Source organism: Nocardia sp. KT25-26, from assembly GCF_056627695.1.
On record NZ_CM152813.1, the window covers coordinates 2,698,563 to 2,756,233 of the forward strand.

General features: G+C 70.3%; 49 protein-coding genes (2 of these 49 cut by a window edge). 24 read left to right on the forward strand and 25 right to left on the reverse strand.

Annotated elements, in window-relative coordinates; genetic code table 11:
• The 8 genes from AC1HFH_RS12240 to AC1HFH_RS12275 all read left to right on the forward strand — a co-directional run.
• Positions 1-440: the 3' portion of a sensor histidine kinase gene (locus AC1HFH_RS12240; RefSeq protein ID WP_480247564.1), read on the forward strand. 724 nt of this gene lie to the left of the window's left edge; the window shows 440 of its 1,164 coding nt (coding positions 725-1,164); its start codon lies off the left edge, out of view; its stop codon occupies positions 438-440.
• A 28-nt stretch (positions 441-468) separates the two neighbouring features.
• Positions 469-1,128 carry a response regulator gene (locus tag AC1HFH_RS12245; protein WP_480247565.1) on the forward strand — a complete coding sequence of 220 codons (660 nt, stop codon included), beginning with the start codon at positions 469-471 and terminating at the stop codon, positions 1,126-1,128.
• 86 nt (positions 1,129-1,214) lie between these two features.
• On the forward strand, positions 1,215-1,718 hold the full coding sequence (locus tag AC1HFH_RS12250) for an FxsA family protein (protein WP_480247566.1): 504 nt from the start codon (positions 1,215-1,217) through the stop codon (positions 1,716-1,718).
• Between the two features lie 74 nt (positions 1,719-1,792).
• Positions 1,793-3,412: an amidohydrolase gene (locus tag AC1HFH_RS12255; protein ID WP_480247567.1), complete on the forward strand. Its 1,620-nt coding sequence runs from the start codon at positions 1,793-1,795 to the stop codon at positions 3,410-3,412.
• Positions 3,413-3,500: 88 nt separating this feature from the next.
• Complete coding sequence (lnt, locus tag AC1HFH_RS12260) at positions 3,501-5,033, forward strand: apolipoprotein N-acyltransferase (RefSeq protein WP_480247834.1); 1,533 nt, start codon at positions 3,501-3,503, stop codon at positions 5,031-5,033.
• A 343-nt stretch (positions 5,034-5,376) separates the two neighbouring features.
• Positions 5,377-19,065 carry an amino acid adenylation domain-containing protein gene (locus AC1HFH_RS12265; protein ID WP_480247568.1) on the forward strand — a complete coding sequence of 4,563 codons (13,689 nt, stop codon included), beginning with the start codon at positions 5,377-5,379 and terminating at the stop codon, positions 19,063-19,065.
• Positions 19,062-20,051, forward strand: a complete 990-nt coding sequence (locus AC1HFH_RS12270) for an ATP-binding cassette domain-containing protein (RefSeq protein WP_480247569.1) — start codon at positions 19,062-19,064, stop codon at positions 20,049-20,051. The genes AC1HFH_RS12265 and AC1HFH_RS12270 overlap by 4 nt, the downstream gene beginning before the upstream one ends.
• A gap of 119 nt (positions 20,052-20,170) precedes the next feature.
• The gene (locus tag AC1HFH_RS12275) at positions 20,171-20,932 is read left to right on the forward strand and encodes an ABC transporter permease (RefSeq protein ID WP_480247835.1); all 762 of its coding nucleotides are present in this window, start codon (positions 20,171-20,173) and stop codon (positions 20,930-20,932) included.
• A gap of 93 nt (positions 20,933-21,025) precedes the next feature.
• Here AC1HFH_RS12275 and AC1HFH_RS12280 read toward each other — a convergent pair whose 3' ends face one another.
• Entirely contained in the window at positions 21,026-21,361 is a 336-nt protein-coding gene (locus AC1HFH_RS12280; protein ID WP_480247570.1) for an RNA polymerase-binding protein RbpA, read from the reverse strand.
• 264 nt (positions 21,362-21,625) lie between these two features.
• On the opposite strand from AC1HFH_RS12280, the gene AC1HFH_RS12285 reads away from it, so the two are divergent.
• Positions 21,626-21,976, forward strand: coding sequence for a hypothetical protein (locus tag AC1HFH_RS12285; RefSeq protein WP_480247836.1), 351 nt, complete (start codon positions 21,626-21,628; stop codon positions 21,974-21,976).
• On the opposite strand, the gene AC1HFH_RS12290 is transcribed toward AC1HFH_RS12285, so the two are convergent.
• Both AC1HFH_RS12290 and AC1HFH_RS12295 read right to left on the reverse strand, forming a co-directional pair.
• Positions 21,918-22,889: a hypothetical protein gene (locus tag AC1HFH_RS12290; RefSeq protein WP_480247571.1), complete on the reverse strand. Its 972-nt coding sequence runs from the start codon at positions 22,887-22,889 to the stop codon at positions 21,918-21,920. The two genes, AC1HFH_RS12285 and AC1HFH_RS12290, sit on opposite strands and share 59 nt — an antisense overlap.
• Before the next feature lie 220 nt (positions 22,890-23,109).
• Positions 23,110-23,574 (reverse strand): ArsI/CadI family heavy metal resistance metalloenzyme, encoded by a 465-nt coding sequence (locus AC1HFH_RS12295; protein ID WP_480247572.1) that lies wholly within the window; start codon positions 23,572-23,574, stop codon positions 23,110-23,112.
• 95 nt (positions 23,575-23,669) lie between these two features.
• Between AC1HFH_RS12295 and AC1HFH_RS12300 the strand changes: the two genes are divergently transcribed.
• On the forward strand, positions 23,670-24,026 hold the full coding sequence (locus AC1HFH_RS12300; RefSeq protein WP_480247573.1) for an Rv2640c family ArsR-like transcriptional regulator: 357 nt from the start codon (positions 23,670-23,672) through the stop codon (positions 24,024-24,026).
• Positions 24,027-24,033: 7 nt separating this feature from the next.
• Here AC1HFH_RS12300 and AC1HFH_RS12305 read toward each other — a convergent pair whose 3' ends face one another.
• Positions 24,034-25,281: a malate:quinone oxidoreductase gene (locus AC1HFH_RS12305; RefSeq protein ID WP_480247574.1), complete on the reverse strand. Its 1,248-nt coding sequence runs from the start codon at positions 25,279-25,281 to the stop codon at positions 24,034-24,036.
• 57 nt (positions 25,282-25,338) lie between these two features.
• On the opposite strand from AC1HFH_RS12305, the gene AC1HFH_RS12310 reads away from it, so the two are divergent.
• Positions 25,339-26,364, forward strand: coding sequence for a LysR family transcriptional regulator (locus AC1HFH_RS12310; protein WP_480247575.1), 1,026 nt, complete (start codon positions 25,339-25,341; stop codon positions 26,362-26,364).
• Here AC1HFH_RS12310 and AC1HFH_RS12315 read toward each other — a convergent pair.
• A complete protein-coding gene (locus AC1HFH_RS12315; RefSeq protein ID WP_480247576.1) occupies positions 26,286-27,026 on the reverse strand; it encodes a M23 family metallopeptidase in 741 nt (246 codons plus the stop codon). The two genes, AC1HFH_RS12310 and AC1HFH_RS12315, sit on opposite strands and share 79 nt — an antisense overlap.
• Before the next feature lie 182 nt (positions 27,027-27,208).
• Between AC1HFH_RS12315 and AC1HFH_RS12320 the strand changes: the two genes are divergently transcribed.
• Positions 27,209-27,547: an ArsR/SmtB family transcription factor gene (locus AC1HFH_RS12320; protein ID WP_480247577.1), complete on the forward strand. Its 339-nt coding sequence runs from the start codon at positions 27,209-27,211 to the stop codon at positions 27,545-27,547.
• Here the strand turns inward: AC1HFH_RS12320 and AC1HFH_RS12325 are convergent.
• Positions 27,529-28,500: a glycosyltransferase family 9 protein gene (locus tag AC1HFH_RS12325; protein ID WP_480247578.1), complete on the reverse strand. Its 972-nt coding sequence runs from the start codon at positions 28,498-28,500 to the stop codon at positions 27,529-27,531. The genes AC1HFH_RS12320 and AC1HFH_RS12325 overlap by 19 nt on opposite strands.
• Positions 28,501-28,727: 227 nt before the next feature.
• Here AC1HFH_RS12325 and AC1HFH_RS12330 point away from each other — a divergent pair, with 227 nt between their 5' ends.
• Both AC1HFH_RS12330 and AC1HFH_RS12335 read left to right on the forward strand, forming a co-directional pair.
• Positions 28,728-29,306: an HdeD family acid-resistance protein gene (locus AC1HFH_RS12330; RefSeq protein ID WP_480247579.1), complete on the forward strand. Its 579-nt coding sequence runs from the start codon at positions 28,728-28,730 to the stop codon at positions 29,304-29,306.
• A 67-nt stretch (positions 29,307-29,373) separates the two neighbouring features.
• A complete protein-coding gene (locus tag AC1HFH_RS12335) occupies positions 29,374-29,724 on the forward strand; it encodes a hypothetical protein (protein ID WP_480247580.1) in 351 nt (116 codons plus the stop codon).
• Between the two features lie 16 nt (positions 29,725-29,740).
• Here AC1HFH_RS12335 and AC1HFH_RS12340 read toward each other — a convergent pair whose 3' ends face one another.
• The 8 genes from AC1HFH_RS12340 to AC1HFH_RS12375 form a co-directional block, all read right to left on the reverse strand.
• Positions 29,741-30,535: a HugZ family pyridoxamine 5'-phosphate oxidase gene (locus AC1HFH_RS12340; protein ID WP_480247581.1), complete on the reverse strand. Its 795-nt coding sequence runs from the start codon at positions 30,533-30,535 to the stop codon at positions 29,741-29,743.
• A gap of 10 nt (positions 30,536-30,545) precedes the next feature.
• On the reverse strand, positions 30,546-31,784 hold the full coding sequence (locus tag AC1HFH_RS12345; RefSeq protein ID WP_480247582.1) for a lipase family alpha/beta hydrolase: 1,239 nt from the start codon (positions 31,782-31,784) through the stop codon (positions 30,546-30,548).
• 99 nt (positions 31,785-31,883) lie between these two features.
• Positions 31,884-33,092, reverse strand: a complete 1,209-nt coding sequence (locus AC1HFH_RS12350) for a Dyp-type peroxidase (RefSeq protein WP_480247583.1) — start codon at positions 33,090-33,092, stop codon at positions 31,884-31,886.
• Positions 33,085-33,663, reverse strand: coding sequence for a copper chaperone PCu(A)C (locus tag AC1HFH_RS12355; protein ID WP_480247584.1), 579 nt, complete (start codon positions 33,661-33,663; stop codon positions 33,085-33,087). Before AC1HFH_RS12355 ends, AC1HFH_RS12350 begins: the two co-directional genes overlap by 8 nt.
• A gap of 73 nt (positions 33,664-33,736) precedes the next feature.
• Positions 33,737-34,288 (reverse strand): hypothetical protein, encoded by a 552-nt coding sequence (locus AC1HFH_RS12360; protein WP_480247585.1) that lies wholly within the window; start codon positions 34,286-34,288, stop codon positions 33,737-33,739.
• A 41-nt stretch (positions 34,289-34,329) separates the two neighbouring features.
• Positions 34,330-36,534: a catalase/peroxidase HPI gene (gene katG / locus AC1HFH_RS12365; protein WP_480247586.1), complete on the reverse strand. Its 2,205-nt coding sequence runs from the start codon at positions 36,532-36,534 to the stop codon at positions 34,330-34,332.
• 38 nt (positions 36,535-36,572) lie between these two features.
• Positions 36,573-37,010, reverse strand: coding sequence for a Fur family transcriptional regulator (locus tag AC1HFH_RS12370; RefSeq protein ID WP_480247587.1), 438 nt, complete (start codon positions 37,008-37,010; stop codon positions 36,573-36,575).
• Positions 37,011-37,192: 182 nt separating this feature from the next.
• A complete protein-coding gene (locus tag AC1HFH_RS12375) occupies positions 37,193-37,909 on the reverse strand; it encodes a metal-dependent hydrolase (protein WP_480247588.1) in 717 nt (238 codons plus the stop codon).
• 164 nt (positions 37,910-38,073) lie between these two features.
• Between AC1HFH_RS12375 and AC1HFH_RS12380 the strand changes: the two genes are divergently transcribed.
• Both AC1HFH_RS12380 and AC1HFH_RS12385 read left to right on the forward strand, forming a co-directional pair.
• Positions 38,074-39,003 (forward strand): ABC transporter ATP-binding protein, encoded by a 930-nt coding sequence (locus AC1HFH_RS12380; protein ID WP_480247589.1) that lies wholly within the window; start codon positions 38,074-38,076, stop codon positions 39,001-39,003.
• Complete coding sequence (locus AC1HFH_RS12385) at positions 39,003-40,667, forward strand: ABC transporter permease (RefSeq protein ID WP_480247590.1); 1,665 nt, start codon at positions 39,003-39,005, stop codon at positions 40,665-40,667. The genes AC1HFH_RS12380 and AC1HFH_RS12385 overlap by 1 nt, the downstream gene beginning before the upstream one ends.
• On the opposite strand, the gene AC1HFH_RS12390 is transcribed toward AC1HFH_RS12385, so the two are convergent.
• On the reverse strand, positions 40,616-41,491 hold the full coding sequence (locus tag AC1HFH_RS12390; protein ID WP_480247591.1) for a LysR family transcriptional regulator: 876 nt from the start codon (positions 41,489-41,491) through the stop codon (positions 40,616-40,618). The two genes, AC1HFH_RS12385 and AC1HFH_RS12390, sit on opposite strands and share 52 nt — an antisense overlap.
• A 182-nt stretch (positions 41,492-41,673) precedes the next feature.
• Between AC1HFH_RS12390 and AC1HFH_RS12395 the strand changes: the two genes are divergently transcribed.
• From AC1HFH_RS12395 to AC1HFH_RS12415, 5 genes are read left to right on the forward strand one after another with little or no spacing between them, the layout of a single operon-like run.
• Positions 41,674-43,116 carry a form I ribulose bisphosphate carboxylase large subunit gene (locus AC1HFH_RS12395; protein ID WP_480247592.1) on the forward strand — a complete coding sequence of 481 codons (1,443 nt, stop codon included), beginning with the start codon at positions 41,674-41,676 and terminating at the stop codon, positions 43,114-43,116.
• Positions 43,117-43,128: 12 nt separating this feature from the next.
• Positions 43,129-43,551 carry a RuBisCO small subunit-like domain-containing protein gene (locus AC1HFH_RS12400; protein ID WP_480247593.1) on the forward strand — a complete coding sequence of 141 codons (423 nt, stop codon included), beginning with the start codon at positions 43,129-43,131 and terminating at the stop codon, positions 43,549-43,551.
• Positions 43,541-44,566 (forward strand): AAA family ATPase, encoded by a 1,026-nt coding sequence (locus tag AC1HFH_RS12405; RefSeq protein ID WP_480247594.1) that lies wholly within the window; start codon positions 43,541-43,543, stop codon positions 44,564-44,566. Before AC1HFH_RS12400 ends, AC1HFH_RS12405 begins: the two co-directional genes overlap by 11 nt.
• A 14-nt stretch (positions 44,567-44,580) precedes the next feature.
• A complete protein-coding gene (locus AC1HFH_RS12410; RefSeq protein ID WP_480247595.1) occupies positions 44,581-45,669 on the forward strand; it encodes a class 1 fructose-bisphosphatase in 1,089 nt (362 codons plus the stop codon).
• Positions 45,670-45,683: 14 nt separating this feature from the next.
• On the forward strand, positions 45,684-46,562 hold the full coding sequence (locus tag AC1HFH_RS12415) for a phosphoribulokinase (RefSeq protein ID WP_480247596.1): 879 nt from the start codon (positions 45,684-45,686) through the stop codon (positions 46,560-46,562).
• Between the two features lie 7 nt (positions 46,563-46,569).
• Here the strand turns inward: AC1HFH_RS12415 and AC1HFH_RS12420 are convergent, their stop codons facing one another.
• The 4 genes from AC1HFH_RS12420 to AC1HFH_RS12435 form a co-directional block, all read right to left on the reverse strand.
• Positions 46,570-46,950 (reverse strand): PLD nuclease N-terminal domain-containing protein, encoded by a 381-nt coding sequence (locus tag AC1HFH_RS12420; RefSeq protein ID WP_480247597.1) that lies wholly within the window; start codon positions 46,948-46,950, stop codon positions 46,570-46,572.
• 154 nt (positions 46,951-47,104) lie between these two features.
• Positions 47,105-47,332 carry a hypothetical protein gene (locus AC1HFH_RS12425; protein WP_480247598.1) on the reverse strand — a complete coding sequence of 76 codons (228 nt, stop codon included), beginning with the start codon at positions 47,330-47,332 and terminating at the stop codon, positions 47,105-47,107.
• A gap of 268 nt (positions 47,333-47,600) precedes the next feature.
• Complete coding sequence (dinB, locus tag AC1HFH_RS12430) at positions 47,601-48,812, reverse strand: DNA polymerase IV (RefSeq protein WP_480247599.1); 1,212 nt, start codon at positions 48,810-48,812, stop codon at positions 47,601-47,603.
• Between the two features lie 302 nt (positions 48,813-49,114).
• Positions 49,115-50,332, reverse strand: coding sequence for an erythromycin esterase family protein (locus AC1HFH_RS12435; RefSeq protein ID WP_480247600.1), 1,218 nt, complete (start codon positions 50,330-50,332; stop codon positions 49,115-49,117).
• Positions 50,333-50,444: 112 nt separating this feature from the next.
• Between AC1HFH_RS12435 and AC1HFH_RS12440 the strand changes: the two genes are divergently transcribed.
• The 3 genes from AC1HFH_RS12440 to AC1HFH_RS12450 all read left to right on the forward strand — a co-directional run bounded on the left by AC1HFH_RS12440 (position 50,445) and on the right by AC1HFH_RS12450 (position 52,202).
• Positions 50,445-51,140, forward strand: coding sequence for a MerR family transcriptional regulator (locus AC1HFH_RS12440; protein ID WP_480247837.1), 696 nt, complete (start codon positions 50,445-50,447; stop codon positions 51,138-51,140).
• A 163-nt stretch (positions 51,141-51,303) separates the two neighbouring features.
• Complete coding sequence (locus tag AC1HFH_RS12445; protein ID WP_480247601.1) at positions 51,304-51,720, forward strand: NUDIX hydrolase; 417 nt, start codon at positions 51,304-51,306, stop codon at positions 51,718-51,720.
• 71 nt (positions 51,721-51,791) lie between these two features.
• A complete protein-coding gene (locus tag AC1HFH_RS12450; protein ID WP_480247602.1) occupies positions 51,792-52,202 on the forward strand; it encodes a hypothetical protein in 411 nt (136 codons plus the stop codon).
• A 14-nt stretch (positions 52,203-52,216) separates the two neighbouring features.
• On the opposite strand, the gene AC1HFH_RS12455 is transcribed toward AC1HFH_RS12450, so the two are convergent.
• From AC1HFH_RS12455 to AC1HFH_RS12480, 6 genes are all read right to left on the reverse strand, one after another.
• Positions 52,217-52,822 (reverse strand): GTP-binding protein, encoded by a 606-nt coding sequence (locus AC1HFH_RS12455; RefSeq protein WP_480247603.1) that lies wholly within the window; start codon positions 52,820-52,822, stop codon positions 52,217-52,219.
• Positions 52,803-53,177 (reverse strand): DUF742 domain-containing protein, encoded by a 375-nt coding sequence (locus AC1HFH_RS12460; protein WP_480247604.1) that lies wholly within the window; start codon positions 53,175-53,177, stop codon positions 52,803-52,805. The genes AC1HFH_RS12455 and AC1HFH_RS12460 overlap by 20 nt, the downstream gene beginning before the upstream one ends.
• A gap of 43 nt (positions 53,178-53,220) precedes the next feature.
• The gene (locus AC1HFH_RS12465; protein ID WP_480247605.1) at positions 53,221-53,628 is read right to left on the reverse strand and encodes a roadblock/LC7 domain-containing protein; all 408 of its coding nucleotides are present in this window, start codon (positions 53,626-53,628) and stop codon (positions 53,221-53,223) included.
• Position 53,629: 1 nt separating this feature from the next.
• Positions 53,630-55,942 carry a sensor histidine kinase gene (locus tag AC1HFH_RS12470; RefSeq protein WP_480247606.1) on the reverse strand — a complete coding sequence of 771 codons (2,313 nt, stop codon included), beginning with the start codon at positions 55,940-55,942 and terminating at the stop codon, positions 53,630-53,632.
• Positions 55,943-56,128: 186 nt separating this feature from the next.
• Entirely contained in the window at positions 56,129-56,524 is a 396-nt protein-coding gene (locus AC1HFH_RS12475) for a DUF779 domain-containing protein (protein ID WP_480247607.1), read from the reverse strand.
• Positions 56,524-57,671: the 3' portion of an aldehyde dehydrogenase family protein gene (locus AC1HFH_RS12480; protein ID WP_480247608.1), read on the reverse strand. The gene runs 349 nt beyond the window's last position; only the last 1,148 of its 1,497 coding nucleotides appear in the window; the start codon falls outside the window, past its right edge — the gene reads right to left on this strand; it ends in the stop codon at positions 56,524-56,526. Before AC1HFH_RS12480 ends, AC1HFH_RS12475 begins: the two co-directional genes overlap by 1 nt.

Here is a 57,671-nt window from a genome sequence, read left to right on the forward strand (position 1 = left end):
TCGAATTGCTGCGGACCGAGCACGCACCGGAACTGCTGCCGCAGCACGGCACCGCCGGCATGGCGAAACTCGCCGCCATGATGCGCGATGCCGGTCTGGCCGTGGATCTGCAGATGACCGGAGAACTCGATCAGGTCACCCCGGAGGTCAGCCTCGGGATCCACCGGATCGTGCAGGAATCACTCACCAATACGCTGCGCCACGCCGGATCCGACCCCAAGGCGTGGGTGGCGATCACCTGTACCGAGGACCGGGTGACCGTCGAGATCACCGATACCGGCGGCGTACCCGAACGTCCGGACACCATCCCCGGCGGTGGCAAGGGGCTGGTCGGCATGCGGGAGCGGGTGGCGGTGCTCGGCGGCACCCTGCGCGCCGGCCCGACCCCGGGCGGTGGCTGGCGCGTCGGCGCCACGATTCCGCTGACGCCACCGGAGTGAACCGGGGCGGATTCACTAGATTGAGGGCGTGCCGATCTCCGTTCTCGTCGTCGACGACCAGGAACTCATGCGCATGGGGCTGAAGATGGTGCTGAGCGCACACCCCGATATCGACGTGGTCGGGGAGGCCGGCGACGGGGCCGCCGCCGTTACCGCGGCCGCCGATCTGCGACCCGATGTGGTGCTGATGGATGTGCGGATGCCGGTGGTCGACGGCGTCGCCGCCACCGAGCAGATCGTCGCGGCCGGACACGGGAGCCGGGTGCTGGTCATGACCACCTTCGACCTGGACGAGCACGCCCTCGGCGCCCTGCGCGCCGGCGCCAGCGGGTTCCTGCTCAAGGACACCCCGCCCGAAGACCTGATCTCGGCGATCCGCAGTGTCGCCGCCGGTGATGCGGTGGTGTCGCCGAAGGTCACCAAACGCCTGCTGGATCGGTTCCTCTCCGGTGCCTCCGGGCAGCTGCGCGATCCGGTCGTGCTCGAGGTGCTGACCGGACGTGAACGCGAAGTACTGGAACACATCGCGGCCGGCCGGTCCAACGCCGAGATCGCCGCCGCGCTGTTCCTCTCCGAGGCGACGGTGAAAACCCATGTCGGCCGGGTGCTGACGAAACTGGAGCTCCGCGACCGGGTCCAGGCCGTGGTCCTGGCCTACGAGACCGGACTGGTTCGCCCGGGCCGCTGAGCCGCTGCGATCCGGATCACCCGCCGGGAGAAAAAACCGGCTGCCCCGCGTTGACAGAGCAGAGACTCATGGAAGGACCGCTCCACATGCCTGCACTGCTCGTCCTCGGCTACTTCCTGATCGAGGTCGCCGCCTTCGTCGGTCTGGCCCAGCTGATCGGGGTCTTCCCGGCCATCCTGGTCCTGCTCGTCGTCTCCGGTATCGGCCTGGCCCTCATCGGGGCACAGGGCCGCCGCGTCTTCGACCAGTTCCGCCGGGCCGATCGCGGCGAGATCGGTCCCGGCACCGCCATCGCCGACGGTGTGCTGGTGACGGCGGGCTCGGTGCTGATGTTCGTGCCCGGCCTGGTCACCGGTGCCGCCGGTCTGCTGCTGCTCTTCCCGCCGACCCGGGCACTGCTGCGCCCGCTGCTGGTCCGGTTCGGAACCTCCCGATTCGGATCGCTGCCGCGCTTCTCGCCCGGCCGCCGTGGCGTGATCATCGACGCCGACGGCACGGTCACCGATCCCTCGGTGGTGGACGGAATCGTGGTCACCGAATGGTACGACGACGGCCGCGGCACCGGCCGGCGCGCGGTCGGCCCCGCCTGATGCCCCCGCGCCGCGGCGCGGAACGGCGGAGTCGCCCGAGCCGGTGGATGCGGGGTACGGCAGACTGGAACCCCGTGAGTACCCAGTTGCTGATCGGCGGACGGTTCTACAGTTCGAGTTCCCCGGATGCCACCGCGATGGCGGTCACCGACGGAACCGTGGTGTGGCTCGGTGCCGAACAGCCCGGCCGGGCACTGCACCCCGATGCCGAGATCATCGACCTCGACGGTGCCCTGGTGACCCCGGCATTCGTCGACCCACACGTGCACATCACCGCCCTCGGGCTGCGGCTGACCGGACTGGACCTGTCCGCCGCGGAATCCCTCGACGCGGCCCTGCGCCTGGTGCGCGAGCACGCCGCCGCGCACCCCGAGGGCGTGATCATCGGTGAGGGCTGGGACGACACCCGCTGGCCGGAGGCGCGGCCGCCGCGAACCGCCGAGATCGACGCGGCGGCCGGTCCGGGCCGCCTGGTCTACCTGTCCCGCGTGGACGTGCATTCCGCGGTCGCCTCCACCGCACTGCTCGACGCAACCGGCGCACTGGGCGCCGATTTCCGGGCGGGCGAACCGTTGCGCGGCACCGCCCACCACCGGGTCCGCGCCACCGCCCTCGCCGGCCTCGACCGCGCACAGCGCGACCGGGCCCGCACCGCGGCCCTGGACACCGCCGCCGCGCACGGCATCGTGGCGGTGCACGAATGCGCGGGCCCGGAGATCTCCGGCCGCATCGATCTGGCCGAACTGCAGCAGTTCCGGCACGGTGTGCAGGTCCGGACCTACTGGGGGGAGGCAGTGCGCACCGCCGCGGCGGCGCGCGAATTGGTTGCCGAACTCGGGGTGGACGGGCTCGGCGGTGACCTGTTCGTCGACGGATCGATCGGTTCACACACCGCCTGGCTGCGCGAACCGTACGCCGATGCCGCCACGGCCGGTCAGGGCTTCCTGGACTCGGGCGACGTGGCCGACCACGTCCGGGCCTGCACCGAAGCGGGTATCCAGGCCGGGTTCCATGCGATCGGGGATGCCGCGGTGGACGCGGTGACGGACGGTTTCGCCAAGGTGGTCGCCGAACTCGGCGGTCCGGCCGTGGCGGCCCGTGGCCATCGGATCGAACACGCCGAGATGCCGTCCCCGGCCGCGATCGAACGGCTCGCCCGCTGGGGCGTGATCGCCTCGGTCCAACCGCAGTTCGACGCCGCCTGGGGCGGCCCGGACGGGATGTACGCGCAGCGGCTCGGCGCCGACCGGGCCGCCGCGATGAACCCGTTCGCCGCCATGGCCGCCGCCGGGATCGCGCTGGCGATCGGCTCCGATGCCCCGGTGTGTGCACTGGACCCCTGGTCGGCGGTCCGGGCGGCCGTCCGGCATCGCACGGCCGGGCACCACCTGTCGCCCCGCGCCGCCTTCGCCGCCGCGACCCGCGGCGCCTGGCGGGCCGGCGGAATCCACGACGGTGTCACCGGCACCCTGACCCCGGGCGCGCCCGCCTCGTACGCGGTGTGGGAGGCGGGCGCCCTGGAGGTCGCCGCCGCTGCCGACGCCGTGCAGCGCTGGTCCACCGACCCGCGGTCCCGGGTACCGGGCCTGCCCTCGCTGGCACCGGAGGCACCGCTGCCGCGCTGCCTGCGCACCGTGCACCGGGGTGCCGAGATATACCGGGCCGGTCCCGGCTCCGGAACCGGAGCGCACTGAACTCGTGAACGCCGAGACCGGTACCGTGCCGACGTCATCGCCCGCCGCGAACTCCTCGGCGCCCGCCGCACCCGGTCGCTGGTCGGCAGTGCTGCGCCGCCTGCTCCCCGCACTGCTCGGGGGCTTGTTGCTGTTCGCGAGCTTCCCGCCCCGGTCGTGGTGGTTCCTCGCCCCGGTGGGTATCGCGCTGCTCACCCTGTCGGTGCGGGGACCGGGCCGGCTGCGCGGCGGATTCGGCTACGGCTTCCTCGGCGGTCTGGCGTTCTTCGTCCCACTGCTGCCGTGGACGGGGATCTACGTCGGTCCGGTGCCGTGGCTGGCCCTGTCGACGGCCTGTGCGCTCTACTTCGGGCTGTGGGGACTGCTCGCCCGGCTGCTCGGCGGCCTGCCCGGCTGGCCGATCTGGACGGCGCTGGCCTGGGTGGCCGCGGAATGGGCGCGGTCCAGCTTCCCGTTCGGCGGATTCCCGTGGGGCCGGATCGCCTTCGGGCAGGCCGACGGATGGCTGCTGCCCCTCGCATCCGTGGGTGGCGCCCCGCTGGTGAGCTTCGCAGCGGCGCTGACCGGGACCGGGCTGGCGGCGCTCGCCGGCACGGCCATCCGGTGGCGGCGCCGCGGTGGCCGGCCGGACCGCGCAGTGCGCACCGCCCTGGCCGGTGCCGTGCTCCTGGTGCTCGTCGCACCGATCGCGGGCCTGCTGGTCCGCCCGGCGCTGCCCGGTCCGACGGCCGGGGACCGGGTGGTGACCGTCGCGGCGATCCAGGGCAGCGTGCCCCGGCTCGGCCTCGATTTCAACGCACAGCGGCGGGCGGTCCTGGACAACCACGTGCGCCGGACCGTGCAGTTGGCCGACGATGTGGCCGCCGGCCGGTCCCCGCAGCCCGACATCGTGGTGTGGCCGGAGAACTCCTCCGACATCGATCCGCTGCGCAATGCCGACGCCGCCGCCGAGATCGGCCGGGCGGCCGACCGGATCGGCGCCCCGATCCTGGTCGGCGCCGTACTGGTGAACGGCGATCGGACCACCACCAACTCGGTCATCGTCTGGACCGCCGCCGACGGTCCCGGCGACCGGCACGACAAGAAGATCATCCAGCCGTTCGGCGAGTACCTGCCGATGCGCAGCTTCTTCCGGCGGTTCTCCGCCTATGCCGACCGGGCCGGATACTTCGTCCCGGGCGACGGCGACGGCACCGTCCGGGCCGGTGGCGTCGATGTCGGGGTCGCCACGTGTTACGAGGTCGCCTTCGACCGGGCCTTCCGGGAGTCGGTGCGATCGGGTGCCGAACTGCTCGCGGTACCGACCAACAATGCCACCTTCGGCGACAGCGAGATGACCTACCAGCAACTGGCGATGTCCCGGGTGCGGGCCGTCGAACACGGTCGTGCGCTGGTGGTGGCGGCAACCACCGGGGTCAGTGCGATGATCACCGCGGACGGGGCGGTACGCCGGGAATCCGGCCAGTTCGTCCCCGATGCACTGGTCGCGCGGCTGCCGCTGCGCAGCGATACGACACTCGCGGACCGGCTGGGCGCCGTACCGGAGATCCTGTCGGTTATCCTGACCGCGGCCGGTGGCATCTGGGCCGGGTATCGCCGCCGCACCGTTCGATCCGAATGAGCGGTCTGTTTCATCGCCCCAGGTCATGAATGACGCCTGGGGATTCGGCCGGCTGATGTTCGCTGGAGTGTAACGAGCGCGAAGACCCGACACCTGACAGGTAGTGGACCGCGGTGGCGACCGTGGCGCAGCCGATTTTGTCCCATTTGCGGAGCTGTAACCGGTGAAAGTGGCCTGCTGACAACACGGTTCGGCTCGAAATAAATCGAAACCGACAGCCATCCGGCTGTCGTGGGGCTCCGAATCAATGGGCGTGGACATCCACGCCCAGGGCCGACGTGTGCTCGTCGCCCGGGTGTTGCTCGGGGAGTTGCGGACATCTTGCGGCAGAACGGAGTAGTTGATGAGGTCTCTGGCCACCGATCACGTCGATTCGTGCGCCACCGGCGAAGATCCGGGCCAACCGTTCCCGCTGTCTCCCGCGCAGACCGCCCTCTGGTACGCGCAGCGCATCCAGCCCGATGTCCCGTTGACCATCGCCCACTACGTCGAACTGCACGGTGACCTCGACGTCGGCCTGCTGCTCTACGCGATCGAGCGGTTCGGTGCCGAGACCGAGGTCGGCCATGTACGGCTGCGGGAGATCGACGGAGTGCCGCATCAGCAGGTCGACCTGTCCTGGCGGCCGGGCTGGGCCCGGATCGATCTGCGGGACGAGCCGGACCCGCGGGCGGCCGCGCTGGCCTGGATGCACGAACACGCCGGCTCACCCATCGATATGGAGCGTGATCCACTCACCACCAACGTCGTGCTCCGCATCGGCGACCGGGACTACTTCTGGTACGAGCGCGGCCACCACATCGTCATCGACGGCTACGGCGCGATGAACGCGCTGACCCGCACCGCCGAGATCTACTCCGCCCTCGCCCGGCACGAGGAACCGACGGTGTCCCGGGCGGCCCCGCTGGCCGAGCTCTACGCCGAGGAGGCTCGGTACCGGGAATCCCGGCGCTTCCGGACCGATCGGGACTACTGGCTCGAGCAGCTGGCCGGCGCCGGCGAACCGGCCAGCCTGTCCACCGTGGCGGCGGTCGGCGACACCAACGCAGCCGGTCGCCGCCTGGCCACCGCCCTCCTCGACGACGAGGGCACCGATCTGCTCGCCCGGGCCACCGATACCCTCGGCTCGGCCAATTCGGCCCTGATCGTGGCCGCGCTCGCCGCCTATGTCCGCTCGGTCACCGGCGACCCCGATGTGGTGCTCAGTCTGCCGGTCTCCGCGCGGACCACGGTGGCGCTGCGCCGCTCCGCCGGTGTGGTCTCCAACGTAGTCCCGCTCCGGGTGCGTTTCGATGCGCACACCACGGTCGCCGATGTGGTGCGGCAGACCGAACTGCAGATCACCGGCGCACTGCGGCATCAGCGCTACCGGCACGACGACATCCGCCGCGACTGCGGCTATTCGCGCGACGCCCGCGGCTTCTTCGGCCCGATGGTCAACATCATGCTGTTCCACGACGAGCTGAAGTTCGGCGACCTCACCGGTTCGCTGCACGTGCTCGCCACCGGCCCCGTCGAGGATCTGTCGATCAACCTGTACAACGGCAAGGGCGGCCGCATCCACCTGGATTTCGAGGCCAACCCGAAGTTGTACGGGGACACCGAGGTCGCCGTCCACCATGCCCGCTATCTCGACTTCCTGCGCCGGTTCCTGGCCGCCGACCCGCAGGCGCGTGCCGAGACCCTGTGCGCGATCACCGAGGCGGAGCGGCGTGCCGTGCTGCACGAGTGGAACGCCACCGCGATGCCGGTGCCGCACGGCACCCTCGCCGGTGAGTTCGACCGGCAGGTGCGGGCCCGGCCCGACGCGGTCGCCCTCGAATTCGACACCACGACACTGACCTATGCCGAACTGGACGAGCGCGCCAACCGGCTGGCCCGGGCCCTGATCGCCCGCGGCGCCGGGCCCGAGCAGACCGTCGCGTTGTGCCTGCACCGCAGCGTGGAGCTGGTCGTCGGCATGTACGCCGTGATCAAATCCGGTGCCGCCTACCTGCCGATGGATCCGGAACACCCCGTGGACCGGCTCGCCGCGGTCCTGGACCAGGCCGCGCCGGTCTGCGTGCTGACCGCGGCGGCGGACGGCGACGCGCGGCCCGAACTGCCGGCCGGCACCCCCGAATACCCGATCGATACCGCCGCCCTCGGCGCCTACCCGGCCGTACCGGTCACCGACGCCGACCGGCGGGCGCCGCTGCGGCCGGAACATCAGGCCTACGTCATCTTCACCTCCGGTTCGACCGGCACCCCGAAGGGGGTCGGCGTACCGCACCGCGCGATCGTCAACCGCCTGCGCTGGATGCAGCACGAGTACCCCCTCGACGGCACCGATGTGGTGCTGCAGAAGACGCCGGCCACCTTCGATGTCTCGGTCTGGGAATTCTTCTGGCCGTTGCAGGTCGGGGCCCGGTTGGTCGTGGCGGCTCCTGGCGGGCACCGCGATCCTGCCTATCTGACCCGCACCATCGCCGAGAAACGGGTCACCACCGCGCATTTCGTCCCCTCGATGCTGTCGCTGTTCGTCACCGACCCGCAGGTGTCCGGGGGAGCGGGCCTGCGGCGGGTGTTCTGCAGTGGCGAAGCGCTCCCGGCGGCCACCGTGGCCGATTTCCACGCCGTCCTGGCCGGTACCGAACTGCACAACCTGTACGGCCCCACCGAGGCCGCGGTCGACGTCACCTACTGGCCGTGCGATACCGTCACCGACAGCGTGCCGATCGGGTCACCGGTATGGAACACCCAGACCTATGTGCTGGACCCGCAGCTGCGCCCGGTTCCGCCGGGGGCCGTCGGTGAGTTGTACCTGTCCGGCATGCAACTGGCCCGTGGCTACCTGAACCGGCCGGACCTGACCGCGGACCGATTCGTCGCCGACCCGTTCGGCACCGGGCAGCGGATGTACCGCACCGGTGACCTGGCGCGCTGGAAGATCGACGATCGCGGTGTGCTCGAGTACCTGGGGCGCACCGACTTCCAGGTCAAGATCCGCGGCCTGCGGATCGAGCTCGGCGAGATCGAGGCGGCTCTGCTGGCCGACGAGGACATCGCCCGCGCAGTCTGCATCGCGCGCCGTGGCCGCACCGGTGACGACGAGCTGGTCGGCTATGTGGTCGCCGCTCCCGGTGCACCGGAACCCGACACGGCTGCGCTGCTCACTGCGCTGCGCCGGCACCTGCCGTCCTATATGGTGCCGGCCGCGCTGGTGGCCCTGCCGGAACTGCCCCTGGGCCCCAACGGCAAGATCGACCGCGCGGCCCTGCCGGCTCCCGCCGCCGGCGTCCGGCACACCACCGGCGTCGCCGCGCCGCCGCAGACCGAGCTGGAATGCCTGCTCGCCGAGATCATCTCGGACGTGCTGGTGCTGGACGAGACCCAGCAGCTCGGCGTCGACGACAGCTTCTTCGACCTGGGCGGCAACTCGCTGATCGCGGCGCGGATGGTGGCCCGGATCAATGCGGAACTCGGTGCGGAACTGACCATCCGCGATCTGTTCGAGGCACCGACGATCGCCGATCTGGTCGAACTGTTCGCCACGCACACCCCGCACACGTCCTCGCCGAAACTGGTCCCGGCCGAGCGGCCCGACCGGGTACCGCTGTCGCTCGCGCAGCAGCGGCTGTGGATCCTGAACCGATTCGCCGAACATGCGGCGGCCTACAATATGCCGCTGGCACTGCGGTTGCGCGGGCCCCTCGACCCGGCCGTCCTGCAGGCCGCGCTGACCGATGTGATCGCCCGGCACGAGAGCCTGCGCACCACCTTCCCGGACGGACCGGACGGCCCGTGCCAGCACATTCATCCCGCGGGCAGCACCCTCGGCGAGATCGACCCGATTCCGGCACCGGAGGCCGATCCGGTCGAACTGGCCGCCGAATTCGCCGGCCGCGGATTCGACCTGCGGACCGACACTCCCGTGCGGGTGGCCCTGTACCGCCTCGCCGCGGACGACCACCTGCTGGTCGTCGTGCTGCACCACATCAGCGGTGACGGCTGGTCGGTCGTACCGCTGACCCGCGACCTGACCGCAGCGCTGGCCGCCCGGGCCGCGGGCAGTGCGCCGCAGTGGGAACCGTTGCCGGTGCAGTACGCCGACTTCGCCCTCTGGCAGCGGGAACTCCTCGGCGACGAGGACGACCCGGCGGCCGCGCTGAGCCGTCAGCTCGCACACTGGCGCACCACCCTCGCCGGGCTGCCCGAGCAGCTCGATCTGCCGCTGGACCGGCCGCGCCCGCGGCGGCGCACCGCCGGTGGCGGTACCGTGCAATTCACCATCGACGCCGGAATCCGGCGGGCGGCAGCCGTTCTCGCCGCCGGGCACGGGGTCAGCATGTTCATGGTGCTGCATGCCGCCCTGGCCGCACTGCTGGCCCGGGTGTCGGCGAGCACCGACATCGCGGTCGGCACCCCGATCGCGGGCCGCTCCGATCCGGCGCTCGACGACCTGGTCGGCATGTTCGTCAACACGCTCGTGCTGCGCACCGGAGTCGATCTCACGGCCGGATTCGACCGGATGCTGGAGGTGGCCCGGGAAACCGACCTGAACGCATTCGCCAATGCCGATGTGCCGTTCGAGCGGCTCGTCGAGGTGGTGAACCCGGAACGCTCGGCCGCCCGGCATCCGCTGTTCCAGGTGATGCTGTCCTACGACCGGGCCGACGATCCGGTCGTCACGATGCCCGGTCTCACGGCCGACGTCGTCCCGGTCACCGGAGCAGTCGCCAAATTCGACCTGCAGCTCGAGGTACACGAGGCGCCGGGCGACGGCGCGCTGCACGCCGAGTTCGGGTACTCCCGCGACATCTTCGACCCGGCCACCGTCGAAGCGCTCGCCCGCCGGTTCACGGCAATCCTCGGCGCCGCCGTCGCGGCACCCGAGGCGCCGATCGGCGACCTCGAGCTGCTCGACCGACGCGAGACGGCGCGGCTGGTTCCGCTCGCCGGGGCACCCGCGGAACCACCACAGACGCTGGCCCAGCTGCTGGCCGACACCGCGCAGCGCGTCCCGGACGCGGTGGCGGTGCGATTCCACGGAAACGACACCACCTACCGGGAACTGGACGAACGCTCCAACCGCCTCGCCCGCGTCCTGATCGGGCAGGGCGCCGGACCCGAAGCGGTGGTGGCGATCGCGCTGCCGCGCGGCCTGGAATCGGTGCTCGCTGTGTGGGCGGTGGCCAAGACCGGCGCCGCATACGTGCCCGTGGATCCGGCCTATCCACCGGACAGGATCGCGCATATGGTCGCCGACTCCGGTGCCACGCTCGGTCTGACCCGGCCCGAATACCTCGATGTGCTGCCGGGCCGGCCGGCCGGTCGGCACCACCGCGCCGGTGGCTGGCTGACCTTCGGATCGGCCGAACTGGATGCCGACTGCGCCGCACAGCCGGCCGGTCCGATCGAGGACCGGGAACGCCGGCACCCGATGCGTCCCGGCCAGCCCGCCTACCTGATCTACACCTCCGGATCCACCGGAAAACCCAAGGCCGTCGTCGTCACACACGCGGGTATCGCCTCACTGGCCAGCGAGCAGACCCAGCTGTTCCGGGTCACCGATACCGCCCGGACCATGCATTTCTCCTCGCCCAGCTTCGATGCCTCGGTGCTCGAACTGCTGCTCGGCTTCGCGGCCGGGGCCACCGTCGTCGTCGCTCCCGGTGACCTGTACGGCGGCGCCGAACTGGCCGGCTTCCTGCGGGCCGAACGGATCACCCACGCCTTCATCACCCCGGCGGCGCTGGCGACCGTACCGGCCGAGGACTTCCCGGATCTGCAGACCGTGCTGGTCGGCGGCGAAGCCTGCTCCGACGAGCTGGTCGGTGCCTGGGCGGGCAACTATCGCATGCACAACATGTACGGGCCCTCCGAAGCCACGGTCGCCATCACGGCCAGCGCCCCGATGACGCCCGGGCTGCCGGTCCCGCTCGGTGGCGCGGTCCGCGGTATGCGGCTGTTCGTGCTCGATGCGCGGCTGCATCCGGTGCCGCCCGGAACTCCGGGGGAGCTGTATGTCTCCGGTCCCGGCCTGGCCCGGGGCTACCTGGGGCGGCTCGCGCTGACGGCGCAGCGATTCGTGGCGAATCCGCACGGGCGCACCGGCGAGCGCATGTACCGCACCGGCGATCTGGTGGTCGCCGACGCCACCGGCCGGCTGCGCTTCCTGGGCCGTGCCGACGATCAGGTGAAGATCCGCGGTTTCCGGATCGAACTCCGCGAGATCGACCACGTGCTGCGGGAGCACCCCGGCGTCCGGTCCGTCTGCACCGTGGTGCACACCGACGGCGAAGGCCGCGACCGGCTGGCTGCCTATGTCACGGCCGACGAGCCGATCGAACCCGCCGAAGTGCTGGACCGGGCCCGGCACCGGTTGCCCGGCTACATGGTGCCCGCCGCCCTGACCGTGCTGGACCGGATGCCGATCACCCCGGCGGGCAAACTCGACCGCAAGGCGCTGCCGGCGCCGCAGTTCCGCACGTCCGGCCCGTCCCGGCCGCCGGAAACCCACCTGGAGATGCGGGTCGCCGCGGTCTTCGCCGCGATTCTCGGGCACCGCCCGGGCGCCGAGGACAGCTTCTTCGACCTCGGCGGCAACTCCCTGCTGGCCACCCGGCTGGCCGCCGCGCTGCATGCGGAATTCGAAGTGGAACTGCCGGTTCGGCAGATTTTCGAAGCGCCCACGGTGGCCGGGATCGCCGCGCTGATCACGGATGCGCCCCGGACGCAGCGGGTGGCGCTGGCGGTACACACCCCGCGCCCGGGACGCGTACCACTGTCGCTGCCGCAGCAGCGGCTGTGGTTCCTCAACCGATTGTCCCCCGAGTCGAGCGCCTACAACATCGCATTCGTCCTGCGGATCGATGGCGATCTGGATACACCCGCCCTGCAGGCGGCCCTGACCGACCTGGTCGAACGCCACGAAGTGCTGCGCACCGTGTACCCGGAGGACACCGCAGGCGCCCAGCAGGTGGTGTTGCCCACCGCACAGGCCGTTCCGGCGCTGGCTGTCCGCCCGGCTGCCGATCACCGCTCGGCCCGTACCGAGCTGACCGATCTCGCGCGTCAGGGATTCGACCTCACCCGGGACATACCGCTGCGCACCCAGCTGCTGCGCATCGAACCCCGGGTCCATCTGCTCGGTGTCGTGGTGCACCACATCGCCGCCGACGGCTGGTCGCTCGGTCCGCTGACCCGGGATCTGGCCCTGGCCTACCTGGCCCGGACCGACGGGACGGAGCCGGTACGCGATCCACTGCCGGTGCAGTACGCCGACTTCAGCCTGTGGCAGCGGACGGTGCTCGGCGCCGACGACGATCCGGACAGCATCGCCGGTGCCCAGCTCGCCTACTGGCGCGCGGCGCTCGCCGATCTGCCCGACGAACTGCCGCTGCCGTTCGACCGGCCCCGCCCGGCCGAACCGACCGGCCTGGCCGGCACCGTGACCTGCACGGTCCCGGGACCGCTGCAGGACGCCATGGCCGAACTGGCCCGGGATGCCGGAGTCAGCCTGTTCATGGTGGTGCGCTCGGCTCTGGCGGTCCTGCTGCGCGGGGTCACCGGCGGACGTGACATTCCCATCGGGACCCCGGTGGCCGGCCGCACCGATATCCAGCTCGACGACCTCGTCGGCATGTTCGTCAACACCCTGGTGCTGCGCACCGATGTCGATCCGGACCGCAGCTTCACCGAACTGCTGCACGCCGACCGCGATTCCGAACTCGCCGCGATCGCGCACGCCGATCTGCCGTTCGAGCGGGTGGTCGACGCGCTCGGCCGGGACAGCCGGGCGAGTAATCGGCACCCGCTCTTCCAGGTCGCGCTCAGCATGCAGGACGAGCGCACACCGGAACTGGAACTGCCGGGTCTGCGGTTGGCCGCCGAGGAACTCGATATCGCCCGCGCCAAGTTCGACCTGGAGTTGCGGGTGGCGCCCACCGACGGCGGCCGGCACCGGTTCGAGTTCGTCTATTCGGCGGAACTGTTCGACGCCACCACCATCGAGACGCTCGCGGCCCGGTTCACCCGGCTGCTCATCCAGGTGACCGGCGATCCGCGGCAGCCGGTACGTGAACTGGACCCGCTCACAGTCGCCGAGCGCCGGGCACTGGTCCCCGCGAAAGGTCCCGCGGCGGTCACCCCGGTCGTCCTCGCCGATATCATCGAATCCGCTGCCGCCCGGTTCCCGGACCGGCCCGCACTGCGCTGGTTCGCCGGCGGCAGCGCGGCCGGAGCCGTCGGGGACCTCGACTACGCCGAGGTCGCGCGGCGGGCGCATCGACTGGGCCGGGCGCTGATCGCCCGCGGTATCGGCACCGGGGACCGGGTCGCCCTGGGCCTGACCCGGTCGCTGGAATGTGCGCTCGCCATCTTCGGGGTCGCGGCCAGCGGTGCCGCCTTCGTCCCGGTCGACCCCAGGTATCCGGCCGACCGGGTCCGGCACATGCTCACCGACGCGGGAGCCCGCGCAGTGCTCACCGTCCGGTCGAGCGAAGCCGCGCTGCGCGAGGCCGCCGGATCGCTGGACACCCAGTGGCTGCTGCTCGACGACCCGCAGATGCAGACCGAACTCGACGGCTACGCCGGCGCACCGATCACCGACACCGAGCGGGTCCGCCCGGTGCGGCCGGCCGATCTGGCCTACCAGATCTACACCTCGGGCTCGACCGGGTTGCCCAAGGGCGTCACCGTCACCCACCGCGGCCTGTTGAGCCTCGCCGTCGACCTGCAGGAACGAATGGGTCTGGACCGCTTCTCCCGGACCTTCTTCTTCTCCACCCCGAGCTTCGACGTGTCCGTGCTGGATCTGCTGTTGGCCGTGGGGTCCGGGGCGGAGATGGTGATCGGCCCGACCGATGTCTACGGCGGCGACGAGTTGGGCGCACTGCTGGAACGGGAACAGGTCACCCACACCTTCCTCACGCCCGCGGTGCTGGCCTCGGTCGATTCCGAACGCTGGCCGTTGCCCCGGCTGCGCGGCCTGATGGCGGGCGGCGAGGCCGTGCCGCCCGATCTGGTGGAGCGGTGGGCGCCGGGCCGGCGTTTCGTCAACGCCTACGGGCCCACCGAATTCACCGTCATCGCCGCCATGTCCGAACTGCGGGTGGGCCGGCCGGTGGCCATCGGCACGCCGGTCCGCGGGTCGCGGGCGCTGGTGCTCGACGAACGACTGCGGCCGGTCGCCACCGGCGTCCCCGGCGAGCTCTACCTGGGCGGCGCGGGGATCGCCCGCGGCTACCACAACCGGCTCGGGCTCACCGCCGGCCGGTTCGTCGCCGACCCCGCCGGTCCGCCCGGCAGTCGGATGTACCGCACCGGCGATGTGGTCCGCTGGACGGCCGCCGGTGAACTGGACTACCTCGGCCGCAGCGACCACCAGGTCAAGGTGCGTGGCTTCCGGATCGAGCTCGGGGAGATCAGCGCCGTCCTCGGCAGCCACCCCGAGGTCCGGTTCGCGCACACCGAGGTCCGCCGGATCGCCGGCGACGACCGGATCGTGTCCTGGGTCCAGCTGGCCGCGGGGACCGATCCGGCCGAACTGGCCGGGGTGCGCGACCACGCGGTCGCGCGGCTGGCCGGTCATATGGTCCCGGCCTCGCTCAACCTCCTCGATCGGGTGCCGCTGACCCCGGTCGGCAAGCTCGACCGGACCGCGTTGCCGGAACCGCAGTTCACCGCGACCGCGGGCCGTGCGCCACGGACCGAAGCCGAACGCCTGGTGGCCCGGGTGATGTCGGAACTCGTCGGCGCCGATGTGGTGTCGGCCACCGACAGCTTCTTCGATATCGGTGGCAATTCGCTGCTGGCCACCCAGCTGGTCGCCCGGCTGGCCGCGGCCGGTGCCGCGCGGCTGCCGGTGCGGGCGGTGTTCACCGCGCCGACCGTCGCGGAGATCGCGGCGCTGCTCGACACCGACTCGTCCGGGGCGGGGGACCGCCCGGACCTGGTTCGCCGGGATCGGCCCGCCCGGATCCCGCTGTCGGCGGCCCAGCGGCGGCTGTGGTTCCTGAACCGGTTCAACACCGCCACCGAGCTACCGGGTGAATCGGCCGGTCGTGCCGCCGGCGCCTACAACATCCCGGTGGTGCTGCGTCTGCACGGCACCGTCGATCTGGACGCCCTGGTCGCGGCACTGCATACGGTGCAGCGCCGGCACGAGACGCTGCGCACGGTCTTCCCGGATGCGGCGGGCGAGCCGGAGCAGCTGGTCCTGGACCCCGAGATCGCTGCGGTCACCGTGTTCCATGCGATGTCGGCGCCGGCGGAGGTAGCGGCCGCCGTGGCCCGCTTCGCCGCACCCGGATTCGACCTGTCCACCTCGGTGCCGATGCGGGCCGCACTGATCACGGTCGGGGAGCCCGGATCGGCCGGGCAGGCCGCTGCCGGGGAACTGGTCGCCGCCGCCGACGAGCACGTACTCGTCCTCGTCGTGCACCACATCGCCATGGACGGCTGGTCCCTGCAGCCGCTCGCCGGCGAGGTCGCCGCGGCGTACCGGGCCCATCGGGCCGGTGCACCGGCCGACGGGACCGCCCCCGAGATCCAGTACGCCGACTACACCCTGTGGCAGCAGGAGCTGCTCGGCAGCGAGGACGATCCGGACTCGGTGATCAGCCGTCAGCTCGCCCATTGGCGCGCCGATCTCGCCGGTTTGCCGGAACTGCTCGCCGTCCCCGGCGACCGGCCACGGCCACCGGTTCCGTCCTACCGGGGCGGCACCGTCGAATGCGCCGTGGATCCGGTGACCCACCGGGCGTTGCAGGCGATCGCGGCGGGTAACAGCGTCACGACGTTCATGGTGCTGCACGCCGCACTGGCCGTCCTGCTGCAGCGGGTCACCGGCACCTCGGACATCGCGGTCGGCACGGCCACCGCCGGGCGCGGGCACCCGGCCCTGGACGGCCTGATCGGCATGTTCGTGAACACCCTGGTGCTGCGGACCCCGGTCGATATCGACGTCACCTTCCTGGACCTGCTGCGGACCGTGCGCGACCGCGACCTCGACGCCTTCGCCAATGCGGACCTGCCGTTCGAGCGGCTCGTCGAGGTGCTCAACCCGGCCCGCTCGCAGGCCCATCACCCGCTGTTCCAGGTGATGTTGTCGGTGCAGCACAACCCGGTGCGCTCGGTGGAACTGCCCGATCTGCGGATCGAGACGATCGACCCGGACACCGGGATGGCGAAGTTCGACCTGCAGTTCACCCTCACCGAGACGGTCGACGCCGACCGGACCGCCGGCGGAATCACCGTCGCGGTGAACTATGCGGCCGACCTGTTCGACGCGAGCACCGCCCGACTGCTCGGCGACCGGCTGGTCCGGTTGCTGACCGCCATCGCCGCCGACCCGAGCACCGCCGTCGGCGACCTGGCCCTGCTGGACGCCGCCGAATGGACCGACCTCGCACCGGTGCGGGGCACCCGGGCCGCCACCCCGGTGACCCTGCCCGAGGTCTTCGCCGCCGCGGCCGGCGTATCCCCGGGCGCAGTCGCACTGAGCTCCGGCGACACCGTGGTCACCTACGACGCGCTGGACCGGTGGACCAACCGGCTGGCCCGAGTGCTCATCGGCCGCGGCATCGGCCCGGAGAGCCTGGTGGCCCTGGGCATCGCCCGCTCGGTGGAATCGGTCGCCACCATGCTCGCGGTGAGCAAGGCCGGGGCGGCGTTCGTCCCGGTGGACCCGACCTACCCGGCCGCCCGGATCCGGCACATGCTGACCGACTCCGGTGCCGAGGTGGGGCTCACCCTCACCGCGCACCGCGACGATCTGCCCGGCGACACCGAATGGCTGGTGCTCGACGACCCGGCCACCCGTGCCGGGGTGCTGGCCGCGCCCGACACCCCGGTGACCGACGCGGACCGGGTCCGCCCGCTGCGCCTGGACAACCCGGCCTACGTGGTCTACACCTCCGGGTCCACCGGCACCCCGAAGGGCGTGGTGGTCCACCACGGTGGCCTGTCGAACTTCGCCGCCGAATGCGCGGAACGCTACGACGTGCGGCCCGGGAACCGGGTCCTGCACTTCGCCACCCCCAGCTTCGATGCCGCGATGCTGGAACTGCTGTTCGCATTGGGCGGGGCCGCCACCCTGGTACTCACCCCGCCCGGTGTGGTCGGCGGCGAGGACCTGCGGCAGGTGCTGATCGGGGAGCGGATCACCCACGCATTCATCACCACTGCGGCGATGAGCACCGTCGACCCGGCCGGTGTCACCTCACTCGCGCACATCCTGGTCGGTGGTGAGGCACTGCCGCCGGACACGCTCGCGAAGTGGGCACCGGGCCGCAATTTCTACAACGTGTACGGCCCCACCGAGACCACCATCGTCACCTTCATGCCGACTCCGATGGCGCCGGACGAGCCGATCACCATCGGCAGCCCGATCCGGGGTGTCGCGGCTACGGTTCTCGATCGGCGACTGCATCCTGCCCCGGTCGGGGTGACCGGCGAACTGCAGCTGTCCGGTGCGGTGCTGGCCCGCGGTTACCACAACCGGCCCGGCCTGACCGCGCAGCGGTTCGTCGCCGATCCGTACGGTCCGCCCGGTAGCCGGATGTACCGCACCGGCGACCTGGTGCGCTGGCAGCCGGGGCGGGCCGGCCGTCTCGAAGCCGAACACATGGGCCGCACCGACCATCAGGTGAAGGTGCGCGGCTTCCGGATCGAACTGGGCGAGATCGATGTGGCCTTCGCCCGGCACCCGCAGGTCGAATTCGCCCTGACCGTCGGGCACCGCACCCAGGCCGGTGCGACGGCACTGGTTTCGTATGTGAAGCCGCGCGCAGGCACGGCCCCCGCCGTCCCGGAACTGCACGAGCACATGGCCGGCCAGGTGCCGAACTACATGGTGCCGCAGGCGATCATGCTGCTCGACGAGGTGCCCCTGACCCCGGTCGGCAAACTGGACCGGACCCGGCTGCCGGAACCGGTGTTCGGCGCCGCGCACGGTTACCGGGCGCCGGTGACACCGGCCGAGATGGCGGTGTGCGATGCCTTCGCGGCGGTGCTCGGTGTCGACCGGGTGGGCGCCGAGGACGGCTTCTTCGAGCTCGGCGGAAACTCGCTGCTGGCCACCAAGGTTGTTGCCGCGCTGCGCGAACGGGGGTACGAACTCCCGGTCCAGCTGATGTTCGGGGACGCCACCCCGGCCGGTATCGCCGCCCGGCTGGACGGCGGTGACGCGGGTGCGGCCGTGGCTGCGGCCCTGCAGCCGGTACTGCCGCTGCGGGCCGCCCGCGGTCCGCAGGACCGGCCGCTGTTCTGCATCCACCCCGCGATCGGCCTGTCCTGGTGCTATGCCGGGCTGCTCGGTCACCTCCCGCCGGAGCGGCCCGTCTACGGCTTGCAGGCGCCGCATGTGGCCGGCGAGGACGGGTTCACCACGATCCCGGAAGCCGCCGCGCAGTACGTGGCCCACATCCGGGCGGTCCAGCCCGACGGGCCGTACCACCTGCTCGGCTGGTCGCTCGGCGGCCTGATCGCACAGGAGGTGGCCGTTCAGCTGCAGGAGGACGGTGCCGAGGTCGAGTTGCTCGCGCTGCTGGACAGTTACCAGCTGGGCGACCGGTGGCTCGACGAGGCGATGCCCAGCGTCGCCGACATCCTCGGCGAGTTCGGTGCCGACCTGCTCGACGGTGCGCCGCTGCCGGACGACCTGGACCTGCAGGAGGCCGCCGACCTGCTGCGCGCCCAGCAAGGTCCGTTCGCCGCCCTGTCCGTGGACCACCTGCAACGGCTCTACACCGGCTACGCCGACGGCACGATGATGGCCAACCGGTTCCGGCCCCGGGTGTTCGACGGCGACATCCTGTTCTTCACCGCCGCCGACGACGAGGTCAACGCCGCCGACCCGGCCCGCCGGGCCGGATCCTGGCAGCCCTACGTCACCGGCACCGTCCACAACCACGACCTGCCCTGCCGGCACGCCGCCATGACCACCCCGGAAGCCCTCGCCGTGATCGGACCGGTGCTCGGCCACCGGCTCGCGGCGGGCCGGGCGGTCAGCGCGTGTGGCAGCGGCCGGAAGGAGATGCATCCGTGAGCCTCGCGGTAGAAGTCCGCGGCCTGGTCAAGCACTACGGCAAGGTGCGCGTGCTCGAGGAGATCGATCTGGAGATCCCGGCCGGAACAGTGCTGGGGTTGCTCGGTCCCAACGGTGCCGGGAAGACCACCACCGTCCGGATCGTCACCACCCTGCTCCGGCCCACCGCCGGAACGGTCCGGGTGGCCGGAGTGGACGTGCTGGCCGACCCGGCCACCGCCCGCACCCGCATCGGACTGTCCGGGCAGTACGCCGCCATCGACGCCAACCTCACCGGATACGAGAACCTGCGGATGGTCGCGCGGCTCTACGGCATGTCCCGCCGGACCGCCACCGCCCGCGCCGACGAACTGCTGCAGGCACTCGGCCTCGAGCACGCGGCCGGCCGCCGCGCCGGGACCTACTCCGGCGGAATGGCCCGCCGGCTGGACCTGGCCGGTGCCCTCGTCGCCCGGCCGCCGGTGGTCGTCCTCGACGAACCGACCACCGGCTTGGACCCCCGCGGGCGCCTGGACATGTGGCAGGTCATCGGCGACCTCGTCGACGACGGCACCACGGTGCTGCTCACCACGCAGTACCTGGAGGAAGCCGATCTGCTCGCCGACCGGATCACCGTCATCGACCGCGGGAAGGTGATCGCCCGCGGTTCCGCCGACGAACTGAAGACCACCATCGGCGGCGACCGGCTCACCGTCACCCTGGCCACCGGCCAGGACCCACAGCCGGCGATGTCGGTGCTCGCCCAGGTCGGCGTGGGGGAACCACTGCACGAACCCGGCACCGACGACGTCTCGGTGGTGGTCGGCAACGGCTCCCGGACAATGGTCGAGGCGCTGCGCCGGCTCGACGACGCCGGCGTCTGCGTGCTCGACGCGAACGTGGTGCGGCCCACCCTCGACGATGTGTTCCTGTCCCTCACCGGCACCCCGGCCGCCCCGGCACCGGAACCGGATTCCGACGATGTGCAAGAGGAGATCCTGTCGTGACTGCCGCCCCCGGCATCGCCCCGGACGACGCCGCCCCGGCCGCGGCGCCGACCCCGCCGGCCACCCGTGGTGACACCGGCGAACAGCCGCCCCGGGTCCGATTCCTCCGCGACAGCGCGATCGTCGCGCACCGCAACCTGCTCACCATCCTGCGGGTGCCGACGCTGCTGGTCACCGCGACCATCCAGCCGTTGATGTTCGTATTCCTGTTCGCCTACATCTTCGGGGCCTCGCTCGGCGGCGATCAGTATCGGGAGTTCCTGCTGGCCGGCATCTTCACCCAGACGGTGGCCTTCAACGCGGCGTTCACCACCGTCGGGCTCGCCGGTGACCTGCAGAAGGGCATCATCGACCGGATGCGCACCCTGCCGATGTCGCGGCTGGCGGTACTGATGGGCCGCACCCTGTCCGACCTGGTGGTCAACATCCTGAGCCTGGCCGTGATGGTGGTGTGCGGCTACATCGTCGGCTGGCGCATCCACGGCGGCATCGCCGACGCCGCCCTGGCGTTCGGAGTGATCCTGCTGTTCGCCTTCGCCATGTCCTGGGTGGGTGCGCTCACCGGGCTGCTGGCACCGAACGTGGAAGTGGCGCAGAGCGCCGGCCTGATCTGGCTGTTCCCGCTGACCTTCATCTCCTCGGCCTTCATCTCGGCCCAGACCCTGCCCGGACCACTGCGCACCATCGCCGAATGGAACCCGATCACCGCGGTATCGGCGGCCGGGCGGGAACTGTTCCGGAACGGTTCGCCGCCCACCTTCGAACCGGCCACCGGCTGGCCGGCCGACCACGCCATCGCCTACGCGGTGATCTGCTCCCTGGTGATCCTCACCGTCGCGATTCCCGCCGCACTGTTCCGCTACCGCAAGGTAGCCAGCTAGGCGAGCGGGCATTGCCGCCTTCGGGTCGGGGAGTAGAGACACGAGTGGGGCCGCTCCGAGCGTTCGGAGCGGCCCCACTCGTCGTTTTCCGGATCAGCCGCGGCGGCGGGTCTTCAGCAGGTCGAGGCGCTCCTTGAGCAGTTCCTCGAGTTCCTCCTTGCTACGGCGTTCCAGGAGCATGTCCCAGTGGGTGCGCGGCGGCTTGACCTTCTTCGCCTCCTGGGTGGTGCCCTCCATCAGGGTGCCTTCCATGCCGTTGCGGCACATCCAGGTCGGTGGGATCTCCGCGTCGTCGGCGAAGGGCACCTCGAATTCCTCACCGTTGTCGGTGCGGTAGCGGGCGACCCGGCGCGGGGCCAGGTCGTGGTCGCGATCGGTCTCGTAGCTCACCGCTCCGAGCCGGCTGCCCCGGAGTACGCGATCTGCCATGGTGTGCCTTCTCCCTGTGCTCGAGTCCTGTGCCGGCGCCCGCGTCGTCGGGGCGCGGAACGCCGGTGTCGTCGTCCGGCGTCCGGCGCCGGTGTCGTCACTGCCCGCCCGTGGCGGGTGCGTCGCATATGCAGGAAACGCCCGGCATGCTGGAGAAGTTCCCGCCGGGCGGCGCCCGCGGCGCGACGCGGCGAACCGTTCCATTGTAGTAGTGGGCGGCGCGGGGGCGGCGCGGGCCGGGTTATCGTGATCGGCGTGCCTCAGCTGTATCGGAATCAGGGGTCCGAACGTCATGCCGGGCGGCTGTCGTCCTGCCGGTGGTGCGGGCGGGCGATCGTGGAGTCCGAATCCGGTCGCCGCCGGCAGTATTGCCGGCAGTCCTGCCGGCAACGAGCCTACGAACATCGCAACAGCCTGAAAGGGACCGGTATCCCGGAGGATTCGGTCGTGCTGAGCGCCCCGGAGGTGACCGACCTCGCCGACCGGTGGTTCGCGGCGCGCTGCGCCGCCGAGGACGTCGCCACGGCCATCGCCGAGGGGGCGGACCACGCGGAGCTCAGCGAGCTCGCCGAGGTGCTGGTCCGGCTGGCGAAGGACGCCGAACGCCTGCGTTGACGCCGCGGCGACGGGCGTCGAGGAACACCGCGAGGATCGCCGCGGCCAGGAAGACCCCCAGCGCCACCCACACCGTCGGTGCACCCGCATCCGGTCCGATCGGTGGCCGTCCGCGCAGCGCCTGCCCGATCACGGCCGTCAGCAGACCGGTGTAACCGAGCACCGCAACACCTGCGAGCGCGGTGCGGGTGTCCGCGGTGGGCAGCATCCGGCGCCATCGGGCCACTCGCGCGGCGAGCAGGCCGACGACGATCAGGAACTGCACGGCGTACACCCCGAGGAGCACCGGGATCTGCAGGTCACCGGTGGTCGTGCTCCAGTGGGTCAGCGGCATCGCTGCGGGCTGCGGCCCGGCGGGGTGGGCCGCCGACCCGACCACGGTCCCGTCGCCGGTGCGAACGAGGTACGGCCCGGTCCAGCCGATCAGGTAGGCGGTGCCGATTCCGGGCAGTGCCAGCAACGGACCGGCACGTAGCAGCCGCCGCGTCGTGGCGGCCAGACCCGGCCGGCCGGCCACGAAGGCGATGATGCCCAGTTGGAGCACGACCGGCCCGGATACCCCGTAGGGTAGCGAGGGCCAGGGGCCCGGCGGGCCGAACGGCGGCCGGATCGCGGTGACCCCGACGTCGACAATCGCGGCGGATGCGAAGACCGCCCCGAGATGCCGGGTCCGGTGTGCGTCTCGATGCGGCCTGCTCAGCACCCACAGCAGGGTGAGGCAGCAGACGGTGGCGGACAGCGCCGAGCCGAGGGGCCGGACCCACTCCGATCCGCCGGTCGCGGCCTGCCCCAGGAACAGCACCACGGTCGCCCCGCCCATCGCCACCGTGGTGAAGAACAGCGCGCGATGCGGTTCGGTGCCCGGCGGAACCCGGAACCGGGGAAGGCCAGGGGCCTGGGTAACTGCGACCATGAGCCGACGGTAGAAACGCCGTCCGCCGCCGGACTTCCCGCTGCAGAGCGGCATTCGCGCCATACCGCAGTAGGGGGTATCCGCACCGGTGCGACCGGGGCGGTACCGAAGTGCCCCGGAGACGGGCGGGGGTTGCTCGGATCGGGGCCGGCGGCGGGCCGCCACCGGGAGTGCCCGGGGCGGTCCGCTGCCGGCACCCGGTCCGGCTGCCGGTGCGCCGTCAGCAGCAGGCCGTCGGCTGCCCGTCGGTGGCGGACTCCGGCCCGGTGCCGCAGGCGCAGTCCGCCGGTGTAGCGGGAGTAGCTGTGCCGTAGAAGGTTTCGGCGTCGGCGAGCACGGTGTAGATCTCCCACGCTTCCCGGTCGGGGGCTGTGGCCCACACCTTGTCTTGGGTGGCGTAGCAACAGGTGGTGCCCATCGACTCGGCGGTCGTCAGACCGGCCTCGGACAGCCGGGTGATCTCGGCCTGCACCCGGTCGGTGGACTCGACTTCGACGCCGAGGTGGTTGATGCTGCCACCCTGTCCGGTGTTCTCGATGAGCACCAGCTTCACCGGGGGTTCGTCTACGGCGAAATTGGCATAGCCGGGCTCGAGCTTGGCCGGTGCGGTGCCGAAGAGCGTCGAGTAGAACTGCACGGACCGGGCGAGGTCGTCGACATTGAGGGCGAGCTGAATACGGGACATGGCAACCTCCAGTGTTGCGACATATGTCGAAATTGACGCCCTCAGCGTTGCTCGAGTTTCGACATATGTCAAGAAGGTCCGGTATTCTGGTCGACATGCCCAAGGCCCTGCCCGTGATCGATATGTCCGCACCGGTGTGCTGTTCGCCGGTCGCGGCAACTCCGGTCGACGACGCCGCTGCGCTCGATATCGCCCTCCGTCTGAAGGCGCTCGCCGACCCGGCCCGGATCCGGCTGCTGTCCCTGCTGCTGGCCGGGCCCGATGCCGAAGAGACCACGGGTGGTCTCGCCGCCGCCGTCGGCCTCGCCGAGTCCACGGTGAGCCACCACCTCGGCCAGCTCCGCAAGGCGGGCATGCTCGAATCCGAACGCCGCGGTATGCACACCGTGCACCGGGTCCGCCGCGAATGCCTCGCCGCCCTGTGCGCCGTCCTCGATCCGAACTGCTGCTGATCCCCGGCTACCGCAGGCCCAGGACGGTGGCGGTCCGGCCGATTTCGGCGGCCATCGCTCCCGGCGGGCTCACCGGCAGAAGGTCCGCCAGATCCGCCGACCACCGGGCCCGCTGCTGCGGGAAGCACCGGCCGAGGAGTTCGGCGACGATCGACGGTGCAGTCGAGGCCCCGGGCGATGCGCCGAGCAGCCCGGCCACGGTGCCGTCGGCGCCGGTGATCAGTTCGGTCCCGAAAGCGAGCTCACCGCCCCGGCGCGGATGCGGCTTGACCAACTGGGCCCGACGACCGGCATCGACCGGGTACCAGTCACCCGCCCGTGCCTGCGGGTAGAACCGCTGTAGCTGGGCGAACCTCCGCCGCCGGCTCGACAGTAGTTCCGTCACCAGATACCGGATCAGCGGCAGGTTTCGCGCCAGCGCAGCCAGGAGCACCCCGATATTGTGCGGGCGCAGTGTGCCGAACAGATCGGTGGCCCGGCCGTGCCGCATCAACCCGGTGCCGAACGTCGCATACGGGCCGAACAGCAGGGAATTCTGTCCCGCGACGGCCCGCCGATCCAGATGCGGTGCCGACATCGGCGGAGCGCCCAGCGCTGCGCGACGGTAGACCTTCGCGTGATGCGCGGCGACGATCTGCGGTTCATCGGTCCGCAGAAACCGGGCGCCGACCGGCAGCACCGCATAGCCGCGTACCTCGGGCAGGCGTGCCCGCTGCAGCAACCGCAGCGCATTGCCGCCGGCGCCGATGAACACGAATCGGGTGTGCACCCGGAATCGCCGCCCGTCCGACGGGTTCCGGCCGTGGATCGTCCAGCTGCCGCCGGGATTCCGTTGCAGCCCGGTGACCTCCCGGTCCGTGCGCACCGCGGTGCCGGTCCGACTCGCCGCGGCCAGCAGGGCGCGTGTCAGCGCGCCGAAATCGATATCGGTTCCGTCCGGGTGCCGGGTTGCTGCGACCGGTTCGCCCGCCGGGCGGCCGTGCATGAGCAGCGGCGCCCAGTCGGACACGGTCTCCGGATCTTCGGAGTACTCCATGCCGTCGAACATCGGCAGCGTTCGCAGCGTGCGGTACCGGCGCCGCAGATACTCCACTTCCGGCGCCCCGAAGGCGACGGTGAGATGTGGTGCCGGAGAGATGAACTCGCGTGGGTCGCCGATCAGGCCCCGTTCGACTAGGGCGGCCAGGAATTGCCGGGTACGCAGGAACTTCGCGGCGATCTCCGTGACCCGGCCCGGGTCGCCCGGATCCGGCACGTGGGACTCGATCGAACGATCCGTCCAACGCGTATTCGGCGCCGGTACCATCCGTTCATGGATGAGTTGGTATCACCCGAGGTCCGGGCCCTGGTTCCGCTCCTCGCGGCCTTCTCTGTGGCCGCAGATGAGGGACACATCACCCGGGCGGCGGATGCGCTGGATACGCCGCAGTCCTCGGTGAGCCGCCGGATTCGTGCGGTCGAGCAGGCATTGGGGGTGTCGCTGTTTCGACCAGCAGGGCGCGGTGTGGTCCTCACGGCACCCGGGCGGGCGCTGTACGAACGGACCCGGGGACTGGTGTCCTCGCTCGATGACGCGGTCCGGGCCGTGCTCGCGGAGGCCGATCCGGAACGCGGGCTGGTGCGGTTCGGCTTTCCGCTGACGCTGGGGCCGGTGAGCATTCCGGCATTGCTGGCCCGATTCCATGCCGAGGCGCCGCGGATCCGGCTGCATCTCGTGCAGGATCACGGCGAGGCGCTTGCGCAGCGGGTGCGGGACGGGCGGCTCGATCTGGCGGTGATCATCCCGCCTCCGGCGGATCTGCCCGGTGCGGTGCTGGGCCGGCAGCGAATCGATCTCTATGTCGCCCGAGACCATCGACTGGCCGGGAGTGCTGCGCTGGATCTGCGGGAACTGGCCGGGGAGGACTTCGTCGCCACGCCGCGCGAGTACCAGCTGCGACGGATGCTGGACCGGTGCTGTGCGGATGCCGGGTTCGCACCGCGCGTACTGTTCGAGATCACCGAATTCGACACCTTGCGTGCCCTGGTTGCCCGTGGACTCGGCGTCGCCCTGCTACCGGCCCCCGAAACCGCACACCCGGACCTGGTGCGCGTGCCGCTGCGGCAGGAACTCCACCGATCGATCGGCCTGGTTGCGGCGACTGCGCAGCTGGCTGCGCCTGCCACGCGGCTGCGCGATCACCTGTTGGCACACGCCGAGAAGTTCGACAGCGGGGCTGCCGCCGGGTCCGGCGAACCCCTCGGCGGATCTCCGCCGGATCAGTCGGAGACGTGGCCGACGTCGACACCTCGGGCGGCCATCCAGCCGCGCGGGTCGACCGGCCCGACGCCCGGCTGATGCACCTCGTAGTGCAGGTGCGGGCCGGTGGAGTAGCCGCGGTTGCCGACGGTGGCGATGGTGTCACCGGCCCGCACGTGCTGGCCGACACTCACCAGGATCTCGTTGACGTGCCCGTAGACACCGACCGTGCCGTCGTCCTGCTGGATCCGCACCCACAGCCCGAAGCCCGAGGCCGGCCCGGCCTCGATGACGGTACCGTCGGTGACGGCCGCGATCGGTGCACCGATCGGGTCACCGAAATCGAGTCCGGCATGCATCGTGCCCCAGCGCATACCGAAGTTGGAGGTGAGGCGCCCGGCGACCGGCCGCACCGTCTTGGGCCGGGCGGCCTCGGCGGCGATCCGCTCGGCCTCGGCGGCCTGACGCGCGGCCTCGGCGGCCTGGCGTTCGGCTTCGGCGGCAGCCGCCGAGGCGAGGCGATGCTGCTCCCAGGCCACCGGCTCCGGGACGAACTGCGGCATCTGTGCTTCCCGCGGCGTGAAGGCGGTGAACGCCAGATCCGCGCTTGCGGCGCGGGGTCCGTCGTCCTCGGAGGTCACGATCGCCATCGCAGAGGTGCCGACGACAGCGGACAGGGCCACGGCCCCCGCTGCGATCCGGGTGCGGCGCAGCAGCGAGCCTTCCGAACAGCGAACCGATAACGGGAAGGTAACGAACATGTCTCGAACCGTATCCGAATCGTGGCCGTGTTCCTGCATCCTGTGTTGGTCATCACCAACGGCTATAACGCCTTGATCTTGATCGTCGGCGCGTGATCGAACTGGGAATATCGGCGGCACCGGCCCGGATTCGGATCGAGGGGCCACTTGTTCATCCGGCGGCCAGTCGCCACACTATGTAAGTGGAGACTAATGGAGTCCGGGCCCTCGAGGCCCTCGCCGACCCCACTCGGCGGGCCATCTTCGAGGCGTTGCCGGAGGGGGAGAAGACGGTGGGTGAGCTGGCCCGGGTCGTCGGCGTGACCAGCTCGGCAGCCTCCCAGCACCTGCGGGTACTGCGCGACGCTCGCCTGGTTCGGATGCGGCGGGACGGCAACCGGCAGCGGTGTGCCCTGGATCCGCGCGGCCTCTCCGATGCCCGGGACTACCTGGACCGGTTCTGGCCCAGTGCACTGGCCGCGTACTCGGCGGCACTACAGGATGCGTGGGGTGCGCCCCGGGCTCAGCCCACCCGCCGGTAGGCGAGATCGGATTCGGCATCCGCAGCGGGGCGTTTACCCAGCTGCCGATCGACGGCCGCGGCGACATCGGCCACCGTGATCTGCAGCAACCCGGGATCGGGGACGGTCGCCTCCCGGTCGCCTTCCCGGCCGGCCCACAACACCAGGTGCCGGTCCAGCAGATGCGGCGGCGGGCCACTGACCTGCGGCGGGGTCGGGCCGAAAAGTAGCACCGACCGGGTGCCGAAGGCTGCCGCGAGCCGGGCGGCACCGGTGTCACCGGCGATCAGCAACGTGGCTTCGGCGATAGTGGCGGCCAGTTCGGTGAGGTTCTGGCGGCCCGCGAGGACCTGGCCGACGGGCAGGCCGGATCGCTGGGCCACCGTCATGGCGAGATCGCGCTCGAACGGGTCGCCGGTGAGCACCACCTCGCGGCCGAGCACCAGAAGGTGGCGGACCACGCCGGCGAAACGTTCCGCTGGCCAGCGCCGGGCGGCTGCTCCGGCACCGATGTGTACGACGACGCAATCGCGGCGGCTGGTGCTCGCCACCGGCGGGACCAGGCCCAGGTTGCGGCGGTCGACCGGCATGCCGTCGTGCTCGAGCAGCCGGCACCATCTCTCGATCGCATGGTCGCGGGGGCGCCAGCGCAGCCCCTCCGGGTCGGTGCCGCCGCGGTAGGCGAGAACTCGGCGCGCGCCGGTCTCGGTGAGGGCTGCGGTGCTGCCCGCGGCCGGGCCGTGCAGATCCACGGCGAGTTCCGGGGCCGGTCCCTCCCAGCGCAGCGCGGCGGGGTCCACGGTCGGCAGCAATTCGTCGACCGAGGTGATCAGATCGACGACCGGCTCCAGCCGCGGTGGGGCGGCCAGGATCAGCCGATCCTGGGGGCGGTGCCGGCGTAGTGCGCGAAGAGCCGGGACTGCGGCAAGTAGCTCACCGAGCCCCCGTGCCTGCAGCACGAGCACAACCGACACCCTCTTCTCCTAGCTCCCGGAACCGCCGAGCCACCCGAACCCAGACCACGACCCACTTCGTTTGATTACTACCCGTGTCGTTGAAGGCCAAACCCGCCGGGCCCGGATCACTCCGAGGTCACGACGTGAGGCCGCTCACGGGTGTTCGCCGGGTGCCGGATCGCGACACGATCACGGCGCTCGGCAAATGCGGCGCTATCGCCCGAGGGTGGCCATACCATCTCTGCATGACGACTAACACCGTGCTGGAGGACATGATCTCGGATCTCGGGAAGCGGGCATGGCAGGCCATTCTGGTCACCGGCCTCCTCGCGGTGATCCTCGGCGTCATCATCCTGGTGTGGCCGGGTCCGTCGGTGCTCGTGGCGGGCATTCTGTTCGGTATCTACATGATCGTCAGCGGTATCGGTCAACTGATCGCGGCGTTCTCCCACGTGCCGAGCACCGGACTGCGGGTGCTGGCGTTCATCAGCGGCATCCTGTCACTGATCATCGGTGTCTTCTGTTTCCGGGACGAGCTCACCTCGGTGGTGCTGCTGGCGCTGTGGATCGGTATCAGCTGGCTCTTCCGCGGCATCACGGTGTTGATGGCCGCCTTCTCGGAGCCGGATATGCCGGGCCGTGGCTGGCAGTTCTTCTACGCGGTGATCAGCGCCATCGGCGGTGTGATCCTGATCGTCTGGCCGATCGGTTCGATCGCCACCCTGGCGATCGTGGTCGGGATCTTCCTGATCGTCATCGGCATCATGGAGGTCATCACCGCGTTCGGTGTCCGCAAGGACGTGCACGCCCTCGAGGGTCGCTGATCCGGACCCGCAACGATTCGACTACATCGCGTAGTAGCTCGGGCGGGGTCCGCTACTCTCGGCAGCCATGGACTTCGTCTACAACCTGGTGGTCGTCACCCACCTGCTCGGAATGGCCGCGGTGGTCGGCGGTTATGCGGCCTCCCAGCCGGTCGTCTCCGAGCTCATGGTGTGGGGTGCCCGGCTGCAGATCATCACCGGGCTGATCCTCGCGGGCCTGGCCAGTGGTGTCGACTCCCTCGACAAGGACCCCGACAACGCCAAGCTCGCCGTGAAGCTGGTGGTGGCCATCCTGGTGGCGGCCTTCGCCGAAATGGGCCGGGCCGATGCCAAACGCGGCAAGGACGTGCCGTGGATGACGCACGCGGCGGGCGGCCTGGCCATCGGAAACGTCCTGGTTGCCGCGCTCTGGACCTGACCGGGCCGGCGATCGTTCAGTTGCGGGCCCGCCGGGCGAGTTCGACCGTCGCCGCCCGCAGCTGGCCGATCTCGGTGATCGGTTCGGCATACCCGACCCGGGTCATCGCGACCCCGCGCGGTGTCTCCACCCGCAGATCGAGTCCGTAACGGTCCGCGCGGGTACAGACGGCCGCGTCGGCATCGGGGAACCCGCCGAGCGTACGCGACATGGCCAGCAGGGCATCCGCGTGATCGGCGTTCAGGTGGGCCACGCCGGGCCCGGCGAGCGGTGCCACCGGGTCGGGGGTGGCCTGCGCGTACCCCTGCGCCGTCACCGAATCCATCCGGCCGTAGCCGCCGACCCAGCGCACCCGCTGCACGCGCAGCACCCAGACCGAGAAGTCGCTGTAATCGATGTAGTACTTCGCCGCCGGTACCGCCGCCAGATGTGCTTCCCGCGCGGCCTGTGCCTCGTCACCGGTCGGTCGTTCCACCACACCGGCCAGCGTCACACGCGCCCCGGCCAGGGGATCGGCCGGTGCGTCTTGTGCGACGACGGCGATACTCGCCCGCGGGTCGGCCGCCAGATTGCGGCCGTGCTCGGCCAGTCGCGAGACGCACAGCACCGGATCGCCGTCCAGCAGGCCGTAGGTGACGAACGACGCCCACGGGCCCCCGTCGGTGCTCAGGCTGGCCAGGGTGCCGGTATTGCCGGCGGCGGCGATGGTGCGCGCCTCCTCGGCCGCGGACGGCCGGATGTCGTTGGCCAGGGCCGCGGTCGGCTGGGGCATTTCCGGTCCGTCGCCGGGGTCACCGTGATCGAGGGTCATGGACACCAGATTAGAGTGCGACGGCGCTTTCGGGGTGGGTCCCGGCGCTGAACCATTCCCGCAACACTGCGTAGACCGAGTCATGGTTGAGCAGGCCGAAGTGGTGCGCGCCCGCCAGATTCCAGCCGTTGACCCGTTCCGTGGCGGGCGCACCTCCGGATCCGCTGCCGCGCAGCACCAGTCCGTCGCCGAGGAGGCGGCCGAGCGGATGCCGCGGGCTGCGGGTCACCGTCGCGGTGACGAAGTAGTGGTCGGCGCCCGCGAGCAGCGGTACCTCCCGGACCGCTCGCTTGCGCAGCGCATCCGCATCGAGATCGCGCCAGTCGGCGTCCACCAGTGACCCGTTGCGCAGGTCGCGGATTCCGGCGCTGCGGCGCCGGAGCAGTGCGCCCAGCGGCCGGGTCTCCGGCACGGTGTCCAGCACGGCGGCGGCGTGGTGGACCGCCTGCGCGAGTGGAGCGCCGCGGTGCGGCGATCCCAGGCAGACGATCCGGCGGACCAGATCCGGCCAGCGCATGCCCTGTTCGGTGGCGCGTTGTCCCGCGCTGCGGGCCACCAGTCCGCCCATCGAATGGCCGATCAGCGCGATCTCCTGCACCGGTACCGGCCAGTGGGCGAGCAGCGCTTCCAGGAGCTCGCTCAACTGTTCGGCGTTGTCGCTGATGTGCAGCCCGCTGTTGTAGCGCAGATACACCGGCGTGTACCCGAGGTCGTCGGCGAGCCGCTGCCCATAGTCGGGGCGGCCACCGAGCCGCCAGGCGTGTTCGGTCTCGACGAGGCCGTGCAGCAGCACCGCCAGGCGTGCTCCCGGCGCCGGTACCTGTGCGGCGAAGCGGTCCGGCGGAAGCGGCGCCCCGTCGACGCGGATGGTCATCGGGGCGGCCAGGATCGGCCGGTCCTGTTCGAGTTCGTCGCCGACGAGACCCTGCAGCGCGCCGAGGGCGCCGGCGCCGAGCACGGTGCGCGACGGTGGGGTGCCGGTGCCGGGCCACCGCACCGCACCGGCGACCTCACCGGCCATCATCGCGGTGCCGCCGACGGCCGCGTACACCCCGTCGGTGATCGCGTCGTGGACCACCTGGACCGGCGCGGCGGCCGGTCCGACGCCGAGCCGCACGGCGGCGAAAACCCGGTCGGAGATCGCGCGGTGGATGGTGGCGATGCCGTCGACCGTACGCACGAACTCGTCACCTGCCAGCCGGGTGAGCGCCTGTACTTCGGCTTCCCGCTGTGGAACCTGCTCCATCACGGGAGTGAGTGTACAACTGTGCACCGGAAATGTGGGGTGGGAAATCGGGTGCCGGGTGCCGCGCCGGAGGCCGGACCACCGGCGCGGCACCCGTGGCCGCTACGACTCGAACAGGGAGTCGCCGACGTATCGGTCCGGTCCGGAGCAGCCCGGCGGAACGACGAACACCGCCGAACCCACCGGGACCGTCCACTCGTTGAGCGCATCGAACTCCGCGAGCCGTTGCTGTACCGGCAGGAACTGCGCGGTGACGTCGCGCTGGTAGGTCGCGAACAACAACCCGGAGTTCGACATCCGGCCGGGAGCGGGGGCATCGTCGTAGTTGTACGACCGGCGCAGGAACAGCGGCCCATCGGCGGTCCCGCGGGCGCGGGCGATATGCGAGGACGGCGGGATCACCGGGATGCCGTTGGCATCCACGGCCGCCAGATCCGGTTCGTCGAATTCCTCGGATCCGGTCAGCGGAGCTCCGTCGGACAACCGGCGGCCGACGGTGAGTTCCCGGCCGTCCCGGTCCAGCTCGTCCCAGGTGTCCAGGGTCATCTCGATCCGCCGGAAGACCATCGAGGTGCCACCGGCCAGCCACGGCTGATCCGTACCGTCGTCCCAGACCAGCCGATCGAAATCGGGCCCGTCCGCCGGATTGACCGTGCCGTCGATCTGGCCCATCAGATTCCGCGGCCGCCGGCCCGGTGCGGTGTCGGCGAAACCGCGCTGCACCCAGCGCACCGAGACCAGGGATCGGACCGTACGGGAGAGCACCCGTACGGCGTGCGCCACCGTGGTCGCTTCGTCTGCGCACACCTGGACCAGCAGGTCGCCACCGCAGAAGGCCGGATCGAGACGGTCGACGGTGAACGGCGGCAGCGGAGCCAGCCAGGCCGGGCGCCGCTGCCCCAGCCCGGCGACCTCGAACACCCGGGGGCCCAGGCCGAACGTGACGGTGAGCCGGGCCGGCCGCACGGCCAGATCCGGCTCCGAATCGCTCAGCGCAGGCTCACCTGCGGCCAGGCGGGCGGCATCGGCCGACCAGATCCGCAGCACGCCGATCACATCGTCGCGGTCCACTCCGGGCGCCAGGTCGAAGGCGACGAACGCCGCATGGGACTGCGCGGGGGTCGCGATCCCGCTCTGGTGCACCCCGTAGAACGGCTCGGTCTGCCGGGCCGCATCGCCGGCCGGTGCCTCGCGTTCCCGGCCGAGTACGCCGGCGCCGATGCCCACCGCGCCGAGACCGGCGGCACCGGCTGCCGCGCTTCCGGTGAGCAGCCGCCGCCGGCTGACGCCGGGTCGAATCCGATCAGCCATCGTAATCGTCGTTGTCCCGGTGCGGTTCGGGCACGTAGTTCTCCTGGTTGCCGGAGAAGTCGCGCACCTGGGCGGTGAAGGTGAGTGTCGACCCGTCGTCGAAGGTGACCGTGACCGGCGTATCCGCACCGGTTCGCAGCGGCTCCTGCAAGCCGATGAACATCAGGTGTTCGCCACCGGGCGTCAGTTCGATCGACTCGTGGGCCGGGATGGTGAAGCCGTCCGGCCGGGGACGCATGCTCTTGGTGCCGGTATCGTCGACGACCACCTCGTGCAGCTCCATGCGTTCCGATGCCGGGCTGGTGGCAGCCACGATGGTGACATCACCGTCGCCGGGATTGTCGATGATGCCGAAGGCCGCCGACATTCCTTCGTCGGCGGCTTTGACCCATTGTTCGCGCATCGTCACGACATCGGCGGCGGCCTCCTCGCCGGTGCCGGAGTCTTCGGCGGTCGAGCAGCCGGCGAGCACGATCGGGACGGCGGCGAGCAGGCCGGGCCAGATCCGTCGCCGGCGCGGAGGCCGGGAGGTGGGGGAGGGGGTGGTGTGGGGGACAGCGGAGATCCGCATGAAACGCTCCTGAAGCGTGCGTGGGGGCCCGGGCGCCGCGAATCGGAGCGGCGCCCGGGTGTTCGGAAGGGAATCAGCCGGCGCGACGGCCGGCCGGTGCGTTTCCTGATCCCACGGGTGGTCCCCGGGTGCCCGCTCCGGAACCGAGCAGCAGGGGGCGGCCCGCGTGCCCCTGCCGGGCGACACCGAAGCACCGGGCCCGGGTGCTCGGCCGGACCATCGGTGCAGCGACGACGCCACGGCGCAGGTCGGTGAGGAATCGGGCGAGGCCACGTTCGGCGCCCCGGATCAGCACCGCACCGGTCGGTACCGCGATCAGATGCGCGATCAGTACCGCGGACCCGCCGTGGCCGGTGTGGGCGTGCCCGGCGTAGCTCAGCACGAGATGGACGATCAGCTGCCCGGCCGCCAGCAGCACCATCAGCTGCCCGGGCCCGGAGCGGGGACGTACCGCCTGCGCCACCGCGCCGATGGCCGCACCGGCCAGGAGCAGCAGCGCGAACGCGGGGCGGCCCGCCGCCATCGTCCCCCCGCCGATCGCGTGGGCGGCGATACCGATGGCGCCGCAGGCAGAGCCGACGAGGGCCCCGCGCAATCGCGCCAGGGCCCGCGCCGAATCGGTCATCTCCTTATACTATCCCGTGTCGTAGACGCGGGGTGTCGGTGCTACCGGGCGACGTCGAACCGGTCCAGGTTCATCACCTTGTCCCAGGCGGCGACGAAGTCCCGGACGAACTTCTCGCCCGCATCGTCGGCCGCGTACACCTCCGCGATCGCCCGCAGCTGCGCATTCGAACCGAAGATCAGATCGACCCGGCTCCCGGTCCACCGCGGTGCGCCGGTGGCCCGGTCGGTGCCGACATAGGTGCCGTCGTCACCGTCCGCCGGCGCCCAGACAGTGCCCATATCGACCAGATTGACGAAGAAATCGTTGCTGAGTGTCCCCGGCTTCGAGGTCAGGACACCCAACGGGGACTGCTGATAGTTCGCGCCCAGTACCCGCAGGCCACCGACCAGAACGCTCATCTCCGGTGCACTCAGGGTGAGCAGGTTCGCCCGATCCACGAGCGCGAACTCGGCCGGGATCCGCATGCCCTTACCGGTGTAGTTACGGAAGCCGTCGGCGTTCGGTTCGAGCGGTTCGAACGACTCCACGTCGGTCTGATCCTGGCGCGCATCCCCGCGCCCCGGCAGGAACGGCACCTCGATGGTGTGGCCGCCGGCCCGGGCCGCCTGCTCCACCGCCGCGCAGCCGCCGAGGACGACCGTATCGGCGAAGGAGATGCGTTTACCGCCGGTCTGCTCGGCATTGAACGACTCCGCGACCCCTTCGAGGGTCCGGATCACCGAGGCCAGCTCGTCGGGTTCGTTGACCGCCCAGCCGCGCTGCGGTTCCAGCCGGATCCGGCCGCCGTTGGCGCCGCCGCGCATATCGCTGCCCCGGAACGACGATGCCGCGGCCCAGGCCGTCGACACCAGCTGGGCCACGGTGAGCCCGGAACCCAGGATCCGTTTCTTCAAGGCGGCCACATCGGCGGCATCGACCGGTTCGTGGGTCACCGGCGGGATCGGGTCCTGGAACATCTGCGGTTCCGACGGCACCAGCGGCCCGCGGTAGCGCACCAGCGGACCCATATCGCGGTGGGTGAGCTTGAACCAGGCCTTCGCGAATGCCTCGGCCAGTTCCTCGGGGTGGTCCAGCCAGCGCCGGGTGATCCGTTCGTAGACCGGGTCGAGACGCAGTGACAGGTCGGTGGTGAGCATCGCGGGTGCGGACCGCTTCGCCGGATCGTCGGGAGCGGGCACCGTTTCGGTGGCGGTGCCGTCCTTCGGGGTCCACTGCCAGCCGCCGGCGGGGCTCTTGGTCTTCTCCCATTCGTGTCCGTACAGGGTCTCCAGGAAGGTGTTGTCCCACCGGGTCGGTGTCGGTGTCCAGGTGACCTCGACACCGCTGGTGATCGCGTCCGCACCGACCCCGCTGCGGAACGTGCTCCGCCAGCCGAGCCCCATCTCTTCCAGGGGAGCGGCCTCGGGTTCGGGGCCGACACTCTCGGCCGGGCCGGCCGCATGCGTCTTGCCGAATGTATGCCCGCCTGCGATCAGCGCGGCGGTCTCCACATCGTCCATCGCCATGCGGCGGAATGTCTCCCGGATGTCGACCGCCGCGGCGATCGGGTCGGGATTGCCGTTCGGGCCTTCCGGATTGACGTAGATCAAGCCCATCTGGACGGCGGCCAGGGGCTTCTCCAGTACCCGGTTGCCGGTGTAGCGCTCGTCGTCGAGCCAGCCGTGCTCGGGACCCCAGTAGGTCTCCTCCTCCGGCTCCCACCGGTCGGGGCGCCCGCCGCCGAACCCGAAGGTCCGGAACCCCATCGACTCCAGCGCACAGTTGCCCGCATAGACGATGAGATCGGCCCAGGACAGTTTGCGGCCGTACTTCTTCTTCACCGGCCAGAGCAGCCGGCGCGCCTTGTCCAGGCTGGCGTTGTCCGGCCAGCTGTTCAGCGGAGCGAACCGCTGCATACCGTATCCGGCGCCGCCGCGCCCGTCATCGATGCGGTAGGTACCGGCCGCATGCCAGGCCATCCGGATGAACAGCGGGCCGTAGTGACCGAAATCGGCCGGCCACCAGTCCTGCGAGGTCGTCATGACCTCCTCGATATCGCGCGCGACCGCGGCGAGGTCCAGGGTGTCGAACTCGGCGGCGTAGTCGAAGTCCGCGCCCATCGGATCCGCGACCGGCGGATGCTGCTGCAAGATCTTCAGATTGAGTGTATTCGGCCACCAGTCGCGGACGCCGCCGAGCGCGGCCGGATCGTCGACGCGCCCGGAGTCGACCGGGCAACCGGAGGCTGTGGGTTCCGTAGTCACGGTATTCCTTTCGCAGAACGGATCGGGTGGCGCTGCCGTCAGGAAGGTGGCCCGGCGGGTGCCGAACAGGTGGGGCACAGGCCCCAGTAGATGATCTCGGCCTCGTCGTAGACGAAGCCGTCGCCGTCCGCCGGCGTCAGGCACGGTGCGGCGCCCACGGCACAGTCGATATCGGTGATGGTGCCGCAGGTCCGGCAGACGTGATGGTGGTGGTTGTCGCCGACCCGGGTCTCGTACCGGGCCACCGAACCCATCGGCTGGATGCGGCGCAACAGGCCGGCGTCCGTCAAGGCCCGGAGTACGTCGTAGACCGCCTGGTGTGACACCGTCCCGAGTGAGGACCGGACCCGGCCGATGATCGTGTCGGTATCGGAGTGGGGGAGCGCGTGCACCGTCTCGAGCACCGCGAGCCGGGGGGCGGTGACCCGAAGTGAAGCGCCACGAAGCAGGCGCTCGAAGTCCGGTGCCGTGGACATATTCCGAAGTATGACTCATTCCGGTGTCGCCCGTAAGGGTTCACTGGGGAGATTTTACAATGCGATACGCAGATATGCGCATTGAAACATTCAACCTGGTCGAACAGTCATATGGTCGGCTACGCCGACCGGGCTGCGGAGGGGGCGGGCAGTGGGGAGTAGCGCTGCCCGCCCCGGACCGGTCAGGGCAACTGATCGATCGTGTACCAGAGTCCGGCGAGCGCTCCGGCGCCGAACAGCGGCGTGAGGAACAGGGTTTCGAAGTTGTTTCCGGTGCGGTCGATGATCGGGACCCGGATCCGGGTGGGCAACGGCCAGAAGAGGGGGCAGCCCCGGTCGGTCAGGCAGTCACCGATGAGGTGCATCAGGGCGCCGAGGCCGATGCAGATCGGCAACCAGGCCGGGCGATCGACGATCCAGTGGTCGACCGCGACCGTGCCGAGGGCGGCCAGGACGATAACGGTGCCGTACGCCCGCAGATTCTTGCCCGGCGGGCACAGATGCAGCGCCCGGACCGCGAGGGCGAGCAGAAAGAAGACGGCGGCGAGGGTGAACGGCCGGCCTAGCCAGTGCTCCCCGGCCCAGGTGACGCCGACGGCGAAGGCGACGAACAGCAGCGAATGCGTTCCCTTGCGGTGTCCGCCGGAGATCCACGAGATCAACCGGCACAGGTGATGGGTGATCGGGCCGAGCACATGCGAAATCGTCCCGCTGGGGTGGTCGGCGTCCGGCAGCAGCGCGGCGCCCGCGGTCAACAGGGTGCCGATGAGCACCTCGGCCACACCGAATTCGGTCGTCTCGCTCTCGATCAGGGGAAACGTCGCCACCGTGAGCGGCAGCGCAGCCACCACCCCGGCCCATGCGGCCGCTCCACTCGTCGCATGTGAATGTCCAAGCACCCCTGAACGTTAGCGACAGTCATTACCTCGGGTCACATCCGTGGTGACCGTACCCGACGGTGCCGCCCCCGGAGAGTGGCAGGACGAGACGGTGTTTCGCGGCCGGAGACTGCGGCGCGGCCCCGTACCGTAGGAGAGCTTCGGTCCGACGTCGGGAGGACACGATGGTGGGTACCGCTGAGCAGCCGGTGATCGATGTGGCCGGGCTGCGGAAGACCTTCGGTGATTTCACCGCCCTGAACGGATTGGATCTGCGGGTCGCCGCCGGCGAAGTACACGGCTTCCTGGGCCCGAACGGGGCCGGCAAATCGACGACGATCCGGATTCTGCTGGGGCTGATGCGGGCCGGGGGCGGCCGGGCACGCCTGTTCGGTGGCGATCCGTGGCGCGACGCCGTGCGACTGCATCGGCGGCTGGCCTATGTCCCCGGCGACGTGTCGTTGTGGACCGGGCTGACCGGCGGCGAATGCCTGGACATCCTGGGCGCTGCGCACGGTGGGCTCGATCCGGCCCGCCGCCGGGACCTCATCGAGCGATTCGACCTGGACCCGGGCAAGAAGAGCGAGGACTATTCGAAGGGCAACCGGCAGAAGGTGGCCCTGGTGGCCGCGTTCGCCGCCGATGCCGAACTGCTGATCCTCGACGAGCCGACATCGGGTCTGGATCCGCTGATGGAGCAGCATTTTCAGGACCTCGTCGGCGAGCGCACCGAACAGGGCGTCACTGTTCTGTTGTCGAGTCACATCCTTGCCGAGGTGGAGGCGCTCGCCGACCGGGTCAGCATCATCCGCGCCGGTGTCACCGTGTCCACCGGCACCCTGGCCGAATTGCGCAGTCACACCACCACCCGGATCCACGCGGTGACCGGTACCCGGCCGCACGGACTCACCGGGCGCACCGGCATCCACGGCGCCACGGTGACCGCATCCGGCGGACAGTTCGCCACCGACCTGCGGGCCGAAGCGGATTACGTGCCCGAGGTCCTCGCGATTCTGCAGGCGGCCGGTCTGGTGACGATCACCGCGACGCCACCGAGCCTGGACGAACTGTTCCTGCGGAACTATCGCGACGATGCCGCGGCGCCGGTGCGGTGATGTCGGGCTTCGTGGTCGCCCTGCGCATCGCCTGGCGGAACAATCGCCGGCAGCTGATCTGGTGGGTGCTCGGCCTGGCCGGTACGTTCCTGGCGACCGGCTGGTCGCTGCAGCAGCTCTACCCCACGGCGGCCGACCTGGCCGCCTATGCCGCCGTGACGGAATCCTCCCGGGCGTTGTACGCGATCAACGGCGTCCCCTACGGACTGGACAACATCGGCGGCGTGATCGCCTACGAGTTCGAGTACATCGCCGGGATCGCCGTTCCGATCATGGGCATCCATCTGATGACCCGGATGACCAGGCGTGAGGAGGAAACAGGCCGCACCGAGCTGGTCCGGGCCGGCCGGGTGGGGCGGATCGCGCCGCCGGCCGCTGCGCTGGTGATCACCGGCGCGGCCTTCGTTCTGCTCGGCGCGGTCATGGTGGTCGGGCTGCTGATCTGGGGTCTCGATCTGCCGGGGGTACTGCTGTACCCACTGGCCACGGCATCGCTCGGCTGGTTGTTCGCCGTGGTGGCCGGGGTTGCGGCACAGCTGGTCGCCCGGGCCCGGGTGGTGACCGGCGTCTGCCTCGCCGTGCTGGCGGCCGCCTTCGTCTTGCGTGGTGTCGGTGATGTCCGGGATCTCTGGGTGGTCTGGGTGTCACCGTTGGGCTGGCACGAACAGGTCCGGGCCTTCGGTGATGCGCGCTGGTGGCCGGCCGCGTTGCTGCTGGTGACCGCGGTGGCCGGTGTGGTGGTCGCGTGGTGGGTCGCCGAGCATCGGGACCTGGGGGCGGGAGTTGTCGCGGCCCGCCGCGGCCCGCGGGCTGCGGCACCGGGCCTGCTGCATCCGGTGGGTTTCGCCTGGCGTCGCCATCGCGGTGCGATCATCGGCTGGACCGTGGTGGCCGCGCTGGTGACGTTCGTGTTCGGCATCGTGGCCGATGCGGTGCAGTCGATGGTCGAGCAGGAACAGAGTTTGCAGGATGTGCTCGGCACCGCGTCGACCGATGCCTACCTCGCCTATACGGCACTGATCGCGGCGTTGATCGCCGCAGCGTTCACGGTGCAGGCGATCGGCCGGACCGCCGACGAAGAACCCGCCGGCCGGCTCGAACCGCTGCTGTCCGGGCGGCTCGCCCGGCGCCGGTGGCTGGTGCTGGATGTGCTGGTGATCGCGGGCGGCGCGGTCCTGGTGCTGGCCGCCGGTGGAGTCTCGCTCGGGGTGAGTGCGGCCCTGTCACTCGGTGATGCGGCGCAGATCGGCCGGTTGACCGGCAGCGCCGTGGCCTTTCTGCCTGCGGTCACGCTCCTCGGCGCGCTCGCCGTCGCTCTGTACGGCCTCTGGCCCAAGGCCCTCGGCCTGAGCTGGGCGGCGCTGGCCGTGGTCGTCGTCATCGAGATGCTCGGTGAGACCCTGCGGCTTCCGGAATGGGCCATGGGCCTGTCCCCACTGCATTGGGTGGGCCGGCCCCCGGTCGATTCCCTCGAGCTGGTGCCGCTGCTGATCCTGGCCGGAATCGCCGTCGCCGGAGGCGGTCTCGGTGTGTACGGTTTCGCCCACCGCGACATTCCCATGGGCGCGTGCGCCCGGCCCCGGCACCGCGAGCGGCCGATCACCGGTCTCGCTCAGGCCGGCCGGAAGGCGGCGACGCCGACGTGGGTCCGGTCGAGGAGATGATTGAGGAACAGCCGGGTGGTGGGGGTCGGGTTGGGTGTGGTCACGGCGTGCCAGGGCCGGGCCAAAGGGGTGCCGGGTACCGGGACGGTCTGCAGGGCACCGGATTCCAGGTGTTCGACGACTGCGTCGCTGTGGATCAGGGTGATCCCGAGCCCCTCGCGTGTTGCCGCGATCACGGCGCCGTGTGAGCCGAGCGTGAGGGTGGGGGGATCGATGCCCAGCTGCTCGAACAGGTCGACGGTCGCCCCGCGGGTGCCCGAGCCGTGGCCGCGGAGCAGCCAGGTGGCCCGGCGCGGATCGGGGCTGGGACCCGGCGGCGCGACCACCACGAGGTCACTGGGCCGCAGTGCCCGCACCACGAGGTCCGCGTCCCGGGGCGGGCGTCCGGCGATGACGAGATCGGTCTCGTGGTGCTGCAGCTCGACGAACAGCACATCACGCGGGTGGATCGAGAGGCTGAGTTCGACCTCCGGGTAGCGGCGCCGGAACGCGGCGAGCGGCCGTGGCACCACGGATTCCCCGGCGGTGGCCACCACGCCGATGCGCAGCCGGCCCACCTCGGCGCGGCGCACTGCGGCCTGCGCCTCCTGCATCAGGCCGAGGATGCCGCGGCAGTAGACCGCATACACCTTGCCCGCTTCGGTCAGTGCGATTCCGCGCCCGGCCTTGGTGATCAGCGCGGTGCCGAGCTGCTTCTCGATATGGGAGACCGCGGCCGATACCGCGGCCTCGGTGACGTGCAGCTGCGCCGCGGCGCGGCGGATGCTGGCATGGCGCGCGACGGCGAGGAAGGTCTCCATCTTCCCGGCGCTGACCCGTACCACTACTAGACGGTAACAAACTCGAGCTTTTGCTTAAGCGTTCCCGGAAACATTCACATTGTGCGTGTTCGATCGCCCGGTCATCCTGGAATTCGCCGGACGCACAACGGATTCCGAACCGCAGTGCGGTGGGTATCGGAACGGTCGCGCCCGGTGGGTGCGGACCGCAGTCGACAGGAGGAACGATGGGCGAGGAAAACGGACGGAACCGCTGGGATCCGGGTGTCCAGTCGTATGCGTCGATGGGGTACTACGCGCCGGACTACGAGCCGTCGGATACCGATGTGCTGGCAGTGTTCCGGGTGACTCCGCAGCCCGGTGTCGACCCGATCGAGGCGGCGGCCGCGGTGGCCGGTGAATCGTCCACGGCCACCTGGACGGTGGTGTGGACCGACCGGCTCACCGCGCATTCGAAGTACCAGGCGAAGTGCTATCGGATCGACGAGGTACCGGGCCGCCCGGGCGAGTACTTCGCCTATATCGCCTACGACCTGGATCTGTTCGAAGAGGGGTCGATCACCAACCTCACTTCGTCGATCATCGGAAACGTCTTCGGGTTCAAACCGCTGCTGGCCTTGCGGCTCGAGGACATGCGGATCCCGGTCGCCTACGTGAAGACCTTCCAGGGGCCGCCGCACGGCACTGTGATGGAACGCGAATACCTGAACAAGTACGGCCGGCCGCTGCTGGGTGCGACAGTCAAACCGAAACTCGGCCTCTCGGCGCGCAACTACGGCCGGGTGATCTACGAAGCGTGCAAGGGCGGCCTGGATTTCACCAAGGACGACGAGAACATCAACTCGCAGCCGTTCATGCGGTGGCGGGACCGGTATCTGTTCGCGATGGAGGGCGTGAACCGGGCGACCGCCGAGACCGGTGAGATCAAGGGACACTATCTCAACGTCACCGCCGCCACCGTGGAGGAGATGTACGAGCGTGCCGAGTTCGCCAAGGAGCTCGGCAGCGTGGTGATCATGATGGATCTGACCGTCGGATACTCTGCGATGCAATCGATGTCGAAGTGGGCGCGTCGCAACGGGGTCCTGCTGCATCTGCATCGTGCCGGGCATTCGACGTTCACCCGCCAGAAGACCCACGGGGTGAGCTTCCGGGTACTGGCCAAATGGTGCCGGCTGATCGGCGTCGACCATCTGCACGCCGGCACCGTGGTCGGCAAGCTGGAGGGCGACCCGGCGACCACCCGCGGGTTCTACGACACCCTGCGGGAGAACCATATCCGCACCGAACTGGGCAACGGGATCTTCTTCGATCAGCACTGGGCGAGCTTGCCGGGGGTGATGCCGGTGGCCTCCGGTGGCATCCACGCCGGGCAGATGCATCAACTGCTGGACCTGTTCGGCGACGACGTGATCCTGCAATTCGGTGGCGGCACCATCGGGCATCCGCTCGGTATCGCCGCCGGTGCGGAGGCGAACCGGGTGGCCCTGGAGGCCGTGGTGCAGGCCCGCAACGAGGGCCGTGACCTGCTGATGGAAGGCCCCGATGTACTGCGCACCGCCGCGCAGCGCAGCCGCGCCCTGGACGTCGCCCTGGCCACCTGGGGTGAGGTCACCTTCGACTACACCTCCACCGACGCACCCGACGCCGTGCCGACGGCCACTCGCTGAATCGAGGACATCATGCAGTTGCGCCAGGGGACCTTCTCCTATCTGCCCGACCTGTCCGATACCGAGATCGCCGCCCAGGTGCGGTACGCCTTGTTGAACAACTGGCCGGTGTCGATCGAGTACACCGATGATCCGCATCCGCGCAATACCTACTGGGAGATGTGGGGCCTGCCGCTGTTCGATCTCGACGAGCCGGACGGTGTGCTCTCCGAGATCAACGCCTGCCGGGCGACGTTCCCGCAGCACTACATCCGGGTGAACGCCTACGACGCGAGCTACACGAAACAGACCACGGCGCTGAGTTTTCTGGTGCAGCGCCCGGCGACCGAACCGGGCTTCGTGCTGACCCGTACCGAGGGCCCGGATCGCCGGCAGGCCTACGGTGTCCGCTCCTATGCCACCGAACGACCGGAGGGACTGCGCTATGGCAGCTGAGGAAACCGGCAACGGCTTCCGGTTGCTCCGGCCGGGCGCCGAGGCCGCCCGGCCGGCCCGGCCCGGCCCGGATCAGGACCCCGCGCCGGAGGAGACCCTGCCCGAGGACGCAGTCCTGGACCTGGATGCGGATCCGGCCGGGCCGGGTGTCGAGGAGACGCTGGCGCGGCTGGATGCGGAACTCATCGGGTTGCACAACGTGAAGGCCCGGGTGCGTGAGATCGCAGCCCTGCTGCTGGTCGACCGGGCCCGGCGGCGGTTCGGCCTGCGCTCCTCGCAGCCGACCATGCATATGAGCTTCACCGGCGGCCCCGGCACCGGCAAGACCACGGTGGCGCTGCGGATGGCCGAACTGCTGCACGCCCTGGGGCATGTCCGCAAACCGAAGGTGCATGTGGTGACCCGCGACGATCTGGTGGGTCAGTTCATCGGGCATACCGCGCCCAAGACCAAGGAGGCGATGGCCAGGGCCGCGGGCGGGGTGCTGTTCATCGACGAGGCCTACTACCTGTTCCGGCCGGAGAACGAACGTGACTACGGCCAGGAGGTGATCGAGATCCTGCTGCAGGAGATGGAGAGCGAACGGGCGAACCTGGTGGTCGTCTTCGCCGGCTATCCGGACCGGATGGACCGGTTCTTCTCCGCCAATCCGGGCCTGTCGTCCCGGGTGGCACACCATCTCGAGTTCGACGACTACACGCATGCGGAGCTGCTCGGGATCGCCGAACTGATGGTGGCGCAGGAGAATTTCCATTTCGACGCCGGGGCGCACCGGGCGTTCGCCGAGTACCTGTACCGCCGGATGGAACGGCCCAGGTTCGCCAATGCCCGCAGTGTGCGCAATGCGCTGGACCGGGCCCGGTTGCGACAGGCGAAACGCCTGGTCGAGTTGCATCGGCCGCTGTCCAGAACCGATCTGGTGACCCTGATCGACGCGGATATCTACGGCAGCAGCGTCTTCGGCGAGGCTGCAGGCGAGCCGCAACCCGAGCCTGCCGGCCCGGTCCGGCGCTGAGGGAACGAGGTGTCGTGCCCACGAATCTGCAGACCCTCACCCGGTACACCATCGAACAGGAGCATCGCCATCCGGGCTCCTCCGGTGAGTTCTCGGCGCTGATCAACGTGGTCGCCACGGCGACGAAAATCATCGCCAATCAGGTCACCCGCGGGACGATCGTCGGGTCCCCGGCCGGCGGTGAATTCGTCGGCCCGATGCCGCCGGTGCACCGGCAGCTCGATGCGCTGACCAACGGAATCATGCTGTCGCACACCCAGTGGACCGGGCACCTGTCGGCATTGCTGTCCGAACAGCTGCCGCAGGTGTACCCGGTGCCGTCGACTGCTCGCCGCGGCAAGTACCTGTTGGCCTTCGATGCCCTGGACGGGTCGAGCAATATCGATGTGAACCTGCCGGTGGGGTCGATCTTCAGCATCCTGCGGGCCCCGGATCGGCTGCTCGGATCCGGGGCCGAACCGGGCGCCGCGGATTTCCTGCAGCCGGGGGTGGAACAGGTGTGCGCCGGTTTCACGCTGTACGGGCCGGCCACCATGCTGGTGCTCACCACCGGCAGCGGTGTCGACGGTTTCACCTTGGACCGGGAGATCGGCGCCTTCGTCCTGACCCATCCGCAGATGCGGATCCCGGAGGACACCTCCGGATTCGCGATCAATGCGGCCAACGAACGTTTCTGGGAACCCTCGGTACGCCGCTACGTCAAGGAATGTCTGGACGGAGTCGACGGGCCGCGCGGGCGCGATTTCAACATGCGCTGGGTGGCATCGCTGGTGGCCGACACCTTCCACATCCTCACCCGTGGCGGGGTCTACCTGTATCCCGCCGACATCCGGCCGGACCGGCCACCGGGCCGGGTGGCGTTGCTCTACGGCGCCAACCCGATCGCATTCATCGTCGAACAGGCCGGCGGTGCGGCCGGGACCGGCCATGAGCGGGTGATGCAGGTGCCGCCGGTGCAGGTGCACCAGCGGGTCCCGTTCGTCTTCGGGTCCCGCAACGAAGTGCTGCGTATCGAGCGTTATCACCGGGAACCCGACGACGGACCCGGTTTCGATGCATCGCTGTTCGGTACCCGTTCCCTGTTCCGCCGTGCCGGACACTGACCCAGGAGGCCTCAATGTCGGTCAAGCACCCCGTCGTCGCGATCACCGGGTCCTCGGGCGCGGGCACCACCAGCGTGACCCGCACCTTTCAGGAGATCTTCCGGCGGGAAGGGATCCGGGCCGAGCTGGTGGAGGGCGATTCCTTCCACCGCTACGACCGCGCGGAGATGAAACTCGCCATGGCCGAGGCGGAGACCAACGGTACGGCACCGTTCTCGCATTTCGGGGAGGATGCGAACCTGCTGCCCGAATTGGAGGAACTGTTCCGGGCCTACGGTGAATCCGGAGTGGGACAGGTACGCCGGTACCTGCACGACGAGGACGAAGCGAAACCCTACGGGCAGCCGGCCGGTACTTTCACACCGTGGGAGGAACTCGCTCCCGGTTCGGACCTGCTGTTCTACGAGGGCTTGCACGGGGCGGCGGTCACCGACACCGTGAACATCGCCCGCTACACCGATCTGCTGGTCGGGGTGGTGCCGATCATCAACCTGGAGTGGATCCAGAAGGTGTACCGGGACAAGACCGAACGCGGCTATTCCAGCGAAGCCGTGATCGACACCATCCTGCGCCGGATGCCGGACTATGTGAAGTACATCTGCCCGCAGTTCTCCCGCACCTATGTCAACTTCCAGCGGGTGCCCACCGTGGACACCTCGAATCCGTTCGTCACCCGCTCCATTCCGACGGCCGACGAAAGCTTCGTGGTGATCCGGTTCGCCGACCCGAAGGTGATCGACTTCCCGTATCTGCTGTCGATGCTGCACGATTCGTTCATGTCGCGCACCAACTGCATCGTGGTGCCGGGCGGGAAGATGGAACTGGCGATGCAGTTGATCTTCACCCCGCTGATCCTCCGGCTGATGGACAAACGGCCGAAACGGCCGGTGTGACCTCGGCTCAGGAGGCGTCACCGCTGTTGCGGCGCTGTTCGGCGTCGCGCTGTCGCTGCTCCTCCTGGCGCCGGGCCTCGCGCCGTTGCTGTTCGGCACGTTCCCTCAGACCCCGCAGGAACTCCTCGTCGTCGTCGGGGTCGGCGGCGACGTATCGGCCGGGCCGGTCGTATTCGGCATAGCGGGTGTTCGATGCGGTGCGGGGTGGGCTCACCGGGCGGCCGGCGAACAGCCACAGCAGCGCGCCGACGGTCGGAACCAGGATCACGATCAGCAGCCAGCCCATCTTCGGCAGGTGCCGGATGCCCGCCTCCGGGCAGGTGATGATGTCGACGAGGCAGTACACCCACAGGGCGAGGGTGAGAAAGCCGAATACGGCGTAGGGCATCGAGGCTCCTCTGGCGGCGGGACGATCGGACGGTGCAACGGGCGGAGCCCGGACCACGTCCCCCGCCACGGCTGTCCGGGAGAATACCCGGTCGATGCCGATCTGCCGCGGCGCCCGGGACACTCCGGACGCGCGGTGTGTGCGGCGGGTGCGGTCAGCAGAGCGGCTGGACCGAACCGACGTACTTGCCGTTGAGCAGGCACCAGAGGTTGCGCCACGGCGACATCGGGTCCGGCGCATCGAACGAACCGATCGGGGTCGCGACTGCGGGCATCGGTTCGGGCGCTGCGCCGGCCGGTGCCGCCGTCAGGGCGGGGGCGAGCAGTGCAGCGCAGGCGGCTGCCCCGGCGGCCAGCCGGGTAGTGGCGGTGACGTTACGCATGATGGGCCTCCATCGGCGAAGGTATGAACGGCGCCGAGTATCGTCCGGTACCCGGCTGTGGGCCAGCCGCGAATTCTGGGGGCGGACCGGCACCCGGTCCTGATTCGCGCAGCATCCGCCCTTATCCGCCGGGGGCGATCCAGCATCCGCCGGGGGCGATCCAGCCGTGGCCCGCGTCGACGCGGCGGCGGGCCACGCGAGCAGTCACCTTCCGGGAAAGGAATCGTCGTCGCGCCGTCCCGCCGGTCGCCGGGCGGGACGCACCGGCTCAATCGGGCAGATGCGGAACCGCGAGCCCTTCACCGCGCCGGAGCAGGGTCGCCCGGGTGACGGTGCCGGAGCCGAAGCGGTCGTTCAGATCGTCCAGGGCGGCATCGAGGCCGGGGCCGGGCCTCGGGTCGAAGGGCAGGGTCAGCTGCCGGGGGTCGGCATCGGACAGATTGGTCAATGCCAGCCCGACCAGAGTCAGGCCGCGGTCACCGATCACGGGCCCCGCCTGCTCCAGCAGTCGGCGGGCGGCGCTGCGCAGCACCTCGGTGCGGTCGGTACCGTGCCGCAGCGTCTGCGACCGGGTCGCCCGGCTGTAGTCGGCGAACCGCAGCCGCAGCACGACCGTGCGGGCGATCCGGTCGGCGCGCCGCAGCCGCCGGCACACCCGATCGGTGAGCCCGTCCAGGTAGCTGGCGACCTCCTCGGGCGCGTGCGGTCCGCGGCCGATGGCCCGTTGGGCACCGATGGATCGGCGCCGCCGGCCGGTGTCCACCCGTCGTGGGTCGCGCGCCCAGGCCAGCGCCGAGAGGTGCCGGGCCGCCGCCGGACCGACGATCCCGCGCAGCCGGTCCTCGCCGAGCCGGGCCAGCTGCCCGACCCGGGTGATCCCGTGCTCGTGCAGGCTCGCCGCCGTCACGGTGCCGACACCCCACAGCCGTTCCACCGGCAACGGATGCAGGAACTCCAGTTCGTGATCGGGCTCCACCAGTCGCAGCCCGTCCGGTTTCGCCGCCGCACTGGCAACCTTGGCGAGGAACTTGGTGCGGGCGATACCGACCGAGATCGGCAGCCCGACCTGTCGGCGGACATCGGCGCGCAACTGTTCGGCGATCCCCACCGGCGCACCCCGAATCCGGTACAACCCGCCGACGTCGAGGAATGCCTCGTCCACGGACAGCCCTTCCACGATCGGCGTCGTATCGTGGAACACCTCGAACACCTGCCGGCTGGCCTCGCTGTAGGCCCGCATCCGCGGCGGCACGATGACGGCGTCCGGGCACAGCCGCAGCGCCTGCCCGACATTCATCGGGGTGCGGACCCCGGCCGCCTTCGCCTCGTAGCTCGCCGCCAGCACCACACCGCCGCCCACGAGCACTGGCCGACCCCGAAGTGCCGGCCGGTCCCGCTGCTCCACCGAGGCGTAGAACGAGTCCAGGTCGGCATGCAGGATCGCGGCGCGCGGGCGATCGGAGAGTGCGGACACGAACATATGTTCGCATCGATTGCGGTGTGGTGGGCCGCTCCCATCCTGTTCGACACCGCGCGTCTTTCGGCCTGGTGTGCGGCGACGGGTCCCGGGGTACACAGTTCCCGGCTGTACGGCCTGAATGCCCGGACACCTCGGCGGCCCGCCTGCCGAGCAGCAGCGCTACTCCCGCTTCGCAGCGCCGCGGCCGCCGAGAATCTCCGGCAGGTCTGGGAAGAATTCACGAAGGTGCCGTCACCCCGGACTGTGAACCGAATCGCCGATCGATGGTGTACCCCGGGACATCGGTCGCGGCGGTAGGCGGGTCACCAGTACCGGTGCTGCTTCCCGTCGGTGTCGGCGACGAAGACCACCGCATCGGCACCGTCCAGATCGTCCGAGCGGATCGGGATATGCCCGCGCACGATCGGCTCCCCGGCGTGCACATCCGGGGGGAGGGCGCCGCGCAGCGCCGGTATCGGAAACAAGGTGCGGCGGTCGGTCGCTGCGGTCAACCTGCCTTGCAGTGTGTCGGGGTCGCTGTCCGGGGCGCCGTCGGTCGCGATGAACAGGTAGCGCTCGCCGAGTTCGCCGCTGACGAGCGCACCGGCACTGCACCAGGTCGCGTCGCCGGAGCCGGCCGCCATCCGGGGGCGTGCGCGCTGCAGATGCACATTGTGCGCGAACACCAGCATCGGGCCCCGGTGCTGTTCCCGGGCGGCCAGGGCGAGCAGGTTGTCGGCCATCATCTCGGAACGCAGGTCCAGGAGCATGCCGATCCGGTCCGGCCCGGTCCGGGCCATCGCGGCGTGATAGCGCAGCAGGCCGAGCGCGGTGCGGGCGGACGCGGCCGCACGGTCGTATCCCGCGGGATCGGCCGGCCGATGGCCGGGTGCTGCCCGGCGTAGGGCGCTCACTACGTCGTCCGCGACCACCCGCAGGGCCCGGGCCCGGTCCGAGGCGCCGACCGATGCCGCCGGATCGAACATGGCCGCCGGGTTCGCCCAGTCCGCGTCCGCACCGAGGAGCGCCGCCAGCTCGTCGGCCGATTCCGGCCGCACTGCCGCGGGAAGGTAGGTGATCGCATCGGTCAGGGTCCGTCGCGGACTCGGTGCAGCGGACTGCTCCAGCGGCGCATCGAAACCGTGGAACCGGATCCGGTCCGCGGGAGCACGCCCGGCGTTGTGCGCCCGGAGCCATTCGACCAGGTCACGGTTTCCGGGAACAGCACCGAATCCGTGGCTGAATCCGGTGTCGAGCACTGCGTCGAGATCCGCGGTCGCTCCGGTGACGTAGTCGTCGATGGCGGCTGCCGCGAACAGGTCGGTTTCCAGTGCGATGGAGCGGAATCCACGCCCGGCGAGATGGGCGAGGAGTTCGTTGCGCAACAGCGGGAATGCTGCGACGCCGTGCGTGGGTTCGCCCAGGGCGAGCAGGGCGGGCGGCTCGGGCCGGGCATCGAGGAGTTCGTCGAAAGCGCGGCCCAGTGCCGCCGGGTCGTCGAGTGGCCGGCCGATGCCGGCGAGCGAAGCAGTGGTGGACATGGATACCTCTTTCCGGTGCATCTGCTTCGACCGTATCCTTGAAGAATCGAGTGAAACTTTCACCGGAAAACAGGTGATGACAGCAGCAAAACCCTCAAACAACCGTCGGCTGCTGCGGCCGGTCGACCTGGCCCGCGAGCACGGATTGTCCACCCAGGCGGTGCGCAACTACGACGCGGCGGGCATCCTGCCGCCGGCCGAACGCAGCGCCTCCGGCTATCGGCAGTACACACCCCGGCACGCCCAGGCGCTGCGCACCTTCCTGGCCTTGCGCAGCGGCCACGGGCATCGACAGGCCGCCGCGATCATGCGCGCAGTGCACGAGAGCGAAACGGAGTCGGCGTATCGGCTCATCGACACCGCGCATGCCGAACTGCTCACCGAACGCGAGACCCGCACCGAGATCGCCGCCTCGTTACGTGCGCTGTCGGGTACCGCACCGGCGCCGGTCCGGGGCGGTTCGCTCACCGTCGGGGAACTCGCGCACCGGCTCGGTATCCATCCGGCGACCTTGCGTGCCTGGGAATCCGCGGGCATCCTGCAGCCCGGACGTGATCGCGCGACCGGATACCGCACCTACGGCCCGGACAGCATCCGGGACGCCGAGATCGCCCGCCGCCTACGGCACGGCGGCTACCTGCTGCCCCAGGTCGCGGAGTTCCTCGACGCCCTGCACACGGCAGGCGGCGCAGACGCGCTGGCCGATTTCCTGGCCGCCTGGCACAACCGGCTGGCCGAACGCAGCCGCAGCCTGCTGTCCGGCGCCGCGGCACTCGATGCCTATCTCGGGATGCTGGAACAGCCCTGACACCGGGCCGCCGGGATGCGGCCCGGCGCCGCCCGCAGCTGTCGGAGCGGGTCGCTGGGGTCTCCGGCGACGGAGGGAGCGTTCGAGAATGACTGCGGTCAGGCCGGCTGGGTGTCTGCGTCCGGTGGCGGCGTCCGGCGAGGCGGCGGGATAGGCTCGCCCGGTGACGGACGCGCGGGTACGGCAGCTCATCGACACGGTGGCGTGGGTGCATCTCGACGCCGGGCGGATCCTGTGCGGGCGTCCGCGGGACAAGACGGTGTTCTTCATCCCCGGCGGTAAACGGGAAGGCGCCGAAACCGATCGGCAGACGCTGGTGCGCGAGATCGCCGAGGAACTCGGCGTGACCCTGCACCCGGACACCGCGGCGCACTTCGCCACCTACGAGGCTCCCGCACACCCCGACGGCTCCGGGCCCACGGTGCGAATGGCCTGCTACACCGCCGAGCACACCGGTACCGTGACCGCATGCAGCGAGATCGCGGAAACCGCCTGGTTCGGTTATCACGACCGGAACCGGGTGCCCCCGGTGGATCAGCTGCTGTTCGACGATCTGCAGGCGGCCGGCCTGCTGCACTGAGGTCGCTCGACCGGGCAGCCTACGCGGTACTCGCTGCGCCGCTCGCCCTGAGTCCGGTGCGGGTTCGGCTGTTGCGCGCACAGCACATGCTCGGCGAGCTGATCGACTCCGGCGATCGTGGCCGGGCTCGTGCCGGTGTACACACGATTCTGGGCGTCGGGGTGGGCCTGGCGTCCTGGTTGGTCGCATTTCTCGCAGTGGTCGCGACCGCACGTGGATTCGCCTATCCACTGCTCGCCGCGGGTGACTACGAAACGTCCTGGGGCGGGCCGACCCTCGCCGGCGCCTGGGCCGTACACGCGGTGATCGCGCTGGGCTTGCTGCCGGTCTGGACGATGATCCTGGCCGGGTTCGGCACGGTCCAACTCGGGCTGCTCCGGGTGCTGCTGGGCCGGGACGGACGATGGTGGCCGGTCCCGGTGTCCCTGCTGTGCACCGTGCTCGTGGCGCTGTTCGGCGTCGCCTGGCTGCACCAGGTGTAGTGCGGGCGATCGGTTCAGGTGCCGACCGGAGTACGGGTGGCCCGATCGATCAGATGCTCTACCAGCGTGGTGAGGACCGCTTTGGACGAGTCCCGATCCCGGGCATCGCACAGCATCACCGGGGTGCCCAGGTCGATGTCGAGGGCGTCGCGGACCTCCTCGACGGTGTAGCGGGGTGCACCGTCGAAACAGTTCACCGCGATCAGGAACGGCAGGCCGCGCCGTTCGAAGAAGTCCACCGCCGCGAAGGAATTGCTCAGCCTCCGGGTGTCGGCGATGACGATGGCGCCCAGCGCGCCCCGGGACAGTTCGTCCCAGAGGAACCAGAAGCGGTCCTGGCCGGGTGTGCCGAACAGGTACAGCACCAGGTTCCGGTCGATGGTGACCCGACCGAAGTCCAGCGCGACGGTGGTGGTCGACTTACCTTCCACACCGGACAGATCGTCCACGCCGGTACTGATCTCGGTGATCAGTTCCTCGGTGCGCAGCGGCGCGACCTCGCTGATCGAGGAAACCATGGTGGTCTTGCCGACGCCGAAACCTCCGGCGACGAGCACCTTCACCGAGGCGGCCAGCTGCGGCCCGCCCGGGATATCGGGGTCAGAGTTTTCTAATACCATCCAGCACCGCTCGCAATACGTTCAGATCACCCGGCCCGGCCTCGGTCTGCACCGGAGGCCGGAAGATCAACTGGCCCTCGCCGATCAGATCACCGACGAGGATCTTGGTCACCGCCAGCGGCTGCCGCAACTCTGCCGCCACCTCGGCCACCGACAGGGGAGACCGGCACAGGCGCACGATCTCCCGGTACTCCGGCTCGGCCCGCCGCATCGGCGGGGCCGGCCGCGCGACGACCACCACGGTCAGCATGTCCAGATCATGGGTCGCGCCCATGGTGCGGCCGCGGGTCACCGTATAGGGCCGGACCAGCGGCCCGGCGTCGTCGTCGAACCAGGGGTCACCGATGGGGGTCATCGCGATCCCCGGCCGTTCGATCCGGACTCCATGCGCGGCACGGCTACAGCTCCGCCATGCCCTGCCGCGGTTCGGTGGACAGGTAGGTGCCCACCCGCTGCACGGTCAGGTTCATTTCGTAGGCGACCATGCCGAGATTCGCCGACTCGGCCGCCTGTAGGGCCAGGCAGGCGTTCTCGCCCGCCGATGTGACGAACAGGACCGCACGATCGAGTTCGATCACTGCCTGCCGGACTCCGCCGCCGTCGAACCGGCTGCCGGCGCTGCGCGCCAGACCGTACAGGGTCGAGGACATGGCGGCGAAGTGTTCGGCGTCCTCGCGCGGCATCGCCGTCGACCGGCCGAGCAGCAGGCCGTCGGTGGACAGGACGACCGCATACCGCACACCGGCCAGCCGGTCGACGAGATCGTCGAGCAGCCAATTCAGATCACCTGGGGGAGAAGAGTTCACCTCAGCCTTCCTGTCGGTCCTGGTCGGAATCCGAGATCGGCTTGCGGCCCTGCCGGGTGCCGTTCTCGATGGCGGACATGATGTCACGCGCTTCTTCGGGGGTTCGGGACTGCTGTGGTGCCGCCGCCGACCGGCCGGCCGGTTCGGACAGCTCCGGAGCGAGGTTGGTCTGCCGGTTGCGGCGCGGCAGGGCCGGGCGCCCATCGGTGGTTTGCGCAATCTCGGGTTCCGGCGCAGGCGGTTCCGGTTCCGGTGCGGCCGGCGGGTCGGCCAGCAGGGTGGCGCCGGGGGCTGCGGCCGGTGCGGCATCCAAGGCGTGCGGCAGCCCGCGGCGCAGCGGCCCGGTCATGGCGGGCGGCGGGGTGAACGTGGCCGCACCGTCGGCGATCAGCTGCGCCGGGATCAGCACGATCGCCCGGATCCCGCCGTAGTCGGATTCGGTCAACCGGACCGATACACCGTGTTCGGCCGCCAGCCGGGCGACCACGAACAGGCCGAGCCGGGAATCCGAGGACAGGGCCGCCACCCCGAAATCCGGGGGATCGGCCAGCATCAGGTTGGCGCGGTGCAGTTCGTCGGGCGGCATCCCGACACCCTGGTCGATGATTTCGACGACGACACCCTTGCCGACGACATTGCCGCCGACTTCGACGCGGGACTGCGGTGGGGAGAACGACGTCGCGTTGTCGACGAGTTCGGCCAGCAGATGCACCAGGTCGGCGACGACGGTCCCGACGACGCCGACCTCGGGCAGGCCGGACACCCGGACCCGCGCATAGTCGAGGGTTTCGCCGATGGCGCTGCGGGTGATGTCCATCAGCGGTACCGCATTGCGCCACTGCCGGCCCGGCCGGGCGCCACCGAGAATGATCAGATTCTCGGCGTTTCGGCGTTCCCGGGTGGCCAGGTGGTCCAGCCGGAACAGCGTTTCCAGCAGTGCCGGATCCTCCTCCCGGCGCTCGGCCTCGTCCAGGATCTCGAGCTGCCGGTGCACCACGATCTGGCTGCGGTGGGCGATGTTCAGGAACACCGCCTTGACACCTTCCCGGGTGCGGGCCTCGTCGATGGCCGCATGGGTCGCCGCGCCTGCCGCATGCTCGAATGCCTTGGCCACCTCACCGATCTCGTCTCGGCCGAAGTTCAGTGTCGGTGTCACCGATTCGGCGTCGAGGTGTTCGCCGTCCCGCAGCCGCTGCATGGTGCGCGGCAGCTGGACGTCGGCGAGCTCGAGGGTTTCGCGGCGCAGCCGGACCAGTCGGCGTGCGATCCGGTTGGCCAGCAGTACGGCGATCAGGAACGCCAGCAGGCTGACCGCGGCCACGCCACCGCCGCTGATCGCGGCCGTGCGCGCCGCGACACCGGCACGGTCGGTGGCCAGCCGTTGCACGTAGAGATTGTGTTCGGAATAGGTTTCCAGCAGTGTGCTGTTCAGTTCGGCGGCCGCCGCCTGCCCCTGCGCCACCGTCCCCGGGGTCTCCGGGATCGTCTCGGTGCCGGTCACCGACTCGGTGGTATCGGCGGCGGTGTCCGGGGCGTACTCCCGGACCAGCGCCTGTTCCATCTCGGTGACCTGCTGCCAGGTCGGGGTCGTGGTGATCGCCAGGACCGTGTCACCGCGGTCGCCGGGAAGCTCGGCGGCGACATTGGCCAGTTCGGTGTGGTAGAAGCCGGTCTGAGCAAGGAACTCCGGCAGCCCGACCGCGGTCGGCCCGTCCGCGGCGACCATCGCCGCCGCGAGCGCGTCGCTGCGCGAATGCGCTTCGGCGACGTTGAGCAGGCGTAGCCCCTCGGCGACACCCGAGGCGATGGTGGCGTCGGGGGCGGCCCGCTCGGCGACCTTGGTGCCGCCGATGAACACGTCGAGCAGCGCATTGTAGAAGCGGTAGGCGTCGGGGGCGGGCAGCATCCCGGCGTCGGTGCCGCCCCGGACGTCGGCGAGATGGCTGCTGAGCGTGGCGAATCCGTTCTTGTCGTCACCGATGTCGGTGTCGTCGACGGCGCGGATGTCCTCGGAGATGCGCATCAGGTCGGCGATGGCGGTGTCGAGCCGGCTGCGCGCTCCGGGTAGTTCGGGTGCCACAGTCATGTCACCGGCGAGCCGGCGGAGCGTGAGTTTGCGTTCGTCCTGGACGGATTCGATCAGTTCCCGAGTGTAGGGAACCGCGAGCTGCATCTGCTCGGCCCATGATTCGGCCTTGTCGCTCTGGTGGACGAGGTAGCCGGTTGCTCCCGCGCCGACCACCAGCAGGGTCAGACTCGGAATGAGTGCAATCGCCAGAATCCTGGAACGGACACCGAGTCTTGCCTTGAACATCGCCATAACGTAACGGAATGGTTGCACTTGTGGTGATTCGGGTCTCGGTGAGTGAGATCGGGGTTGCGTCAATACTTCCCGGTGAGCTCACCCCGCCGCCTCGATGCACCGGGCATCCAGGCGGCGGGGGCTCACCAATCCCCTGTCAGGACCCCGATCGTCCGGGCAGGGAGGCTTCCGGCGGCCCTACAGCAACGGATCGGCGCCGGTACGCAGCGGCGGTGCGGCGGCCAGGGCCGCGGCCTCCTCGCCGGTGAGGGAACGGGACCTGAGTACGAACCGCACGCCCTCGGGAGCTTCCAGGGACCCCCGGTCGGCGCCGCCGCGCACGACGTCGACGGTCAGCTGCGCGTTCTTGCAGTGTTCGTACTTCTCGCCGCTGATCCAGAATTCGGTGTGCCAGCTGAGCCGGCCGAGCAGCACATCGGCCCGGTCGGCGTGGAAGTCCCGGATCGGCAGACACGTCGGCGACTTGCTGTCGTCCGACTGATGGAACAGGACGGGCCCGTTCTCGTCGATCAGCCGGCGCAACACGGTCTGGGCGCGTTCGGTGATCTCCACCCGGTGGATCCGGTTCTGCATCAGCACCACCCGCTTTCGGTTCCGGCGTTGCCGACCAGCAGATTCTTCGTTCGCCGGTAGCGGTCCAGCATCGGTGGGTGGTTCCGGGCGTCGATGCCGGAACTCCGGGGCCCGCCGAACGCGGCGTGCGCCGGAAACTTCGGATAACAGTTGGTCCATACTCTGCCTGCCTTGATCGCGCGTCCCAGCCGGTAGGCGCTGGACTCGTCCCGGGTCCAGACGCCGGCCCCCGGGCCGCAGGGGATGTCGTCGGCGATATGCACCGCCTGATCGTCGGTTTCGAACGAGCCGACCGCGATGACCGGGCCGGGGATGGTCTCGTGCATGAAGCGCATCGTGGTGTCGCCGGCCAGGATCGTCGGCTCGACATAGTAACCACCGGGCAGGCCGTCGACCTTGCGTGCTTCCCCTCCGGTGAGCACGCGGGCGCCGGCGGCCCGCCCGGTATCGATGGCGGAAAGGATCGCTTCGTACTGATCGTTGCCGATCTGGGCCCCGATCATGGTGCCGGTGTCCAGGGGGTGTCCGGCCACCAGCGCGGCGGTCCGGTCGACACACCGCTGGAGGAACTCGTCGTGGATGGACTCGTGGATGAGCGCATGCGAAGGACAGCCGCCGGCCTCGCCCTGATTGAAGGCGAATCGGAGGAAGCCGTCGACGGCCCGGTCGAGGAAGTGGTCGTCGGCCGCGGTGACATCGGCGAGGAACACCGCGCAGCTGCGGCCGCCCGGTCCCACCACCGCGTGTGCATCCCGGCCCGCTGCCGGCAGGGCCTCGTGGGCGATGCCGGAGGCGCCGGTGAACACCACGGAAGCCACTCGCGAACTCTCGACCAGCGGCCGGGTGGCCTCCGCGGCGAACCCGTTGACCACGTTGAGGACACCCGGCGGCAGCAGGTCGGCGATGAGCTCCACGACCAGCAGGATCGACACCGGCGTCTGTTCGGCGGGCTTGAGTACCACGCTGTTGCCCGCGGCGAGCGCGGGGGCGAGCTGCCAGGTGGCGCCGAGGATCGGAAAACTCCACGGCGTGACCTGCCCGATCACCCCGAGCGGTGTCCGGCCGGGGTCGGCGGCGGAGTTCCCGCTCGGTTCGTCGGCCAAGGTCGCCGCCACCCGGCGGAAATGCGCGACGGACAACGGCAGGT

What these genes read in the sequence shown, in the direction of transcription:
- AC1HFH_RS12250 (WP_480247566.1), top strand. Translation starts at nt 1,215, where the DNA reads ATGCCTGCACTGCTCGTCCTCGGCTACTTCCTGATCGAGGTCGCCGCC.
- AC1HFH_RS12265 (WP_480247568.1), top strand. Translation starts at nt 5,377, where the DNA reads ATGAGGTCTCTGGCCACCGATCACGTCGATTCGTGCGCCACCGGCGAA.
- AC1HFH_RS12280 (WP_480247570.1), bottom strand. Translation starts at nt 21,361, where the DNA reads ATGGCAGATCGCGTACTCCGGGGCAGCCGGCTCGGAGCGGTGAGCTAC.
- AC1HFH_RS12290 (WP_480247571.1), bottom strand. Translation starts at nt 22,889, where the DNA reads ATGGTCGCAGTTACCCAGGCCCCTGGCCTTCCCCGGTTCCGGGTTCCG.
- AC1HFH_RS12295 (WP_480247572.1), bottom strand. Translation starts at nt 23,574, where the DNA reads ATGTCCCGTATTCAGCTCGCCCTCAATGTCGACGACCTCGCCCGGTCC.
- AC1HFH_RS12300 (WP_480247573.1), top strand. Translation starts at nt 23,670, where the DNA reads ATGCCCAAGGCCCTGCCCGTGATCGATATGTCCGCACCGGTGTGCTGT.
- AC1HFH_RS12310 (WP_480247575.1), top strand. Translation starts at nt 25,339, where the DNA reads ATGGATGAGTTGGTATCACCCGAGGTCCGGGCCCTGGTTCCGCTCCTC.
- AC1HFH_RS12315 (WP_480247576.1), bottom strand. Translation starts at nt 27,026, where the DNA reads ATGTTCGTTACCTTCCCGTTATCGGTTCGCTGTTCGGAAGGCTCGCTG.
- AC1HFH_RS12330 (WP_480247579.1), top strand. Translation starts at nt 28,728, where the DNA reads ATGACGACTAACACCGTGCTGGAGGACATGATCTCGGATCTCGGGAAG.
- AC1HFH_RS12335 (WP_480247580.1), top strand. Translation starts at nt 29,374, where the DNA reads ATGGACTTCGTCTACAACCTGGTGGTCGTCACCCACCTGCTCGGAATG.
- AC1HFH_RS12340 (WP_480247581.1), bottom strand. Translation starts at nt 30,535, where the DNA reads ATGACCCTCGATCACGGTGACCCCGGCGACGGACCGGAAATGCCCCAG.
- AC1HFH_RS12350 (WP_480247583.1), bottom strand. Translation starts at nt 33,092, where the DNA reads ATGGCTGATCGGATTCGACCCGGCGTCAGCCGGCGGCGGCTGCTCACC.
- AC1HFH_RS12355 (WP_480247584.1), bottom strand. Translation starts at nt 33,663, where the DNA reads ATGCGGATCTCCGCTGTCCCCCACACCACCCCCTCCCCCACCTCCCGG.
- AC1HFH_RS12360 (WP_480247585.1), bottom strand. Translation starts at nt 34,288, where the DNA reads ATGACCGATTCGGCGCGGGCCCTGGCGCGATTGCGCGGGGCCCTCGTC.
- AC1HFH_RS12370 (WP_480247587.1), bottom strand. Translation starts at nt 37,010, where the DNA reads ATGTCCACGGCACCGGACTTCGAGCGCCTGCTTCGTGGCGCTTCACTT.
- AC1HFH_RS12380 (WP_480247589.1), top strand. Translation starts at nt 38,074, where the DNA reads ATGGTGGGTACCGCTGAGCAGCCGGTGATCGATGTGGCCGGGCTGCGG.
- AC1HFH_RS12385 (WP_480247590.1), top strand. Translation starts at nt 39,003, where the DNA reads ATGTCGGGCTTCGTGGTCGCCCTGCGCATCGCCTGGCGGAACAATCGC.
- AC1HFH_RS12395 (WP_480247592.1), top strand. Translation starts at nt 41,674, where the DNA reads ATGGGCGAGGAAAACGGACGGAACCGCTGGGATCCGGGTGTCCAGTCG.
- AC1HFH_RS12400 (WP_480247593.1), top strand. Translation starts at nt 43,129, where the DNA reads ATGCAGTTGCGCCAGGGGACCTTCTCCTATCTGCCCGACCTGTCCGAT.
- AC1HFH_RS12405 (WP_480247594.1), top strand. Translation starts at nt 43,541, where the DNA reads ATGGCAGCTGAGGAAACCGGCAACGGCTTCCGGTTGCTCCGGCCGGGC.
- AC1HFH_RS12415 (WP_480247596.1), top strand. Translation starts at nt 45,684, where the DNA reads ATGTCGGTCAAGCACCCCGTCGTCGCGATCACCGGGTCCTCGGGCGCG.
- AC1HFH_RS12420 (WP_480247597.1), bottom strand. Translation starts at nt 46,950, where the DNA reads ATGCCCTACGCCGTATTCGGCTTTCTCACCCTCGCCCTGTGGGTGTAC.
- AC1HFH_RS12425 (WP_480247598.1), bottom strand. Translation starts at nt 47,332, where the DNA reads ATGCGTAACGTCACCGCCACTACCCGGCTGGCCGCCGGGGCAGCCGCC.
- dinB (WP_480247599.1), bottom strand. Translation starts at nt 48,812, where the DNA reads ATGTTCGTGTCCGCACTCTCCGATCGCCCGCGCGCCGCGATCCTGCAT.
- AC1HFH_RS12435 (WP_480247600.1), bottom strand. Translation starts at nt 50,332, where the DNA reads ATGTCCACCACTGCTTCGCTCGCCGGCATCGGCCGGCCACTCGACGAC.
- AC1HFH_RS12455 (WP_480247603.1), bottom strand. Translation starts at nt 52,822, where the DNA reads ATGGTATTAGAAAACTCTGACCCCGATATCCCGGGCGGGCCGCAGCTG.
- AC1HFH_RS12460 (WP_480247604.1), bottom strand. Translation starts at nt 53,177, where the DNA reads ATGACCCCCATCGGTGACCCCTGGTTCGACGACGACGCCGGGCCGCTG.
- AC1HFH_RS12470 (WP_480247606.1), bottom strand. Translation starts at nt 55,942, where the DNA reads ATGTTCAAGGCAAGACTCGGTGTCCGTTCCAGGATTCTGGCGATTGCA.
- AC1HFH_RS12475 (WP_480247607.1), bottom strand. Translation starts at nt 56,524, where the DNA reads ATGCAGAACCGGATCCACCGGGTGGAGATCACCGAACGCGCCCAGACC.